Source organism: Kribbella sp. NPDC031520 (assembly GCF_055580825.1).
Map to the genome: position 1 here is coordinate 888098 of NZ_JBVIKS010000002.1, position 57671 is coordinate 945768.

Below are 57671 nucleotides of genomic sequence, written 5' to 3' on the forward strand. Positions count from 1 at the left end.
GCACCGTCACGCCGGCCGGCCGGGAACCGTTCAGGTACGGGTCGGACCGGAACCGCAGCCCATGCACATTCCTTGCCATCGGCAACGTCAAGGTCAGGTTCGGCGACGGGTCGTCCGCCGCCGCCAGCCACCCGGTCCCGAGCTCCCGGTCGACGGCCGCACCCGGCCGTCCCTCGGGCGCGGCCACCGCACGCGACGACGCGGTCGCGGTGACGGCACCCGGTACGACGAGCAGCTGCTCGAGCGTCTCCCCGTCCTTGGCCAGCGCGGTCCCCCGTACCTGGTAGGTCGCCGCCTGCGGGAGCTGGATCGTCCGCGAGAGACCGTTCGGCTCGGCGGAGTCCTTCGCCTGGTCCGGACTGCACAGCGCCCGCGACCCGACGTGCAGGCACCCGGACCGCCCGATCTGCGTGTTCCGCAGGACGACTGCAGTCGGCTCCCGATCGGCCTGACCAGCCGTCTCGACCAGCGGCAGCCCGTCGACCTTGCCGTCCGCGTCGGCCTGCAGTACAGCCGCACCACCGCCGCCCAGCGCCGTAACAGCGGTCGGTACGTCGTCCGCGCTGCCGCCGAACGCGAACAGCCGGGACTCCGGAACCAGCCGGCCGGGCGTGGTCGCGCCGACGTCGTAGATCTCCACACTCGGGTACGGCAGCCGGGTCTGTCCGGCGGGCCCGTAGTACGCGACGCGCGACATGCCCGCGTCGGCCAGGCTGTCGTGGATCGCGAGCGCCGGCGTACCGTCCTCCTGATCGTTGCGCACGACAACGTAGCGGACGCCGTCGCGGTTCAGCTCCTGCCGCAGCGTCTGGTCACCGACTCCAGAGTCCACCCGGCTCCGCATGTCGTCGGTGAACGTCGCGAGCGGCCGCTTCACGAGGGCGGCCAACGGCTCCGTCGAGCTCGACAACACGAGGACACTGCCCGGAGCAGTCTGGTTGTCCAGCCAGCGCGCGGCCTGCTGCCAGTGCGTCGGGATCGCGGCGAACGCACCCGCGGGCCTCGTCAGGACGACAGGTAGTGCGGCAGCCACGGCGAGGCCGGTGACCAGCACAGGCACGACGCGACGGTGGACGCCGCGCGCTACGGACAGGTTCGTCAGCCGGCGGAAGTAGTGCGCTGCCGCGAGCGCGAGCGGCAGACCGACGACTGCGCCCGCTACTGGCAACCAGCGTGGCGTCGGCGGCGCAGCGCCGTACTTGACGAGCATGAGTAGTGGTACGAGCCACCAGATCGACGCTGCGACCACGAAGCCGAGCCAGACGAGCAGCAGCTTCACCCGTGCGCGCACTACCAGCCAGACAGCCGGTAGGAGCAGTACTGCGGCGCTGCCTGCCGGGTTGGCGCCGCCGATCAGTGCGAATGCCACGGCCGACCAGCTGGCGCGCCACCATCCAGAGCGCGCCCGTGGTGACACAAGAGGCAGTAACACCCAAGGAGCCATCGCCATCGGCCATGCCTCTATGGGGAGCTCACCGAACGCTCGTGGCACCAGGGCATAGAGCAGCGCAACAGCCAGGCGCGTCCAGGGCACGCCGTACTGCAGGACGTTGCACAGCTTCCAGATACCCAGGAACGCGACGCAGAGGACCAGTGACCACCAGAGGCGTTGCGCGATCCAGTCCGGTACCGAAAGCGCGGCCAGCAACCAGTGGAACGGTCCCATCGGCAGCAGGTAGCCGTACGAGTCGTTCTGCAGCTGGCCGAAGCCCGTGTGCGGATCCCACAGGTGCATCGCCCGGGAGAGCAGGCCGCCCGCTCCGGCGGTCAGCTCGAGCTTGCGGTCCGGGACGATCCGGCCGGGGGCGTGCTGGAAACAGAGGGCGATCAGCGCCAGGCAGCCGAGGACGAGCCGCGCCCGCCACACGACCTGCTCCGTACTGCCCGCCTTCAGCCTCCTCACCGGCGGGACATTAACGGATCCGGCGGCTCCGCGGCGGCATCGTTGCCGTACCGTGAGGTCCGGCAAATCTCACACCCGGTATCGATGACCCGAGGCAGCACGCATGACTTCTGGCACCACCCCGGCGCCGCAACCACAGGCTCCGCGCAAGAGCTTCCTGCGCAGCGCCACGGTCGTCGCCGTCGCGATGGCGATCATGAACGTCGCGGCCTACGGCTTCACGCTGGTCGGGTCCCGGCGGCTGATCCCCGAACAGTTCGGCGCGATCACCGCGCTCCTCGGCCTGCTGCTGATCGGCAACGTCGCGTCGCTCGGCCTGCAGGCGACCGGCGCGCGGCAGCTCGCCACCCACACCGGGGACGGCGCGGCGACTCTCGGCGACGCGATCCTGAGGGCCGGTCGCCGGTCCGCGGCCGGGTTGACCGCGCTCTGTCTGCTACTGACGCCGGTGTTCATGTGGCTGCTGCACGTCGACTCGGTGATCGCGATCCTGCTGCTGGCGCCGACGCTCGGCGGCCTCACGCTGATGGGATCGCAGCTCGGCATCCTCCAGGGCAGCCAGCGGTGGACGGAGCTCGCCGCCGTCTACACCTCCGCGGGCCTCGGCCGGCTGATCCTCGGCGGTGGCGCACTTCTCGTCCACCCGTCGCTCGACTGGGCGATGGCCGGCCTCGCGATCGGTGCCGCCGTACCGGCCCTCCTCGGGCAGTTCTTCCTCCGCGGCTCGCACGGCGCGACCGGTCAGGACGTCAAGGCCGTACTGCGGGAGACCGTGCACGGCACGCACACGCTGCTCGCGTTCTTCGCGCTCGCGAACGCGGACGTGCTGTTCGCGCGGGCGCTGCTCGACGAGAAGGACAGCGGGTACTACGCGGCCGGCCTGATCATCGCGAAGGCGTGCCTGTTCCTCCCGCAGTTCGTGATCGTGCTGGTGTTCCCGACGCTGGCCAACTCTCCCGGTGACACGGTCCGGCTCCGGCGCGCGATCCTCGCCGTCGGAGGCCTCGGCGCGTGCGCGGTCGCCGGGACGTTGATCCTGCCCGGGATCGTGGTCGCGGTGATCGGCGGCAAGGAGAAGTACGCGCCGCTCGGCCCGTACACCTGGCTGTTCGCCGTCGCCGGTTCCGCGTACGCCGTCCTGCAGCTCGTCGTGTACGCCGCGATCGCGCAGCAGGAGAAGCGCGCCGCCCTCGTGATCTGGCTCGGCCTCGTCGTCCTCGCGGTGGCCGCCGGCATCGTCCTCGGCACCGACACCGCCACCGGCCTGAACGGCGTGAAGGTGCTGGCCGCGATGACCAGCACCTGCGCGCTGCTGCTGTCCGGCGCCCTCGCCACCGGACTGCATCGCCAGTCGACCTAGCTGACCGCAGACTGGCCGCTCACCAAAGACTGCTCCGCGCGAACCGGCGGGCGAACGTGTTCGCCAGCACCAGCAGGACGAGACCGATCACCGATCGGAACAGGCCGATCGCGGTCGCGTAGCTGAACTGCGGGACCGCCGACGCCAGACCGATCTTGTAGACGTACGTGTCGATCACCTCGGCCACGTCCAGGTTCAGGTTGTTCTGCATCAGCAGCACCTTCTCGAACCCGACCGACAGGATCGAGCCGATGTTCAGGATCAGCAGGATCACCGCCACCGGAACGATCGCCGGCAGGTCGATGTGCCAGATCCGGCGCAACCTCGACGCACCGTCCACGATCGCCGCCTCGTGCAACTCCGGCGGCACGCTGGTCAGCGCGGCCAGGTAGATGATCGCGCTGAAGCCCATCGTCTGCCACGCGCCCGACCAGACGTACAGGTGCCGGAACAGCCCCGAGTCGCCCATGAAGTCGACCGGTCCGATCCCGAACAGCCCGAGCAACTGGTTGGCGACGCCGGTGTTCGGGTTGGTCAGGACCACCAGCAGGCCGACGACCACCACCGTCGAGATGAAATGCGGCGCGTACGTGATCAGCTGCGCCGACCGGCTGAACCACTTCCGCCGGACCGTGTTCAGGCAGAGCGCGAGCACGATCGGCAGCGGGAACGTCGCGAACAACTCGTACACGTGCAGGAACACCGTGTTCTTGATCAGCCGCCAGAACTGGTACGAGTCCACGAACCGCTCGAAGTGCTTCAGCCCGACCCACGGGCTGCCCCAGATCCCGGACACCACGTTGTAGTCCTTGAACGCGATGATCACCCCGTACATCGGCCAGTAGGCGAAGACCGCGAGCCAGATCAAGGGCAGCGCGAGCATCGCGTACAGCTGCCAGTTGCGCCGCATCCGCAGACCCAGGCCGACCGACGACTTCGCGGTCCGGGTCCGCTTGTGCGTCGCCGTACGGACCGATGAGCGGGTTTCTGTCGAGGTCGTCATGCGCTCATCCCTTCAGGGAGCCGATCATGGCCCCCTTGACGAAGTGCTTCTGCACGAACGGGTAGACCAGCAGCGGCGGGATCATCCCGATCACGATCAGCGAGTACTTCAGCTGCTGCTGCAGTTCCTTCAGCTGGATCAGCTTGCTGGTGTCCGGCATCTGCGACGGGTCGACCTTCGACTGGATCAGGATCTGCCGGAGGATGACCTGCAACGGGAACAGCTGCTCGTTGGTCAGGTAGATCAGCGCGTTGAAGAACGAGTTCCACTGGCCGACCGCGTAGAAGAGCAGGTTCACCGCGATGATCGGCTTGCTCAGCGGCAGCACGATCCGCCAGAAGAACCCGAAGTCGCTGCAGCCGTCGACCTTGCCGGCCTCGACCAGCTCCTCGGGGATCGTCACCATGAAGTACGTCCGGGTGATGATCACGTTCCAGACCGCCAGCGCGGCCGGCAGGATGATCGCCCACCGGGTGTTCAGCAGCCCGAGCTTGTCGACCACGAGGTAGGTCGGGATCAGCCCGCCGCTGAACATCATCGTGAACACGAACGCCGCCATGATCAGGCCCTTGCCCGGCAGGCCCTTCCTCGACAGCGGGTACGCCGCCAGCAGCGTGAGCACTGTCGCGACCACGGCTCCCACGACGGCGTAGTACACGGAGTTGCCGAAGCCGCTGACGATCGACTTGTAGTCGAAGATCGCCTTGTACGCGTCCAGCGTGAAGCCGACCGGCCACAGCCAGACCTCACCCGCGGCGACCTTCTTCGTGTTGCTGACCGACGCGCTGAGCACGTAGATGATCGGATACAGGACCGCGAGACAGAACAGGCCCAGCGCCGTGTAGATGCAGGCGGAGACGATCTTGTCCGAACGCGTGTCCTGGGTAGCGGTTGTGCTCATGAGTTGTACGTCTCGTAGGCGGCCTGCTGCAGGTCGACGTACGGCTTCACGCCGATCTTGGCGACCCGGTCCTTGTAGTCGTTCCACGCGCCGTCGTCGTTCGGGTCGAGCTGCCCGGTGACGAACCGCGACATCGACTGGGATACCTCGTTCTTCAGGTTGGTCTTCAGCTCCGACTCCTGCGCCGCCTGGTCCTGGTCCAGCGTCACCGGCGGGAACTGCATCTCCTGCGGCTGCTTGTACGGGAAGTAGCTGTCCACCGTCTGCTGGTAGAGCGGCTTCTCGAAGGTCAGGTCGTTCGGGTTCACCCGCTCACCGAGCCGGAAGTCCTGCGACCGGTACATCGCGTTGTCCTGGCTCCAGCTCAGGCCGTTCTGGGTGTTCCAGGTCGCGTCGAACCCGTAGATGGCCTGCTTGCCGTTGATCCCCAGCTCGCCCTTCTTCGCCCAGGCGAAGTGCGGGCCGCCGTACGCCCGCAGGATCGCCTCGAGCTCCAGCTGCGCGTCGGCCCACTGGACCAGCAGCTCCGGCTTCGCGCACTTCTTCGTGATCACCAGCTTGGCCACGTCGACGCCGACGCCCAGGTAGTTCCAGGCGGCGTACCGGACCTTGTTGGGTCCCTCCAGCGGCGGGATCGCCTGGTACTTGCGCCAGCGGGCGTTCGGGTCCTTCTGGTCGATGTCGACGAAACCGCCCCAGTAGTACGAGCGCGCGCCGCCGATCATCGGCTTGCCCGGGGAGTTGCCGTACCGCTCCATCTGGTCCTGGTCGGCGGTGAACACGTCCTTGTTGATCAGACCCTCGCTGTACAGGCCGTGCAGGTACTTGAGGCCTTCGCGCCACTCGTCCTTGTCGAACGTGACGTCGACCTTGCCGTCCTTGACGACCAGCCACGGTTCGCCCGGGTTGTAGAGGAACGCGTTCATGAAGTACGTGTCCAGCGCGGCGTCCTTGTAGCCGGCGAACGGGATCGTCTTGCCGTTGCCCCCGAGGTCGGCCTTCTTGAACGCGCGCAGTACCTCACGGAACTCGTCGGTGGTCTTCGGGATGTCCAGGCCGACCTGCTGCAACCAGTCGGTGTTCAGGAACGTCCGGCCGTTGCTGGCGCGGCAGTGGTAGCAGTCGTTGATGCTCGGGAACGTGTAGATCCTCTTGTCCGGCGCCTGGACCAGCTTGCGCGTGTCCGGGTAGTCCTTCATCGCCTGCTGCAGGTTCAGCGCGTACGCGTCGATGTACTGGCCGACGTCGGTGAACAGCCCCTGCTGGCCGTACAGGAACAGCTGCGAGCGGGTGAAGCCGACGCCCATGAACGCGTCCGGGATGTCGCCGGCCGCGATCATCGCGTTCACCTTGGTCATGATGTCGTCGGGGGTGCCGCCGATCTGGTTCCACTCGATGTGGACGTTCGTCTTCTGCTCGAACCACTTGGTGAACGCGTTGGTCTTCCAGTCCCCGATCGTCACGTCCTGCGGTACGACGATCTTGAATGTCACCTTCTCGGTGGTCAGCGGCTTCAGCTCGCGGGCGACCGGTCCGACGTAGCCCTCCGGGTACTGCACGGTGGTCAGCTTCGGGCCGAGCGAGACGCTGGGTTGCACGTCGCCGCTTCCGCCGGTGGCGCTGCCGGCGTTGCCGGAGCCGCTGCAAGCGCTGAGCAGACCACCGCCGGCGGTCGCCGCAGTCAGCCCGAGTGCTCCGGAGATCAGTGATCGGCGGCTGATTCCACGGCGTGCGTGATCGTTCGGCATGGTTCCTCCTAGGCGGCTGGGTCGGAACAAAGACGAAATATCCGATAGCAATATCCAATAGGATCTCGGATCTTGCCCGGGAGAATGACATAGAACGACAGCTGACGGAAGAGGTCGTCGGACACTGACCGGGATCAGCCGGTCACTGTCGGTATCTTGCAGGCAAGCGGTTGCCGCTTAACGTTTCATCAGCGGTTTCTTGCGTGGGAAACGCGCAACCGGGCTCGGTACGGTCATCGGTAGGGTCAGGGGTATGCCGACACCGAAGTTCATCCTCGACCTGCGCGCGAAGATCGGGCACGACCTGCTCTGGCTGACCGGCCTGACCGGCGTCGTCCTGAACGACCGGGCCGAGGTACTGCTCGTCCAGCGCGCCGACAACGGCCGCTGGAGCCTGATCGGCGGAATCCTCGAACCCGGCGAGCAGCCGGCGGTCGCCGTGGTCCGCGAGATCCACGAAGAAACCGCGGTCGTCGCCGAGGTCGACCGGCTCCTCAGTGTCGAGACCACGCCGCCGGCCGCCTACCCGAACGGCGACCGGGTGCAGTTCCTCGACCTCTGCTTCAGCTGCCACGCGCTGGGCGGCGAGGCCCGAGTCAACGACGACGAGTCGACCGACGTCCGCTGGTGGCCCCTCGCCGCCCTCCCCGAGGACCTGACTCCCCGCGAACACGCCTGCATCCAGCGCGCCCTCTCCCCCGCCGAACAGCCGAGCTACGTCACCTCCGCAGACTGACCTGCAGGTCCCGCAGCCACCGCTCACTCATCGCCGGCTCGCGGGACAGCAGTTCGGCCAGCTGCCGACGTACCTTCGGCGTCTTGGCCGCGGCGACGATCTTCACCGCCTCGGCCAATGCCATCCGCACCTTCTCGTCACGGCGCGGATCCGTGACGTCAGGGTCCGACCATCGGGTACGGCGGAACGAGACAGCCGTCTTGTGCTGATAGTCGCCGAAGTACGACCAGAGGCGCGTGTCCATCGACACGTTCCGGATCGCCGACGACGGGAGCTCGTCCGAGAAGCTTGCGTGCTGCTGCCAGCGGAACGTGTTCGGGCTGGTCTTCTGCCGGCGCGTAATCCCGACGAACCGCAACTGCCGTCGGATCACATCCCACTGCGCATGCTCGTCGTCGATCCACCGGCGCAGTACGGCGTACAGGTTCTCGAACGTCGAGCCCTCGTGAACCAGATCGACGAACACCGTCGGGCGCCCGCGCATCAGCTCGGCCGGCGCGAGGCCGTCCGCCGCCAGGTTCGTCCGGAGCTGCCGGAGCTCGCCGCCGGTGAACGTCTGCCCGTCCCGCCCGAACAACGACAACGGCAGCGGATGCAGCCGCGAACTCCACTCCGTATCAGCCAGCGCCCCGCTCAGCAGATCGAACAGGCTGTCCACCGAGCGCCCGACGAAGTACAGCTCACCGTTGCCGCACTGCCCCAGGACCCGCGCCGCACAACGGATCAGGTCGTCGAGGAAGAACAGCTCCCAGATCTGTACGTCGTCCAGCAGCGAGCCGAGGTTGTCCGGCCGGATCAGGTTCCAGCGAAACGGCCGGTTCGGCTCCGTCAACTCAGTGCGCGGCCTCGTGCCAGGTGCGGCCGATGCCGACCGAGACGTCGAGGGGGACGGCCATCTCGACGGCGTGGCCCATGTCGTGGCGAACCAGCTTCTCGAGGGCCTCGCGTTCGCCGGGGGCGATCTCGAAGACCAGTTCGTCGTGGACCTGGAGCAGCATCCGGGACTTCAGGCCGGACTCGCGCAGTGACGCATCGACCTTCAGCATCGCCATCTTGATGACGTCGGCGGCCGAGCCCTGGATCGGGGCGTTCAGGGCCATCCGCTCGGCCATCTCGCGGCGCTGGCGGTTGTCGCTGGTCAGGTCCGGCAGGTAGCGGCGGCGGCCGAGGATGGTTTCGGTGTAGCCGGTCTTGCCGGCGTCGATCACGATCGATCGCAGGTAGTCCCGGACGCCGCCGAAGCCCTCGAAGTACTCGTCCATCAAGCCCTTGGCCTCGTCGACGCCGATCTTCAGCTGCTGGCTCAACCCGTACGCCGACAGGCCGTACGCGAGGCCGTAGTTCATCGCCTTGATCTTCGCGCGCTGCTCCTGGGTGACCGCGGACGGCTCGACCGAGAACACCCGGGACGCAGTCACCGAGTGGAAGTCCATCCCGGAGTTGAACGCGTCGATCAGGCCCTGGTCCTGCGACACCTGCGCCATGATCCGCATCTCGATCTGGCTGTAGTCCGCCGACATCAGCGACTCGTTGCCCTCGCCGACGACGAACGCCTGCCGGATCCGGCGACCCTCCTCGGTGCGGATCGGGATGTTCTGCAGGTTCGGCTCGGTGGAGCTGAGCCGGCCGGTGGCCGCGATGGTCTGGTTGAACGTGGTGTGGATCCGGCCGTCGCGCGGGCTGATCGTCTTCAGCAGGCCCTCGACGGTTTGCCGCAGCCGGGTCGCGTCGCGGTGCGCGAGCAGGTACGCCAGGAACGGGTGCTCAGTCTTCTCGAACAGCGCCTGCAGCGAGTCCGCGTCGGTGGTGTACCCGGTCTTGGTGCGCTTGGTCTTCGGCATCTGCAGCTCGTCGAACAGCACCACCTGCAGCTGCTTCGGCGAGCCGAGGTTGATCTCCTTGCCGATCACCTCGTACGCCGCGGTGGCCGCCTCCCGGACACCGGTGGCGAACCGGTCCTCGAGTTCCTGCAGGTACGGCCGGTCGACCGCGATCCCGTCCCGCTCCATCCCCGCGATCACCCGGATCAGCGGCAGCTCGACGTCCGCGAGCAGCGCGGTACCGGCCTGCTTCTCGAGCTCGGCGTCGAGGGTGTCGGCGAGGTCCGCGATCGCGCGGGCGCGCAGCATCGTGTGGTCCGCGGCCGGCCCGCCCTCGATGTCGTCGAAGCTCAGCTGCCCGTTGTCGGCCTCCTCGTTGCGCAGCTCACGCTTGAGGTACCGCACGGTGAGGTCGGCGAGGTCGTACGCCCGCTGGTCCGGGCGGACCAGGTACGCGCTGAGTTGCGTGTCGGAGCTCAGCCCGCCGAGCGTCCAGCCGCGCTCGAGGAATCCGAGCAGCGGGCCGTTCACGTCGTGCAGCGCCTTCGGGATGGCGGCGTCCGCCAGCCAGACCTTCCAGGCCTGCTCGTCGTCCGGGGTCAGGACCTCCGGGTCGAACCAGGCTGCCGCGCCCGTCGTGTTCGCCAGCGCGAGCCCGGTGATCTGACCGGTACCGCCGCCCCAGCTGCCCTGGACCGCGACCCCCACGCGCTCGCCGCCGCTGACGTGCTCCTTCAGCCAGGCGGCCAGCTCGCCCGGCTTCAGCTGCACGCCCTCCAGGTCGAACCCGTGGTCGACGGTCGCGTCGACCTCCTCGTGCTCGGCGACCAGCCGCTCGCGCAGCACCCGGAACTCCAGGCTGTCGAACAGCGTGTGCACCTTGTCCCGGTCCCAGGCAACGCGGGCCAGGTCGTCGACCGACACGTCCAGGGTCAGGTCGCGGACCAGCTCGTTGATCTGCCGGTTCCGGATCACGTCGGCGAGGTGCTCGCGCAGCGACTCGCCGGCCTTGCCCTTGATCTCGTTCACCCGGTCGACCACGTCGTTCAGCGAACCGAACTGGTTCAGCCACTTCGCGGCCGTCTTCGGGCCGACGCCCGGGACGCCCGGCAGGTTGTCGCTCTGCTCACCCACCAGCGCGGCCAGGTCCGGGTACAGCCGGGGGCCGACGCCGTACTTCTCCTCGATCGCGGCCGGGTCCATCCGGGCGATCTCGGAGACGCCGCGCTTCGGGTAGAGCACGGTGACGTTCTCGTTGACCAGCTGGAACGAGTCCCGGTCACCGCTGCTGATCAGCACCTCGAAACCCTGCTCGTCGGCCTGGGTCGCGAGCGTCGCGATGATGTCGTCGGCCTCCCAGCCGTCGATCTCCGTGGTCGGGATCCGGAGTGCCTCCAGCACCTCCTTGACCAGCGAGATCTGCCCGCTGAACTCGTCCGGCGACTTCGAGCGGCCGGCCTTGTACTCCGCGTACTGCTCGGTGCGGAAGGTCTTGCGGGACACGTCGAACGCGACGCAGACGTGGGTGGGCTGCTCGTCGCGGAGCATGTTGATCAGCATCGAGGTGAACCCGTACACCGCGTTGGTGTGCTGGCCGGTGGTGGTGGAGAAGTTCTCCACCGGGAGCGCGTAGAACGCCCGGTACGCCAGCGAGTGCCCGTCCAGCAGCAGGATCCGCGGTCGGCCCGTGCCTGCCGTGGTGTCCGTGCCTTTGAGTTGCGCAGTCAACGTCGAGGTAGTCGTTTCTGGAGCCACAACCCGACTCTAGTGGGTCCCACGGACAGTTCTGACACACTGCTTCCGTGACAGATGAATCGAACCTCGGACCGGGCATGAGCATGGAGGGCACCCTCCTGCAGACCATGGGCATCGTCGTCACCGAGGCGACAGCGGACCGGGTGGTCGCGACCATGCCGGTCAAGGGCAACACCCAGCCGTACGGCCTGCTGCACGGCGGCGCGTCCTGCGTACTGGCCGAGAGCCTCGGCTCGATCGGCTCCGCGCTGCACGCTGCGACGTACGGGAAGGTCGCGGTCGGTGTCGACATCAACGCCACCCATCACCGCGCGGTCCGCGACGGTCTGGTGACCGGGGTGGCGACGCCTGTCTACCTCGGCCGTACGACGACGTCGTACGAGGTGGTCATCACCGACGACCGGGACAAGCGGGTCTGCACCGCGCGGATCACTTGCCAGCTGATTCAGGCTCCGCCGGGGAGCTGACGACGGTGCCGCCGAGCTGTGCGCGGCGTGCGAAGGCTGAGCGGCGTGACGAGAGCAGGGCGAGCAGGTTCGGTGCGTGCTCGGCGGCGAGCCGGCGGCGGACGGTCAGCGTGTTCGCGAACCGCAGTACGCCGGCCTGGCCGAGGCCGAGCCGGGCCAGGAACCGGTTGGCCTCGCGGGCGATCGCGGGCGCAACGACGGCCAGGTGCGCGCAGCTCTCGTGCTCGGCCCAGGCCACCGCTTCGGCGATCAGCGCCTTGCCCAGGCCGTGCCGGCGGGATGCGTCGCTGACGTGTAAGTACTCCACCGTGACCGTGGTGTCGTCGTGCAGCGGGCTGACCGCCGTACGCCGGAGGTACGCCATACCGTGCACGGCACCGTCCAGCTCGACCACCAGCAGCCGGCCCAGCGGGTCGTCGAGGTGCTTGCTGACGGCAACCTCCGCGGCGGCGACCGACGGCGGCGCCGGCAGCCGCGAAGGCAGCCCGGCGGCGGTGCTGAGCTCACGCCACAACGCGACCAGGGCGCCTGCGTCCCCCGGCTGGGCGTCCCTCACCTCGACGGCTGCCACCACAGCGACCTCCCGGTCCGGTCCACCCCCGAGGTGAACAGACGGGCCGATACGCTCGTCCTCGCGCAACAGTAGGCCTTCGGGGGTCACATGCAAAGCTGAGCGGAGATCAGTTTGTTCATCGGAATCGGGACCGTCGTGAATGTCGCGACGGTGCTCGTCGGTTCGGTACTCGGCGTGCTCGTCGGCCACCGGCTCAGTCACCGGACCAGGGACCTGGTCACCGATGCGATCGGGCTGGTCACACTGCTGATCGCGATCTCGTCGGCACTCACCGTCGGCGACAAGGCACTCAGCGACGCGGTCGGCACCAGCGCGCCGGTACTGATCGTGCTCGGCGCGATGCTGATCGGCGGGATCATCGGCTCACTGCTGCGGATCGAGCAGCGGCTGGAGGGCTTCGGCGCCTGGATGCAGCACCGGTTCGACCGCGGCGAGGGCGAGGGCAAGTTCGTCGAGGGCTTCGTGTCCGCGTCGATGGTGTTCTGCGTCGGCCCACTGACGTTCCTCGGCGCGCTCTCCGACGGCCTCGGTCGCGGTGCCGATCAGTTGTTCCTGAAGTCGGTCCTCGACGGCTTCACCAGCATCGCCTTCGCAGCCTCGTTCGGCTGGGGCGTCGCCGCGTCCGCGCTCGTCGTACTCGTGGTGCAAGGCTCGATGACCGCCGTAGGAGCAGTGCTGGGCGACGTACTACCCGACGCTCACGTGACTGCACTCGGTGCCACTGGAGGTGTGATGCTCATCGGCGTGGCTCTCAGATTGCTGAAGCTCAAGCAGGTAGCCGTCGCCGATCTGCTCCCCGCGTTGATCGTCGCGCCGCTGCTGGTTCAGTTGCTCGTTGTCATCCGCAACTGAACCAGCAGCACGACGTACTAGTCCTCGCCCAGATAGGCCTTGCGGACCGAGTCGTTCACCAGCAGGTCGCGACCGCTGCCGGACAGCACGATCTTCCCGACCTCGAGCACGTACCCGAAGTCGGCGCGCTTCAGCGCCGCCTGCGCGTTCTGCTCCACCAGCAGAATCGTCGTACCCTGCTTCTGCAGCTCGGTCACCGTCGACATGATCCGCTTCATCATGATCGGCGACAGACCCATCGACGGCTCGTCCAGCATCAGCAGCTTCGGCCGGCTCATCATCGCCCGGCCCATCGCCAGCATCTGCTGCTCACCACCGGAGAACGTACCGGCCGGCTGCTTGCGCCGCTCCCCCAGGATCGGGAACAGGTCGTACGCCGCCTGCAGATCGGTACGTACCCCGGCCGGATCGTTGCGCGAGAACGCGCCGAGCATCAGGTTCTCCTCGACCGACAGCCGCGGGAAGATCCGCCGCCCCTCGGGCGAGTGCGCCAGGCCGCGGGTGACGATGTCGTGCGCCGCCACCTGGTCGATCCGCTCGCCCTGGAACCAGATCTCCCCCGACGTCGGCCGGAGCAGCCCGGAGATCGTCTTCAGCGTGGTGGTCTTACCGGCGCCGTTGGTGCCGATCAGCGACACCACCTGCCCCTGCTCCACGCTGAAGCTGATCTTCTTCACCGCAACGATCTTGCCGTAGGCAACTTCCAGGTCCTTGACCTCGAGCATCGCGCTCATGGGGTCTCCTCTCCCGGTACGCCGTCCTGCGGCCGGTCGTCCGCGGCGTCATCGTCGTCATCGTCGTCCTCGCCGGTACCGATGTAGGCCTCGATCACCCGCGGGTCGGACTGCACCTCGTCCGGCGTGCCCTCGATCAGGGCCTCGCCCTGGACCAGGCAGAGCACCCGGTCGCAGAGGTTGAAGATGAACCGCATGTCGTGCTCGATCACCACCACCGACAGACCCGAGTCCCGGATCTTGAAGATCAGGTCGCTGGCCTGGCGGGTCTCCTGCGGGTTCATACCGGCAGTCGGCTCGTCCAGCAGGATGAGCTTCGGGTCGGTGGCCAGCGCCCGCGCGATCTCGAGCCGGCGCTGGTCGCCGTACGGCATGTTCCGGGCCAGGTGCTCGGTCGATCGGCCGAGACCGACGAAGTCGAGCAGTTCCTGCGCCCGGACCCGGGTGGCCTCTTCCTCGCGCCGGAACTTCGGCCCGCGGATCACCGAGGTGAATGCGCCCGCGCTGGTCCGGCAGTACCGCCCGACCATCACGTTCTCCAGCGCGGTCATGTTCGCGAACAGCCGGATGTTCTGGAACGTCCGGGCCATCCCCGCGCGGACCACCGCCCGCGGCTTCGGCGGCAGCGGCGTCAGTGGAGCGAGCGCCGGGACCGGTACGGCCTCGAGATCGAGCGCCTGGCCCTTCTTGCGCCTCGGGGGCTTCGGGGGCTTCCGCGGTGCGCCGGCGAATCGGACCTGCCCACTGGTCGGCTTGTACAGGCCGGTGAGGCAGTTGAAGAAGGTCGTCTTGCCGGCCCCGTTCGGGCCGATCAGACCGAGGATCTCTCCCTCACGGACGGTCAGGTTCACGTCGTTCACCGCCAGCAGACCACCGAACCGCATGGTCACGCCGGAGGCCTCCAGGACCGGCTCGCCGATCGACCGCCCGGCCGGGCGCTGGGTCTCGGTGACTGTCATCTCGCCTCCTCCACGGCCAGGCGTTCCTCTTCGACTTCGCTGGCCAACGCCTCGTCCTCCTCGTGGAACTCGAGCAACCGGCGTCTGTTCGCGACCAGGCCCTCCGGCCGGAACCGCATCATCAGTACCAGCGTCAGGCCGAACAGCAGCAGCCGGTACTCCGAGAAGAACCGCAGCTTCTCCGGCAGCAGCTTCAGGATCGTTGCTCCTAGCAACACACCGGCGATAGTGCCCATACCGCCGAGCACGATCGCGGCGAGCAGGAACGCCGACTCGATGAACTGGTACTGGTCCGGGCTGACCGCGGCGTCCTGGTGGGCCTTGATGGTGCCGGCCAGACCGGCCAGGAACGCGCCGACCGCGAACGCGAGCAACTTCAGCCCGAACACGTTCACGCCCATCGCCTCGGCCGCCTTCTCGTCCTCCCGGATCGCCACCCAGCCACGGCCGATCCGGCTGTTGTTCAGCCGGGCGAAGACCAGAATGACGAACCCGATCAGGACCAGCAGCACGAAGTAGTAGTTCGAGAACCGGCCGAGTTCGATCCCGGCGACGGTGTGCTGGCTGCCGAAGTCGAACCCGAAGGGCTTCCAGTCCGGAATGCCGGGCACACCGTTCGGGCCGTTGGTCAGGTTCGGGCCGTTGTTGCCGTCCAGGTTGCCCATCGTGAATCGGAAGATCTCACCGAAGCCCAGCGTCACGATCGCGAGGTAGTCGCCGGAGACCCGGAGGGTCGGCGTACCGATGATCAGACCCAGGGTCGCCGACACACAGGCGCCGATCAGAACCACGATCAGGAAGTTCGGCTTCCAGCCGACGGTCGCGAACGCCGACGTCGACAGCACGGCGGCCGTGTACGAGCCGGCCCCGAGGAACGCGATGTACCCCAGGTCCAGCAGCCCGGCCAGGCCGACCACGATGTTCAGGCCCATCGCGGTGGCGCTGAAGATCAGCACCTGGTTCGCGATCGACATGTTCGCGTCCGACCCGTTCTGGGTGAACGGGAACAGGAACGCCACCAAGAACGCGGCCAACGTCAGCACCTTGCGGCGCCGTTGCCCGACGTGACCGATGAACGTCATCGCCCCGGTCCGGAACAACGCCGTCGCGACCACGGCGATGAACACCAGACAGAGGATGAACGACCAGGCGTCCTGCAGACCGAGCGCGTACGCCGCGGCATACAGGATCGCGCCCATCAACACCGCGATCATCAGGATCTCGGCCCAGCCCGGCAGGCGCGCCGTGCTCATGTCCCGCAGTTGCCGCAACGGCAGCATCCACGCCGACACCGCCAGCAGCAGGGCGCCGACCAGCGACACGTAGCCGCCGGGGTTCACGTTGATGAAGCCGGCCGACTCGGTTCCGATCGCGATCACGATCAGCACCATGTACAGCGCCATACCGGTACCGAGCATCCGCAGGCCGACGGTCGCGTCCAGCCAGGCACCCAGCTTGGTCAGCGGGCCCTTCTCCGCCAGCAGCAGCACCAGCGACAGCACCGCGCCGATGATCGCGAGGATCTGCAGGCCGCCCGGGTAGAAGCTGATCGAAAGGTCGTTCAGGATCTGGCTGTCGTAGCTCCAGGACAGGAACGACCCGACGATCAGCAGCGCCACGCCGGCGATACCCAACGGCCACGCGATCGGCTTGCCCGGCTTCGCCACCGGAGCCTCCGTGCCCTTGTCCTCAGGCGTCTTGAGATTGGTCATGCCCGGTCCACCACCCTCGCGCCGAGCAGGCCCTGCGGCCTGAACACCAGAACCAGAATCAGGATCACGAACGCCCAGACATCCTTCCAGGTGCTACCACCGAACTGGCCCGGGATGTACTGCGTGGCCATCGCCTCGACGACGCCGAGAACCAGACCACCGACGACCGCGCCGAAGACGTTGCCGATACCACCCAGGACCGCGGCGGTGAACGCCTTCAGACCGGCCAGGAAGCCCATCCGGAAGTCGATGTTGTTGTTCTGCAGGCCCTGCGAGACACCCGCGATCGACGCGAGCACCGCGCCGAGGGCGAACGCGACCACGATGATCCGGTCCACGTTGATACCCATCAGCCGAGCGGTGTCCGGGTCCTGCGACACCGCCTGCATACCGCGGCCGAGCCGGGTCCGGTTGATGAAGAACCACAGCAGTACCGCACAGACCGCGAGCGCCGCGACCGTGAAGATCGCGGACCGCTGGACCGTCACCCCGCCGATGTGCAGCGCCTTACCGGTCACCACGTCGAGCTGCGGGAACGGGATGCGCGCCTTCGCGCTCGGCCACTCGACCTTGTCGATCAGCACCTTGAACAGGATCCAGCCGAGCTCCGCGATGACCGCAGCCACGGCTGCGCCGACGGCCACGGCGCGGACGCCGACCTGGACCCGCGCGCGCGACTTCGTCGCCTCGCCGACGGTCATGCCGACACCCGTACCCACGATCGCACCGCCGACGATCGCCGCGACGACGTACAGCGCGGAGACGTCGGAGTTGATCAGCAGTACGACGATCCACAACGCCACCGCGCCGCCGCCGGCGCCGAGCAACGGGGCCCGGTCGTACCACTTGCTGACCGGGTGGTTGAGGTTCGCGTCGGTCTGCCGGCCGCCGATCAAGTACCCGGCCGCGATCGCCAGGCCGGCGAACACCACCACGGTCCAGCCCGGACGCTCGTAGAACAGCCGGACGAACTCCTGCAGGAACACGGAGATACCGATCGCCGTGATCAGCGGTGCGAGTCGTGGCGCGTTCCGCAGGGGACGGTACGCGACACGCTCCATCAGCACCGCGGTACTGACCGACGCGATCATCGCGCCGACGATCATCAGCGGCAGGATCCAGACGCTGGTCTTGCCGTTGAAGAACAACAGATACGTCGTCAGCGCGCCGAACGCGCCGATCATGAACACCTCGCCGTGAGCGAAGTTGATGAGCTGCACGATGCCGTACACGACCGTGTATCCGACCGCGATCAAGGCGTACAGCGAGCCCAAGGTCAACCCGTTGACGAGTTGCTGCAAGAACTGGTCCACGTCGACCTCCCATCTGCCTCGGTTGTGACATGCCAGGGGGGGTGGGAGGATCCCTCCCACCCCCGAGACATGAGGTCGACCCTGCTTACTTTTCCTCGAACGCCTTGGTCTCGACGGTGGCCCACTTGCCACCGGCAACCTTGTAGACGGTGAGCACCTTGGAGGTGGTGTCGCCGTACTGGTCGAAGGCCACCTTCCCGGTCACGCCGTCGAAGGAGACCTTGCTCATCGCGTCGACCGTCGCCTGCCGTGCGGACTCGACGTCCTTGGCGTCCTTCAGCGACGTCTTCAGCGCGTCGATGATCGCGTTCGCCGCGTCGTACGAGTAACCGCCGTACGCCGCGTACGGCTCCTTGAAGCCGGCCGCGTTGTAGTCCGAGACGAACTTCTTCGCCGAGTCCAGCGACTCCACCGGAGCACCGACCGAGGTCGCCAGGTCGCCGTCGGCGGTCTTACCGGCCAGGGTGATGTACTTCGGGTCGTAGATACCGTCGCCGCCCATCAGCGGGACGTTCAGGCCGGCGGCCTTCGCCTGCTGGGAGAGCGGACCGGCCTGCGGGTACTCACCGCCGTAGTAGATCGCCTGCGGCTTCGACGGGGCGATGGCCGTCAGCGCGGCGTTGTAGTTCGAGTCGTCCGGGTTGATCGTCTGGGCCGCGACGACGGTACCGCCCAGCTTCTTGAACTCGTCGGTGAAGGTGCCGACCAGACCCTGGCCGTAGGCCTTCTTGTCGTGGATCGTGGCGACCTTCGTGATCTTCGCGGTCTCGTACAGGTACCGGGCCGCGAACGGGCCCTGGACCGCGTCGGTCGTGCAGGTGCGGAAGTACGTCGGGTACGGCCGCTTCGGGTCGGTCTGCCAGTTGGCGCCCTGGGTCAGGCCGGGGCCGGTGTTGGCCGGCGACACCTGGACGATCTTCGCCGAGGCGAGGACCGGCTGGACCTGCTGGCTGACGCTGGTGTTCAGCGTTCCGACGACGCCGATGACGTCCTTGTCGCTGGAGAGCGCGGTGGCCGCGTTCTTACCGGGGTCCGGCTTCGCCTCGTCGTCCTTCGGCACGACCTCGAGCTTCCAGCCCGGGATCGCGTTGGAGTCGTTGGCCTGCTTCACCGCCAGCTCGACGGAGTGCTGGATACCCAGACCCAGGGCCGACAAGTCTCCGGACAGCGGCGCGATCACGCCGATCTTCGCGGTCTTGGTCGAGCCTCCGGAGCCCCCGCCAGAGTTGTTGCCACTGCGTGAACCGCAGGCAGTCAGGGCCAACGACGCAACGATCAGCGTCGCGCCGACCCGTACTACGGAACGCTGGTGCACTGTTCCTCCAATGTCTGGATAGTCCCAGCTAGACCGGGACTCTCGCGCATTTGCCACGAGCATCCGCAGGTTAGACCCGGCGATGGTTCCAAGCGAACAGCGCACCGGCTGTGTTGTGAGGTCGTTACCCCGGTAAGTATCGTTCGTTCATCTGGATACTGACCCCTCAACTGTGTCAGTGACGTACGGTCAGCAAGCGAACTGCCTGCGTGAGATTTGCCGCCTGTCAACCCGGGTGACTGTCACGATTCGTCACGAAGCCGCCAGCACGTTCACCTCACGGTCACGACACGCCGGTACGACCTGCGGAGAACGCGGATCGGGGGCAGGGCCGGGCCGTCCGCTCAGGCGTCGCCGGCCTCGTTGACGACCAGTTCGGCCACCTGGCGCATCGAGACCCGCTTGTCCATCGCGGTCTTCTGGATCCACCGGAACGAGTCCGGCTCGGACAGCCCGAACTTGGTCTGCAGGATCGACTTCGCCCGGTCCACCAGCTTGCGGGTCTCCAGCCGCTCGGCCAGGTCCGCCACCTCACGCTCCAGCTCGGCGAGCTCGACGTACCGGGAGGCGGCGATCTCGATCGCCGGGAGCAGGTCGGCCTTGGAGAACGGCTTCACCAGGTACGCCATCGCGCCCGCGTCCCGGGCCCGCTCGACCAGCTCCCGCTGCGAGAACGCCGTCAGCATCAGCACCGGCGCGATCCGCTCCCCCGCGATCTTCTCCGCCGCACTCAGCCCGTCCAGCTTCGGCATCTTCACGTCGAGAATCACCAGGTCCGGCCGCTGCTCGATCGCCAGCCGAATCGCTTCCTCGCCGTCCCCCGCCTGCCCGACGACGTCGTACCCCTCTTCCGCGAGCATCTCGGCCAGATCCATCCGAATCAAAGCCTCGTCCTCAGCGATCACCACACGCTTAGCAGTCACACCCGACACCTTATCGACCCCACGTCACGACTTCGGCCCCACAAACCCGTCCAACACCGCAACCGCCTCCTTCCGGCTCACCGCGATAGCGTTCCGCCGCGGCTGCCGCCAAGCAATCCCCAACAGATCCAGTGCATCGGTCAGTATCTTCCGAATGTCCGCGGACTCGTTCGAGAACATGTAGCGCACGTAGTAGTACCGCTTCCCGTCCGGCTTACTCGCCCAGTTCACGAACCGGCACCCGTCCGAGTGGAACAACCCACGCAACAGCTGCTCGGGGTACTTGGCAACAATCTCCAACTGCCACTCCACCAACTCGATCTTCCGCAAATGCTTCCGCCCAGGCCCGTGCTGCGGGAACAAGCACGGCCAGTGCTTCCAGCGAGCCTCGGTCCGCACGACACCGACGCCCCGCCGCGGACAGGGGCTTGCCGTCGGCTTCACCAGCTTGATGGTCTCGAAGATCTCGCGGTTGAGGTCCGGGTAGTTCTTGTCGTTGACGATCTGCAGCGTGAACACACCACGCCGCGCCCCCGCGATCGACCCGTCGCCCAAGTACCACCCCAGCAACAGCGCGTACGCCGCCTCGTCCAACTCGGCACCGTCACACCGCGGACACGGTGTCCCCTGAAACCCGGTCCCCCGCGGCAACCCGCGCCGCTGGTACAGCCGCCGCCATCGCCGAATCGTCTTGATCGCCACACCATGGATCTCGGCGTTCGTCTTGTCGCTGACCCCGTTGTCCGACATCCGCAACGCGGAGTCGACCGTCTCCTGCGATCTGATGTGCCCCATGCCTCATGCTCGGATACAGCGCCGACAGTTTCGGTCGGTCGCGCCCAATGCGCGAAGGCAGACTTTGATGCGATAGCATTTCACCGGACACACGCCCTGGTACTCCAACGGCAGAGAGAGCGGATTCAAATCCCGTAAAGTGTGGGTTCGAATCCCACCCAGGGCACAGAAAACTGTCGGTGTCGCCCGCGATGCTCGGGTCATGTACGACGAACGGACGCGGGCGAACGCGCTTGATGCGATCGCGTCCGGGGAGAGTCTGAACTCGATCAGCAAGCGGCTTGGGATCAGTCGTGCGGCGCTGCGGGAGTGGCGGGATCGGCCGGCTCGTTCGGAGCGCGTGAGCGAATGCCCGCGGTGTGGGACGGGGTTGCTCGACGGGTCGGCGTACGTGCAGCTGTTGGGGTTGTATCTCGGTGACGGTTGTCTGTCGCGGCATCGGCGGGACGTATACGCGTTGCGGATCGCGTGCGACGACGTCTACCCGCGGTTGATCGACGAAGCTGAGTACGCCGTACGCGCGGTACACCCGAGTCGCCCGGCGTACCGGGTGCAGGCGATCGGCTGTACTGCGGTTGTCTCGTACTGGAAGCACTGGCCGTGTCTGTTCCCGCAGCACGCACCCGGCCGTAAGCATCTCCGGAAGATCGAACTCGAGGACTGGCAGCGCGAACTCGTTGCCCAGTACCCCGAACAGTTCCTCCGCGGCCTCTTCAACTCCGACGGCTGCCGGGTCGCCAACTGGACCACCCGAACAGTCGGTGGCAAGACCAAGCGCTACGAATACCTGCGCTACATGTTCTCGAACGAGTCCGCAGACATCATGCGCCTCTGCCAGCAAACCCTCGACCAACTCAACATCCCCTGGCGCATGCCCCGCCCCAACGCCCTGTCCGTTGCACGCCGCCGGGCCGTCGCCATCCTGGACACCTTCATCGGTCCGAAGTCCTGACATACCGAGCGGTCGCCATCTAGATGGACCAGACGCACAGAGCTCTACACTCTCCACATGGTCAGGCGTCGAAGTCGACGACACGTCGCGGCGGCCGCAGCTGTGCTCGCATCCATCGCGTCGCCAGCCAGTGGGTGGGTCGAAGCGCCCACGTCCGTCCAGATCATGCTCGTGTCGGCGACCGGCGTGGCGGTCTTCGCTTCGTTGCTTCCCACCGCAGACGACGTCCGGCATTCAAAAAAACCTGACACCTGTGGATAACCGTTCACGGCGAATGCTTCCGTAGGACGAACGTGCGCACAGAGCGTCGGTCGGTCCTTGTTCCGTCTCCCCGAGCTTCATTGCTCTGCACTGAAGCGAGGCGGCGGGAAGCAAGCGCCCGGCCAGGGAACGAGACCAGCCACATCCCGAACTCGAGGGCTTATAGTGCGCCTTCCAACGCCAAGCGCCAGTTCCCTGCCTCTGCTTGTGCGGCCTCGCCGGTGGCTTGGCGCTGCCACGCCTCTGCTGACTCACGCTCGAGCACCTGAGCCGGCCACTTCTCTGACTGTGTTTGCTGTTCTTGTCTTGTTCTTGTCTTGTGCCCTTTGCTGGCTCACGGTCGATCGCCCAGGCCAGGCACTTCTCAAATTCTGTTCTTCTTGTTGATGTTCCTCGCCGTGGGAGTAGTTGAGGCGGATGGTCAGGTGACCGTCCGCCTCAACCAGTTCTCGTGCGGGGTTGTTACGGGTTGGGGCTGCGGTATGCCGGGGCGGTGCCGTCTATGGCGTCGCCCATGCGGTGGACTCGGAGGGCGTTGGTGGAGCCGGGGATGCTGGGTGGGGAGCCGGCGACGATCACTACCATGTCGCCCTTCTCGAGGATGCCGAGCTCCAGCAGGCGCTGGTCGACCTGGCGGACCATTTCGTCGGTGTGCTCGACGGTCGGGACGATGTGGGTGGTGATGCCCCAGACGACACTCAGCCAGGAGCTGACCGACGGGACCGGGGTGAAGGCCAGCAGCGGGACCTCGGTGCGGTAGCGGGCCAGGCGGAGCGCGGTGTCACCGGACTGGGTGAACGCGATCAGGTACTTGGCGTCCAGCCGCTCGGCCACGTCGGCGGCGGCGCGGGCGATCACGCCGCCCTTGGTCTTCGGCTCCCACTCGATCTCCTGGACCCGGCCGAGACCGTGCTCCTCGGTGGACTCCACGATCCGGGCCATCGTCTTGACGGTCTCGATCGGGAACCGGCCGACGCTGGTCTCACCGGACAGCATCACCGCGTCGGCGCCGTCGAGGACGGCGTTCGCGACGTCGGAGGCCTCGGCCCGGGTCGGCCGCGGCGCGGAGATCATCGACTCGAGCATCTGGGTGGCGACGATCACCGGCTTCGCGTTCAGCCGGGCCTGGTCGATGATCAGCTTCTGGACCAGCGGGACCTCCTCGAGCGGGAGCTCCACGCCGAGGTCGCCGCGGGCCACCATGAACCCGTCGAACGCCTCGATGATCTCGTCCAGGTTGGCGACCGCCTGCGGCTTCTCGATCTTCGCGACGACCGGGAGCCGCAGCCCCTCCTCGTCCATGATCTTGTGCACCAGCTGGATGTCGGCGGCGTCCCGGACGAACGACAGCGCGATCATGTCGGCCGGCAGGTGCAGCGCCCAGCGCAGGTCCTCGGCGTCCTTCTCGGACAGCGCCGGGACGCTCACCGAGACGCCCGGCAGGTTGATGCCCTTGTGGTTGGACACCGGCCCGCCGACGGTGACCCGGCAGATCACGTCGGTCTCGGTGACCTCCTCGGCGACCAGGGCGATCCGGCCGTCGTCGATCAGCAGCTGGTCACCCGCGTTCACGTCGCCGGGCAGACCGTCGTACGTCGTTCCGCAGATGGTCTGGTCACCCGGCACCTCCCGGGTGGTGATGGTGAAGCGCTCGCCGTAGGTGAGCGTCGCCTTCCCCTCGGCGAACTCCGCGAGCCGGATCTTCGGGCCCTGCAGGTCGACGAGGATGCCGACGTTGCTCCCGGCCTCCGCAGCGGCGGTACGGATCCGCTGGTAGATGCGCTCGTGCTCGGCGTGGGCGCCGTGACTCAGGTTGAGTCTGGCGACGTCCATGCCGGCTTGGACGAGTTCCATGATGCGCTCCGGGGCGGCCGTAGCCGGGCCGAGCGTACAAACGATCTTTGCGCGACGCACGTCACAAAACCCTACTCCTGCAAACCACTGGGCCCGCTGGTCCACCCCCGTTACTGGACAGTTAACACTGGACGACAAGCGACGGCAGAGCCTGAATCGTCAAGAAGACAACGGGGTGTAGGCCCCGACGGTGACGTCCCCGGTGAGCTCGGCAGTGACCGTCTGCAGGCCGACCGGCCGGCCTTTCAGGTACGTGATCAGCGTGACCTCCCCCGGCCGGCGCAGCGTGTACCCGAGGGCGAAGGCGTACGCCGCTCCCCCGGTCGTGCCGTTCGTGTACGTCGTCACCGGCTTGCCGTCGACGACCTTCGTCTCCGGCCCGACCTGGTGGTGCAGGTGCCCGGAAACCAGCAGCGTCGCGCACCCGCGGGCGGCGGTGTCCGCGAACGACGACGGGTCGTGGACGACGAACGTCGCGATCCGCTTGTCCTCCGGCTGTGCGCAGGCGACGTCGGCGAGCCGCTTGGACTGCTGATCGGTGGTTTCGTCACCCGGCTGGTCCGCGCTGCCGAGTCCGGTCCTGGTCGGGTCGCTGTCGCCGAGGAACCGGATGCCGTCGACCTCGACGGGCTTGCTGTCCAGTACGGTGAAGCCGCTCTTCCGCATCGCCGCCTCGATGTGCCCGCCGGCATCGTGGTTGCCGGCCACCGCGACCACCTTGAAGTCCTTGAAGTGCTGGCGCAGCGAGTTGATGCTGAACACCTCCCACTCCTGCCCGGACGAGGTGTCGTCGCCGGCGTCGATCAGCAGCTTCGCGCCGGCCACCTTCGCGACCTCGGCCGCGAACGGGTCCATCCCGATGTTGTCGTGCCGGTCGTTGACCTGGATCGCGACCGTCTCGTCCTTGCCGGGCTGGTGGATCTGGGTCTTGACGTCGCCGATCCTGGCGGTGAGCTGGCCGTAGAACCGGGTCGACCGCTGGTACGTCTCGACCGCGGTCCTGATCACCCCGACCCCGCCGGTGGTGGAGAACCCGGACGCGACCTCCACGCCCTTCAGCTGGTTGTCCAGGTCGAGCTCCGGCAGCAGCTTGGCGAGTGGGGTCCACTCCGTCGGCGGCGCCTCGACCCCACGGATCCGGCCCGGCCCGAAGATCGACGCGACCGTGATCAGCATCGCGACCAGTACGACGATCGCCCGGTGCTCGACCCGCCGTTCGTGCCGGTGTACGAGGTGCCACAGCTCGCGTCGCCGCCGTACGCCGATCATCGTCCACAGCGTCGCGACGACCACGACCACGAGCAGACCGGTACCCGTGCCGGCCAGCGCGGCGTCGACGGCCATCTCCTGGACGGCCTGCCGGATCCGCGCGATCTCACCTTCGGGCTGGGCGGCGATCAGGGCGTCGCGGTTGATCAGGTCGGTGAGGTTGCTGGCGTTCGTCTCCTGGACGTCGATGTTGACGCCGAGCCCGAACGGGTCGTTGCTGGCCATCCGCAACCGCGGCAGGACCGCGCCGAGGTCGAGGGTCGCGTGCCCGTCGAACGTCGGTGACACGGTCGCCGCGTGCGCGCCGATCGTGACCCGTTCGGAGTCGTTCACGAACACCAGCAGGCCGACCACGACCGAGGTCACCGCGAAGAGCAGGCTCAACGCGACCCAGGGCGCGACCACCCGGAGCCGTTCCTTCGTCACCAACCGTGTCGCCACTCGTCCAACCTATCCAGCCGGACCCCCTTGGGCACCGACCAACCGTCGCGAGGCGTGATTTCCGGTTGGTGGGGTGCCCAAGGCGCGCCTCGTCAAACCGCCAGCGGGCGTGCGGTCGGTGGGATCGGAGTGGGCAGGGTGGAGGAACCGGTCAGGTGGGCGTCCACGCCGCCGGCACAGGACCGGCCCTCGGCGATCGCCCAGACGATCAGCGACTGGCCGCGGCCGGCGTCTCCGCAGACGAACACACCCTCGACCGAGGTCTGGTAGTTCTTGTCCCGGCGAACGTTGCCGCGCTCGTCGAGCTCGACGCCGAGCTGCTCGAGGAAGCCCTCGCGCTCCGGGCCGAGGAAGCCCATCGCCAGCAGCACCAGCTGCGTGGGGATCTTCCGCTCCGAACCCTCGACCGGGCTGAACTTCCCGTCCTTGAACTCCACCTCGACCAGGTTCAGCGCGGAGACGTTGCCGTCGGCATCGGCCTCGAAGTTCACCGTGGACACGGCGTACACCCGCTCGCCGCCCTCCTCGTGCGCGGAGGCGACCCGGTAGATCATCGGGTACGTCGGCCACGGCTGCCCCGCCGGGCGCTCGTCCGACGGCCGCGGCATGATCTCCAGCTGGGTGACCGAGCGGGCCCCTTGGCGGTGCGCCGTACCGAGGCAGTCCGCGCCGGTGTCGCCGCCGCCGATGATCACCACGTCCTTGCCGGTGGCAACGATCTGGTCGTCGACGGTCTGCCCGAGCGCGACCCGGTTGGCCTGCGGCAGGTACTCCATCGCCTGGTGGATCCCGCCGTACTCGCGGCCCGGTACGGGCAGGTCGCGGGCCGCCGTGGAGCCGGTCGCGATCACCACCGCGTCGTACCGCTGCTTGAGCTGGGTACCGGTGACATCCACGCCGACGTTGACGCCGGAGCGGAAGACCGTACCCTCCTCCTTCATCTGCTGGATCCGGCGGTCGACCTGAACCTTCTCCATCTTGAACTCGGGGATGCCGTACCGCAGCAGGCCGCCGGGGGTGTCGGCGCGTTCGTACACCGCGACCGTGTGCCCCGCCCGGGTCAGCTGCTGCGCCGCGGCCAGGCCGGCCGGACCGGACCCGACGACTGCGATCGTCTTACCGGTCAGCCATTCCGGGGGTTGCGGCTTGACGTCGCCGGTCTCCCAGGCCTTGTCGATGATCGCGACCTCGACGTTCTTGATCGTCACCGGGTCCTGGTTGATGCCGAGTACGCAGGCGGTCTCGCACGGCGCCGGGCACAGCCGCCCGGTGAACTCCGGGAAGTTGTTGGTCGCGTGCAGCCGCTCGATCGCGCTCGACCAGTCGTCGCGCCAGACCAGGTCGTTCCACTCCGGGATCAGGTTGCCCAGTGGGCAGCCGTTGTGGCAGAACGGGATGCCGCAGTCCATACAGCGGCCGGCCTGCTTGCCGATGATCGGCAGCAGCGCCTTGCCCGGCCCGCCCGGGTAGACCTCTTTCCAGTCCTGGACCCGCTCGCCGACCGGCCGCCGGTCGGCGACCTCGCGGCCGGTGGTCAGGAATCCCTTGGGGTCAGCCATCAGATGGCCTCCATCATCGCTCGCGTGGTGGCGTCCTCGTCCAGGCCGTCGCGCTCGGCGGCCGCCTTGGCCGCCAGCACCCGGGCGTAGTCGCGGGGCATCACCGTGGTGAACCGGGCCGCGGCCGCGGGCCAGTCGGCGAGCAGCTTGGCCGCCCGTTCCGAACCGGTCTCCTCGAAATGCCTGCGGACCAGGTCGTGCAGCAGTTCGGACTCGTCGGTGGTGAGCGGATGCAGATCAACCAGCTCCGGGTTCACCAACGCCGGGTCCAGGTCGAGCACGTGGGCCACGCCGCCCGACATGCCCGCCGCGAAGTTCCGGCCGACGGCGCCGAGTACGACGACGCGCCCACCGGTCATGTACTCGCAGGCGTGGTCGCCGACCGCTTCGACGACCGCGGTGGCGCCGGAGTTCCGGACGCAGAACCGCTGGCCCACGCCGCCGCTGATGAACAGCTCGCCGGACGTGGCGCCGTACGCGATCACGTTGCCGGCGATGATCTGGTCGGCGGCGTCGAACCGGGCCCGGCGGTCCGGCCGGATGACGACCCGGCCGCCGGACAGGCCCTTGCCGACGTAGTCGTTGGCGTCACCCTCGAGCCGCAGGGTGACCCCGCGCGGCACGAAGGCGGCGAACGAGTTGCCGGCCGACCCGGTGAAGGTCAGGTCGATCGTCCCGTCGGCGAGACCGGCGGCCTTGTACCGCTTGGTGATCTCGTGGCCGAGCATCGTCCCGACGGTCCGGTTGACGTTCCGGATCGCGACCTGCGCCCGGACCGGCTCGCCGTTGTCCAGGGCCGGCTGACAGATCCGGATCAGCTCGTTGTCGAGCGCCTTGTCCAGGCCGTGGTTCTGCTCCACGGTCCGGTGCAGCGACGCCCCCTCGGGCAGCGCCGGCACGTGCAGGATCGGCGACAGGTCGAGTCCGTCGGCCTTCCAGTGGTCGACCGCGCGCTGGATGTCGAGGACCTCGGCGTGCCCGATCGCCTCCTCCAGGGTCCGGAAGCCGAGCTCGGCCAGGTACTCGCGGACCTCCTCGGCGATGAACTCGAAGAAGTTCACCACGAACTCGGGCTTGCCGGAGAACCGCTCGCGGAGCACCGGGTTCTGGGTGGCGACGCCGACCGGGCAGGTGTCCAGGTGGCAGACCCGCATCATGATGCAGCCCGACACCACCAGCGGCGCGGTGGCGAAACCGTATTCCTCGGCGCCGAGGAGCGCCGCGACGACGACGTCCCGGCCGGTCTTCAGCTGGCCGTCGGTCTGGACCACGATCCGGTCCCGCAACCCGTTCAGCAGCAGGGTCTGCTGGGTCTCGGCCAGGCCGAGCTCCCACGGGCCGCCCGCGTGCTTCAGCGAGGTCAGCGGCGCCGCACCGGTACCGCCGTCGTGGCCGGAGATCAGTACGACGTCCGCGTGCGCCTTGGAGACACCTGCGGCGATCGTGCCGACGCCGACCTCGGAGACCAGCTTCACGTGGATCCGCGCCCGCGGGTTCGCGTTCTTCAGGTCGTGGATCAGCTGCGCCAGGTCCTCGATCGAGTAGATGTCGTGGTGCGGCGGCGGCGAGATCAGGCCGACGCCGGGCGTCGAGTGCCGGGTGCTCGCCACCCACGGGTACACCTTCGGGCCGGGCAGCTGCCCGCCCTCGCCGGGCTTCGCGCCCTGCGCCATCTTGATCTGGATGTCGTCGGAGTTCGTCAGGTACTCCGCGGTGACGCCGAAGCGCCCGGACGCGACCTGCTTGATCGAGCTCCGCCGGGCCGGGTCGTACAGCCGGTCGGCATCCTCACCGCCCTCACCGGTGTTCGACTTGCCGCCGAGCTGGTTCATCGCGATCGCCAGCGTGGTGTGCGCCTCGGCGCTGATCGAGCCGTAGCTCATCGCGCCGGTCGAGAACCGCTTGACGATCTCGCTGACCGGCTCGACCTCCTCGATCGGGATCGGCTGCCGCTCCGACTTGAACCCGAACAGGCCGCGCAGCGTCATCAGCCGCTCGGACTGCTCGTCGACCTTCGACGTGTACTGCTTGAAGATGTCGTACCGCCCGGTGCGGGTGCTGTGCTGCAGCCGGAACACCGTGTCCGGGTCGAACAGGTGCGGCTCGCCCTCGCGGCGCCACTGGTACTCGCCGCCGATCTCGAGCTTGCGGTGCGCGGCCAGGATCCCGTCGGCCGGGTACGCGCGCAGGTGCCGGCGGCGGACCTCCTCGGCGATCGCGTCCAGGCCGACGCCGCCGATCCTCGACGACGTACCGGTGAAGTAGATGTCGACCAGGAACGGGGACAGCCCGTTCGCCTCGAAGATCTGGGCGCCGGTGTACGACGCGACCGTCGAGACACCCATCTTCGACATGACCTTGAGCACGCCCTTGCCGAGCGACTTCACCACGTTGCGCACGGCCTGCTCGGGCTCGATACCCGGCAGGTAGGTGCCCTGACGGCACAGGTCCTCGACGGACTCGAGCGCCAGGTACGGGTTGATCGCGGCGGCGCCGTACCCCATCAGGAGGGCGACGTGGTGCACCTCGCGGACGTCACCCGCCTCGACGACCAGACCGACCTGGGTGCGGGTCTTCTTCCGCACCAGGTGGTGGTGAACCGCGGCGGTCAGCAGCAGCGACGGGATCGGCGCGCTGTCGGCGTTCGAGTGCCGGTCGGACAGCACCAGGATGCGGGCGCCCTCCTCGATCGCGGCGCTCGCCTCGGCGCACAGCTCGGCCAGCCGGGCCCGTAGCGCCTCGCCGCCGCCCTCCACGTCGTACACGCCGCGGAGCACCGTGGTGGCCAGGCCGGGCATGTCGCCGTCGAGGTTGATGTGCCGGAGCTTGGCCAGCTCGTCGTTGGTGATCACCGGGAAAGGGATCACCACCTGGCGGCAGGACGTGGGGCTGGGGTTCAGCAGGTTCGACTCCGGGCCGAGGCTGGACGACAGCGAGGTCACCAGCTCCTCGCGGATCGCGTCCAGCGGCGGGTTCGTGACCTGCGCGAACAGCTGCGAGAAGTAGTCGAACAGCAGCCGCGGCCGGTCGCTCAGCACCGCGATCGGGGTGTCGGTACCCATCGAGCCGATCGGCTCCGCACCGGACTTCGCCATCGGGGTGAGGATGACCCGCAGCTCCTCCTCGGTGTACCCGAAGACCTGCTGGCGCCGGGTCACCGACGCGTGGCTGTGGACAACGTGCTCGCGCTCGTGCAGGTCCTCGAACCGGATCAGCCCGGCGTGCAGCCACTCGTCGTACGGGTGCTCGTTGGCGAGCGCGTTCTTCACCTCGGCGTCGGTGATGATCCGGTGCGCCTCGACGTCGACCAGGAAGATCCGGCCCGGTTCGAGCCGGCCCTTCTCGGTCACCGTGGCCGGGTCGATGTCCAGGACACCGGCCTCGGAGGCGAGGACGACGAGGCCGTCGTCGGTCACCCAGTACCGCGAGGGGCGCAGGCCGTTGCGGTCGAGGACCGCGCCGACCTTCGTACCGTCGGAGAAGACCACCGACGCCGGGCCGTCCCAAGGCTCCATCAGCGTCGAGTGGAACTCGTAGAACGCCCGCCGCTTCGGGTCCATCGTGGCGGCGTTCTCCCAGGCCTCCGGGATCATCATCAGCATCGCGTGCGGCAACGAGCGGCCGCCCAGGTGCAGGAGCTCGAGGACCTCGTCGAAGGACGCGGAGTCCGACGCTCCCGGCGTACAGATCGGGTAGAGCTGCTCGAGGTCGCCGGGGATCAGGTCGCTGGCGAGCAGCGCCTCGCGGGCGCGCATCCAGTTCCGGTTGCCCTGGACGGTGTTGATCTCACCGTTGTGGGCGATGTACCGGTACGGGTGGGCCAGCGGCCAGGACGGGAACGTGTTCGTGGAGAAGCGGCTGTGCACGACGCCGATCGCCGACGCGAAGTCGGGGTCGGTCAGCTCGGGGAAGAACTTGTCCAGCTGGTCGGTGGTCAGCATCCCCTTGTAGGTGATGGTCCGGCCGGACAGCGACGGGAAGTATGTCGTGGTCTCCTTCTCGGCGCGCTTGCGCAGCCGGAACGCCATCCGCTCCAGCGCCAGGCCGAGCACGTGGCCCGCCTTCGCGGTCACGAACAGCTGCTTGAACGTCGGCATCACCGAACGCGCGGTCGCGCCGAGCAGGTCCGGCGTGGTCGGGATGTCCCGCCAGCCGACCACCGCGAGCTGCTCCTCCGCCGCCAGCTCCTCGATCCGGTCGATCGCCTTCGCGGCGTCGTCCGGATCGGCCGGCAGGAACGCGATGCCGGTCGCATAGCTGTGCGGGGCGGGTAGCTCGAAGTCGCACGCCTTCCGGTAGAAGGCGTCCGGTACCTGGATCAGGATCCCGGCACCGTCGCCGGAGTCGGGCTCGGCACCGGACGCGCCACGGTGCTCGAGGTTCCGCAGGGCGGTCAATGCCTTGGCCACGATGTCGTGGCTCGGTTCACCGGTCAGGGTCGCGACGAAGGCAACACCACAAGCGTCGTGCTCGTGCTGCCCGTCGTAGAGTCCCTCGCTCGGGAATGGGGGGCGACCATACATTCAGGGGCTCCCGTCGTCCTACGGTCAAACAACTGGCCGCGGGACAACACTGGCCCAAGCCGGGTGTCCCGAGACTACCTCATGACGCCCGCCAGTTGGACTTTCTGTCCACCGCGCAACGCCTTGATGACCCTGAGTAAGCAAGCGCTCACTACTAGCCCCTCATCTTCCCAGCCGACCGGTCCCCCAACCACCTACAGCACCGGAAATTCACTTGCTGAGACTGATAAGTCAATTGAGGTGACCTGGCGCCCCGATTCCGGCTGGACACCGCTCACCGCCGGCACCGGCCAGGCGACGGGCGGGGTGTGGCGTACGCCGTCGGGGACCGTCGTGAAGCGGCTGGTTCCTGGAGTGGTCGATCCCCGTCATCACGCGTACTGGGAACGGCAAGCGCTGGTTGCCGAGTCGGATGTCGTTGCGCGTACGCCGGGCGTCCGGGCGCCGGTGAGCTTGGGTGTGGAACGGGATGCCGACGGGATCACGCTGTGGATGGCGGAGGTCGCGGCGTCCGATTGGGCTCCGGAGGCTCTGGCTGAGGCTCTAGGGCAGTTCGCAGCGTGTTCTGTGGCTGAGCCCGCCTGGGGTGCTCGGGACGTACTGCGAGACCGCCTGACGACCGTAGAACGCCGCGGAGGCTGGTCGTCGCTGGGCGCGCTGAGCACACCGGCAATCGAGGAGCTGTGGAACCGCCGAGGTACGGCGCTGGACTTGTTGGACCGGCTCCCGCGAGTGCCGACGCACGGCGATGCCCACCCGGCGAACCTCTTCGGCCGCGACGGCAACAACGTGATCGCCATCGACTGGGAACAGTTCGGCCTCGGACCCGCAGGCTTCGACCTGGGATACCTGTTGCTGGCAACCGATGCCCCGCTGGACGACCTGGTAGCGGCGTATGGAGGTGGGCGGTGTGGAGCGGTGTTGGTGGCGGCGTACACCGGTGTGTCTCGCGCGGCGTGGGCAGTAGACCAACCGGAACCGGGCGACCACCTCGAGCGGTTGGCGGAGCTGGGCGCGGTCGTGGAGGAGGCGGTTCAGCTCGTGGGTGATCACGTCAAGTGGTCTAATCATGACCCTCGGTGGTGATAAATCTGCGCGATGCGATGGATGCCTGGGGACGACTGGACACTGCTGGCGCCCGCGAAGGGCGTCGCACACGGCGGCGTGTGGCGTACTCCGGCGGGGACCGTGGTCAAACGGCTGGTGCCCGGGGACGAGCGGCCGGGGCGGTACGGGTACTGGCGGCGCCAGGCCGAGGTGGCGAGTAGCGGCGTACTCGAATGGACCAAGGGGCTGCGGGCACCGAGGGCCGTGAAGGTCGAGAGCGATCCGGACGCGATCACGCTGTGGACCGAGGCGGTCGAACCAGGCCCGGTCTCGGTGGACGAGGCCGCTGCAGCGATCGGCCGGTTCGGGCTCAACCGGGTGGAGCCGGCGAACTGGTTCGCGCGGCGGATCCTGCGGGACCGGCTGGAGGACGACGCGGCCCACGGCGGCTGGGCGGGCTGTGCGACTGCCGACGTACTGCCGGCCGACGTACGGCGGATGTGCCGGGAGCTGTGGAACCGGCGGATGGACGTACTCGCGGAGCTCGACCGGCTGCCACACCAGCTCGTACACGGCGACATCCACCTGCCGAACCTGCTCCGGCGCGACGGTGACGACGTGATCGCGGTGGACTTCGACCAGTTCGGCATCGGCCCGCTCGGCTTCGACCTCGGCTACCTGCTGCAGTCCACCCGAGCACCGATCGACCAATTGGTTGCCGCCTACCAGTCGGGCAGCGCCGGCGCGTGGTCCGCAACCGCCGTACGACGGGGAGCCGTACTGACCGCCGCCATCACCCTCGTCGCCCGCGCCGCCTGGGCCCTCGCCCAGCCGGACCCCGGCGAACACCTCGAGCGGCTACTGGCTCAGTCCTGGATCGTGGACGAAGCAGTCAGCCACGCGTCGTAGAACGCTGCGTAGCTCGGGAAGCGCGCAGTGGTCGCCTCAACAAGCACCTCGGCGACGACCAACGGCGGATCGGGCAGCAGCACCTGTGCCGTGCGGGCCATGACGTACGCCGTCGTACGCGAGTCGATCGGCGCGCCGACCACACGTTCTTCGGGCGCCATGAAGCGGCTCGAACCGAACATCCGGCCCACGGTGTTGTGGAACGGGCCACGGTGATAGCTGTCGAGGTCGATGACCGTCAGCTGGTGAGTGGTGAAGTCGTAGAGCAGTGACGAATCGTAGAAGTCCCCCTCCACCCAGCCCGCCGCGTCCAGTGCCGAGTGCAGTTCGTAGATGGTGTCGAGTGCGGCGAGGATCTCCCGCGCGGGGAGCGCCCGGAAGCGCTCGAGTGCGCCGCCGACGAGGTCGCCGTCACGCCATTCGTAGACGAGGTTCGGGCCTTCGGGTGTCTCGAGTACGTCGTGGAGCTTGGGTAGCGCGGGATGGGTGACCGACGCCGCGAGCTCGGCGGCGTTGCGGAGGAGGGCTACTCGGTTGTCGAAGGTCAGGTGGTTGTTGGGCGCGGCGGGGTCGCCGGGGGTCTTGACGAAGTAGGTCTTGTTCGTGGAGCGGACGCCGTACGAGAGGTTGCCGGAGTCCTGGGTGGTGTAGCGGGTGAAGATGGTTCCCAGCTGAGCGAGCACCTGGAGGATGGTAGCCATGGCATTGAGCGATTTCCCCCGATATCCGTTGCTGTTCGGGCCCAGCCCGGTGCATCCGTTGGAGCGGCTGAGCAAGTACCTCGGCGGCCCGACGATCTGGGCGAAACGGGAGGACTGCAACTCCGGGCTCGCGTACGGCGGGAACAAGACGCGGAAGCTCGAGTACCTGGTACCGGACGCGATCGCGCACGGCGCCGACACGTTGGTCTCGATCGGTGGGTACCAGTCGAACCACACCCGCCAGGTCGCGGCGGTCGCGGCCAAACTCGGGATGAAGGCGGTGCTGGTCCAGGAGAGGTGGGTGGACTGGCCGGACGCGCTGAACGACCGGGTCGGGAACATCCTGCTCAGCCGGATCATGGGCGCCGAGGTGCGGCTCGACCCGGCCGGGTTCGGGATCGGGTTCAAGGACAGCTGGAAGCAGGCGCTCGCGGACGTCGAGGCGCGCGGCGGTACGCCGTACGCGATCCCGGCCGGCGCCTCCGACCACCCGCTCGGCGGGCTCGGGTTCGCGAACTGGGCGTACGAGGTCGAACAACAGGAACGCGAGCTCGGCGTCTTCTTCGACACGATCGTGGTCTGCTCGGTGACCGGCTCGACGCACGCCGGCATGATCGCCGGGTTCGCCGGACAGGACCGTCCGCGGCGGGTGATCGGCATCGACGCCAGCGCCAAGCTGCAGGAGACCCGCGACCAGGTGGAACGGATCGCCCGCAACACCGCGGAGCTGATCGGCCTCGGCCGCGAACTGCGCGCCGACGAGATCACCGTCCTCGAAGGCTGGGCGGGCGACGTGTATGGCGTACCGGTCGAATCCACGCTCGACGCGATCCGGATCAGCGGCCAGCTGGAGGCGATGATCATCGATCCCGTGTACGAGGGGAAGTCGATGGCCGGCCTCATCGACCTCGTCCGCACCGGCGACATCCCGAAGGACTCCACCGTCCTGTACGCCCACCTCGGCGGCCAACCCGCCCTGAACGCGTACAGCAGTCTCTTCACCCAGACGCAACCGATCTGATCACCAGCCCCCCGCGAAGAACCCTTCAAGCCCAGGCAGAGGGTGGGCCGCCGTGGTCGTGTTCGCGACCACGATCACGGCGAGCGCCAACGCCAGTACCGGAACGAATGCGCCGTACCCGGCCAGCACTCGTCGCGCCCGCCCCTCCGCGTTGGAGAACCACCGCCACAACAGGACGGTCAGTACGACGAGCCCGGCGACGACGATCGTGCCCTCGACAGCCATCACCGCATGGAACAGCACGTAGTCGCTGGTGATCATGTCGAGAGGCGGCGACTGCTGCCCCGCGGCCAACTGGTGCCGGACCTGCCCGAGTGTGTCGTCCAACGGACCGGTCGGAGCTCCGAACAACATCGGCAACAGCGAGCCGAACGGCGCCGCCGTTCCGTGGACGTTCGCCATGACCGCAGCGAGCGACACCACCGCCAACGCGGTCGCCAGAACCCCGCCTGTCGCGAGACCCGCCGCCCGAAGACCACGCGTCCGCACGAACGCCCGCCAAACCATCACGCCGAGCACGACCAGCACAACCAGCAACGCGGCCGCGAGCAGCCCCTTCGCGATGTGGTAGCGGAACCAGTAGTCGACCACCCGCTGCATCCCCGGATCGAAGCCGCGCTCGCCGGAACCCCAGTACGTGACGAACTCGCTGCGGAACGTACCAGCGAGACGCCTCTCACTCCCCAGGTCGTCAGCCGCCCCGATGCCCGGGACCACGACGAACGCGACGATCAACGCCACCGCCAGCAGGGCAAGCCTCTTCATGCGGACAAGTTAGGCGAACCCGCCCGGCACGGACCATGACGCCGAGGCGACCCCGAAGGTAGCGCCTGCGCTACCCGAGGCCGGGGCCGACGAGGGTGCCGACGAAGTAGGTGAGGGCGGCTGCGGCGGCACCGAGGAGGAGTTGGCGCAGGCCGGAGTACCACCAGGTGCGACTGGTGACGCGGGAGACGACGGCGCCGCAGACGAACAGGGCGGTGAGGGACAGAATCAGGGCGGGGATGACGCTGCCGGCGCCGAACAGGTACGGCGCGAGCGGGATGAAGGCGCCGACGGCGAAGCAGACGAACGACGAGGCGGCGGCGATCACCGGGTTCGGGAGATCGGTGGGGTCGATGCCGAGTTCCTCGCGGACGTGTTCCTCGAGGGCCTGGTCGGGGTCGGCGTGGAACTGCTTGGCGACCTTGCTGGCCAGGTCCGGGTCGAGACCCTTGGCCCGGTACGTCTCGGCGAGCTCGATCTCCTCGTCGATCGGGTGCTTCTTGATCTCGGAACGTTCGAGCTCGATCTCGGCGTGCGCGAGCTCGCGCTGCGACGCGACCGAGATGTACTCCCCCGCCGCCATCGAGAACGCGCCCGCGGCCAGCCCGGCGAGGCCGGCCAGCACGATCAGCTTCGAGCCCGAGTTCGTACCGCCGTCCATGCCGGCGATCAGCGCGAAGTTCGAGACCAGGCCGTCCATCGCGCCGAACACCGCAGGTCGCAGCCAGCCGCCGTTCACATCACGGTGCGTATGGTCCCCGTGATGCTCAGGCGATACGGCAGGCGTTTCGGTCACTTCAGCCGCGGAGTGTCCGGTTGCGCCTCGGCAGCCGGTCCTCCGGCCGCGCCGGCGGCGGTCGATCCGTCGGCGGGGTCGGCGTCGTCCTTCGCCTCAGCAGTATCCGCCTCTACGGCCTCACCGTCGGTGTCCCCGGCGGCCTCAGCGGCCGGCTTGCCCGCGGCGGGGCCGGTGGCTATGTCTTCCTGGCCTGGGCGGGTGCGGGCGCTGACGATGAACGCGGCGACAGCGAGTACGAACAGGATGAGGGCGGTCCACACGTTCAGCCGTAGGCCGAGGAAGTGGTTCACGGTGTCGATGCGCATGTTCTCGATCCACGCGCGGCCCGCAGTGTACGCCGCGACGTACAGGAAGAACGCCCGTCCGTGGCCGAGCTTGAAGCGCCGGTCGACGATCAGCAGCAGGCCGACCACGCCGAGGTTCCAGACGGCTTCGTACAGGAAGGTCGGGTGGAAGGTGGCGAAGTCCGCGTACCCGGGCGGGCGGTGCTCCGGCGAGATCTCCAGGCCCCACGGCTTCGTGGTCGGCCGGCCGAACAGCTCCTGGTTGAAGTAGTTCCCGAACCGGCCGAAGATCTGCGCCAGCGCGATCCCCGGCGCCATCGCGTCCGCGACCGCGAGGAACGGCACCTTGGCCCGCCGGCAGGCGATCCAGGCGCCGAGCGCACCGAACGCGACCGCACCCCAGATGCCGAGCCCGCCGTGCCAGATCTTCAGCGCGTCGATCGGGTGCTTGCCGGCGCCGAAGTACAGCTCGGCATCCGTCACCACATGGTAGATCCGCGCCCCGACCAGCCCGAACGGGATCGCCCAGAACATGATGTCGGCGAGGACCGGCGCAGAGCCGCCGCGGGCCACCCAGCGGCGGCGGCCGAGCCAGTAGCCGGCGAAGATGCCGGCCAGGATGCACAGTGCGTAGGCACGGATCGGCAGGCCGAGGACGTGCCAGACGCCCTGGCTCGGGCTGGGGATGAACGCCGGAACACCCACGGCGAGACTCAGACTAGACATGGCAAGTGGGAACGCTACTCGACCTGCCAGGGCACGGCCACAAACGCCCGGTCACGATGCGATCGCATCCACGGCCTTTTGCAGGCCCTCGGCGGTCATCTGGTCTGCCGGCAACTGCTTGCCGTTGAGGTAGACGGTCGGCGTACCGGTGACGCCGCGGTCGTCGGCGGCCTTGCCCACGGACTCCAGCCAGCTCGCGTACGTGTTGTCCTGCAACGCCTGCTGGTATTTCGCGTCGCCGACGCCGAGCTGCTTGCCGAGCTCGATCAGCTGGTCCGAGGTCCAGGACTTCGAGAAGTCGCCGTACAGCTCGTCGGCGAAGCTCAGCGCCTTCCCGTTCGCGGCCGCGGCGGCGAACGCGTTCGCGAGCCGGGGCGAGGAGTCCGGGTTGACGAACTGCAGCGGCCAGTAGGTCAGCGTCGCCGTACCGTCCTCGACGAGCTTGTCGATGGTCGCGCCGCTGTCCTTCTCGAAGTCCGCGCAGTGCGGGCAGCGGAAGTCGAGGTACAGGTCGATGTTCACCTTGGCGCCGGCCTTTCCGACCGTGACGCCCTTGCCGGACGTGCCCGGGCCGGTGATCACCGTGGGCTCGGGACGGCCGTTCGAGCTCACCTCGACCTTGGAGTGGCCGCGGTAGTACTGCACACCGACACCCGCAGCGAGGGCCAGGACGAGGATGATCCCGACGACGATCCCGGGTGAGATCCGGGACTTGTGCTCCTGCACCACCGAGTTCGGCGGGTTGGTGTTGCTCACGACGCGGTGACTCCTTGCGGTCCTTGTGATTCAGCTATGACAGCGAACTTACTGACCGGCTTCAGCACCAGCCAGCCGGCCAGTACCAGCAGGCCGGCGTCGCGCAGGATCTCCTGCAGGTACTTCGTTTGTCCCGGCGCGACCTGACCGCCGCCGCCGAAGCAGCCGCAGTCGATCGACAGGCCGCGCGCCCAGGCGGACCCCACGGCGACGACGAACACGACCAGGAAAACACCCGCGGCCGCGGCGGAGGCGCGGACACCGAAGCCGACGACCAACAGCAACCCGATCGCGATCTCCAGGAACGGCAGGCCCCACCCGATCGGCTCGACCAGCGACGACGGCAGCAGCTCGTACGCCCGGACCGCCTGCGCCGCCGTCTCCGGATCGCTGACCTTCAACGCACCCGCGACCAGCATCACCGCTCCGAGCACGAGCCGCGCGACGAGGGACACCCAGGGGAACCAGCCCCTCACTGGTTGTCCTCGACCAGCTTCCCGAAGTCGTGCACCAGGTCGCCGATCGCGGCGTTCGACAACCAGATCACGTTCGCCTTGTCGTTCTTGCCGAAACCGATCACCTGCGCGCCGTGACCGACCTCGTACCCGCCCGACGGCAGCTTCTGCATCCCTTCGACCGGTACGCCGACCGCCTTCGCGATGTCCTTGATCGACGTCAGCGAACCGGTCAACCCGACGAACGACGGGTCGAACCGGTCCAGGTACTTGCGGATCACCGGCCCGGTGTCGCGGGACGGGTCCGTGGTGATGAACAGCATCTGGATCTGGTCCTGCACCGGCTTGTCCAGCTTGGTCAGCGCGGATGCCACGTCGGCCATCACGGTCGGGCACACGTCCGGGCAGTTCGTGTACCCGAAGAACACCAGCGTGACCGGCTTCTTGGTCGACGTGACCAGGTTGAACGGGTTCCCGTCGGTGTCGGTCAAGGTGGCCGCGGGCATCGAGTACGCCCGGTCCAGCGTGGCACCGCGCAACCCGTTCGGATCCTGGCTGCTCCGGATGATCGCCCCGCCGGGGTTGTCCGCCTTCGCCTGATTGCCACTGCAGCCCGCAAGGGCGAGCAGAGCCACCGCCGCCAAGAGCAGGGCAGCGTTCCTGGTTCGACTCACGACGGGACTAACGATCGGGGAAGCTGCGAGGTTCCCGGCGGACGCCGGCGGACAGGTCTTCGGCCAGTGCGCGGACGCCGGCCGGGCCGTCGTCGCCGAGTGCCCGGACGAGCGCCGCGCCGACGATCACCGCGTCCGCGAACGCCGCGACACCGGCCGCCTGGTCACCGTTGGAGATGCCGAGGCCGACACCCACCGGCAGGCCGGTCGCGGCGTGCGTCCGGGCCACCAGCGGTGCCGCGAGGTCCGACGGCTTGTCCCGCGCGCCGGTGACACCCATCACAGCGGTCGCGTACACGAAGCCGCGGCAGTTCGCCGTGGTCATCGCGATCCGCTCGTCGGTCGACGACGGTGAGACCAGGAACACCTTGTCCAGGTCGTGTTTGTCGGCGGCCGCGATCCACTCGGCGCCCTCGTCCGGGATCAGGTCGGGCGTGATCAGGCCCGCTCCCCCGGCGGCGGCGAGGTCCGCGGTGAAGCGGTCGACGCCGTACCGCTCGATCGGGTTCCAGTACGTCATCACCAGCACCGGCACTCCCGCGTACGCCGCGAGCTTCTCGACCGTACTGAGCACGTCGCGGGTGCGCAGACCGCCGGCCCGCGCGATCTCGGTGGCCCGCTGGATCGTGACACCGTCCATCACCGGGTCGCTGTACGGCAGGCCGAGCTCGATCACGTCGGCGCCGCCGTCGACGAGCGCCTTCAGCCCGTCGAGCGCGCCGTCGTACGTCGGGAAGCCGGCCGGCAGGTAGCCGACGAAGGCCGCACGGCCCTCGCCGTTCGCCTTCCGGATCGCGGTCCCGGCGTTGCCCAGGGCAACTTCACTCATGCCCGGATCCCTTCTCGCCCAGCCCGAACCAGGTCGCGGCCGTGTCCATGTCCTTGTCGCCACGACCGGAGAGGTTCACCAGAATGGTTGCCTCAGGCCCCAGTTCCTTGGCGATGTCCAGCGCGCCGGCGACCGCGTGGGCGGACTCGATCGCCGGGATGATGCCCTCGGTCCGGGACAACAGCCGGAACGCGTCCATCGCCTCGGCGTCGGTGATCGGCCGGTACGAGGCCCGCCCGGTCTCGGCCAGCCACGCGTGCTCCGGGCCTACGCCCGGGTAGTCCAGCCCGGCGGAGATCGAGTGCGACTCGATCGTCTGCCCGTCCTCGTCCTGCAACAGGAACGACCGCGCGCCGTGCAGTACGCCGACCTGGCCGGCGGTGATCGTCGCCGCGTGCCGCCCGGTCTCGAACCCGTCGCCGCCCGGCTCGATGCCGTACAGCTTCACGTCCTCGTCAGGGATGAACGCGGTGAACAGGCCGATCGCGTTCGAGCCGCCGCCGACCGAGGCGACCGCGGCGTCCGGCAGCTTGCCGGTCAGCTCGAGCGTCTGCGCCCGCGCCTCGTCGCCGATGCCACGGACGAAGTCCCGCACCATCGCCGGGAACGGGTGCGAACCGGCCGCCGTACCGAGGATGTAGTGCGTCTTGTCGACGCTGGCGACCCAGTCGCGCAGTGCGTCGTTGATCGCGTCCTTCAGCGTCCGGCTGCCGGTCTTGACCGAGATCACCTCGGCGCCGAGCAGCTTCATCCGGGCCACGTTCAGCGCCTGGCGCTCGGTGTCGACCTCGCCCATGTAGACCACGCACTCGAGGCCGAGGTACGCGCAGGCGGTCGCGGTCGCGACACCGTGCTGGCCGGCCCCGGTCTCGGCGATCACCCGCGGCTTGCCCATCCGCTTGGTCAGCAGCGCCTGGCCGATCGCGTTGCGGATCTTGTGCGCGCCGGTGTGGTTGAGGTCCTCGCGCTTCAGCAGGATCCGCGCACCGGCCACGTCCGACAGCCGGGTCGCGTCGTACAGCAGGCTCGGGGCGCCGATGTACTCGCGCAGCATCCGCTCGAACTCGTTCGTGAAGACCGGGTCGGCCATGGCGTCGCGCCAGGCCTGGGTGAGCTCGTCGAGCGGCGCGATCAGCGCCTCCGGCATGAACCTGCCGCCGAAACGGCCGAAGTGCCCGAACTGGTCGGGCAGCACAGTACTCATCCGACAAAACCTTCCAACCCGGCCCGTACGGCGCGGGGAGAGTTACTGTCCCGTGCCGTTTGGACCGGCCGGGAGGGTCAGTGCCGCTGCTGGATGGCGGGGTGCGATCCGGCGGCGACGAGGTCGGCGACCGAGGCGCGGGGATCGCGGCCGGTCACCAGGGTTTCACCGACGAGGACGACATCGGCCCCGGCGCGCGCGAACTCGATTACATCATGCGGGCCGCGGACGCCGGACTCCGCCACCCGGACCAGCTCGGTCGGGATCGTCGGCGCCACCCGGGCGAAGGTGTCCCGGTCGACCTCGAGGGTTTTCAGGTTCCGGTTGTTGACGCCGATGAGCTGGGCGCCGGCGTCCACCGCACGCCGCGTCTCCTCCTCGTCGTGCACCTCGACCAGCGGGCACAGGCCGATCGACTGGGCCCGCTCGATCAGCGAGACCAGCGCCTCCTGCTCCAGCGCCGCCGCGATCAGCAGCACCATGTCGGCGCCGGCCGCCCGCGCCTCCCAGAGCTGGTACGACGAGACGATGAAGTCCTTGCGCAGCACGGGTACGTCGACCCGGCCGCGGACCGCCCGCAGGTCGTCGAGGCTGCCGTTGAACCGGCGCTCCTCGGTCAGCACCGAGATCGCCGCGGCACCACCGAGCTCGTACTCCCCGGCCAGCGCGGCCGGGTCGGTGATCTCGGCCAGCTCGCCCTTGCTCGGGCTGGACCGCTTCACCTCCGCGATCACCGCGATCCCGTCGCCGCGGAACACCGGCATCGGGTCCTTGGCGTCCGGCTTGCGCTGGGCCTCCTGCTTCAGGTCGTCCAGGCTGACCCGCGCCTGGCGCTCCGCGAGGTCCTCCCGGACCCCGGCGAGGATGTCGTCAAGCACAGTCATGTCTGATCGCCCCTTCAGTGGTCGCCGTCGGCCGGAACCCCGAAGCCCAGCAGCTGCAGCACCTTGCCGGCCAGCGCACCCAGCACCGCGATACCGACAGAGATCCAGAACAGCACCCAGTTCGGGCCGAGCACCATCGCGATGGCGCCGATCGTGAACGCGACCAGCACGATCGCCACCGCGGTCCACGCGGCCGGGCTGTTGCCGTGCAGATCGTGCGAAGCCTCCTCGAGCTGAGCTTCGATCCGACCGACCCCTTGATCCGCCACCGTATTGTCCATAGTTGGCGCCACTCCTCCTCCGTCGTCCGTCCTATTGTGGCGGTAGCCCGCCGCGATCAGAGAGTCGGGTCCTCCCCGGCGTCGATCGCCTTCCACTGATCGGCCGGTGCGGCGGCCGGATCACGCTCGTACCGCTGCGTCGCCTGCCGCCAGCGCTGCGCCGTCAGCACCGTCACCAACCCCGCCGCCACCAGCGCGATCCCACCCGCCAGGGCGAGCCACGGCGCGACGCCGAGGGACTGGGTCACGTGGTCGGCGAGCACGTCGCTCAGCTCGGGCCGCAGTCTGCTCAGTTCAGACCCGTCGGGGCGCACGGTCAAGGCGACGACGATCGCCGCGACGCCGAGCAGCACCACCAGACCGCCGAGGACCCGCCGCAACGCCGTCCCCGCGAGCTTCATCACCACCACCGCGACGACACCGGCGAGCGCGAGTGTCGCCGGCGCCTTTGTGATCGCGTACCCGTTCAGGACCACGTCCTTGCGACCGTTACCGGGGTTGACCGAAACCCAGGTCAGGTACGCCGACAGCCCGAGCAGCACCAGCGCCACCAGGGCGAGCAGGTCGACCAGCCGTTGGAGTCTCATACTTCGCTGAACGTCCCCGCGACCGCGATCGCGTTCAGTACGGCGGCCGCCTTCGTCCGGCACTCGGCGTCCTCGGCGGCCGGGTCCGAGTCGGCGACGATCCCGGCGCCGGCCTGGACGTACGCCGTACCGCCGCGCAGCACTGCCGTACGGATGGCGATCGCGGTGTCGGCGTCGCCGGCGAAGTCCAGGTAGCCGACCACGCCGCCGTACACGCCACGCCGGGTGATCTCGAGCTTGTCGATGATCTCCATCGCGCGCGGCTTGGGTGCCCCGGACAACGTTCCGGCCGGGAACGCGGCGGTGAGCGCGTCGAAGGCGGTCATCCCCGCCTTGAGCTGACCGGTGACCGTCGACTCCAGGTGCATCACGTGGCTGTAGCGGCGGACGTCCATGAAGTCGACCACCTCGACCGTGCCGGGTGCGCAGACCTTGCCGACGTCGTTGCGGCCGAGGTCGACCAGCATCAGGTGCTCGGCGCGCTCCTTCACGTCCGCGCGCAGCTCCTGCTCCAGCGCGTGGTCCTCCTCCGGCGTCGCGCCGCGCCGGCGGGTACCGGCGATCGGGTGCAGGATCACCTTGTGCTCGGTGACCTTGACCAGGGCCTCCGGGCTGGAGCCGACGATGTCGAAGCCGTCGAGGCGGACCAGGTACATGTACGGGCTCGGGTTGGACCTTCTCAGCACCCGGTAGATGTCGAGCGCGGACGCCGTACTCTGCAGCTCGAACCGCTGGGAGACGACGATCTGGAACGCCTCGCCCGCGCGGATCTCCTCCTTGGCGTGCTCGACGGCCTGCCGGTACTCCGCGCTCGACCGCTGCCGGTGCGGGTCCGGCTGGGCCTGCCGGTCGGCGCGGACGACGTACGACGGGGTGGGCTGCGCGAGGTCGCGCTCCATCGCGTCCAGGCGGCGGACGGCGTCCGCGTACGCCTCGTCGACGCGTTCGTCGGAGTCGTCCCAGTTGACCGCGTTCGCGATCAGCCAGATCTCGCCGGTCTCGTGGTCGAGGGCGGCCAGGTCGGTGGCGAACAGGAACGTCAGCTCGGGCAGGCCGAGGTCGTCGGTCGTTGTGTCGGGCAACCGCTCCAGGCGCCGGACGGCGTCGTACCCGAGGAAGCCGACCATGCCGCCGGTCAGCGGCGGCAGGTCGGGCAGCCGCGGGGTGTGCAGGATCTCGAGGGTTTCGCGGAGCGCCTTCAGCGGGTCACCGGTCTGCGGCAGGCCGACCGGTGGGTTGCCGGTCCAGACGGCCTCGCCGTTGCGTTCGGTCAGCGTCGCGGCGGAGCGGACGCCGATGAACGAGTACCGCGACCAGACGCCGCCGTTCTCCGCGGACTCCAGCAGGAACGTGCCCTCGCGCTCGGCGGCGAGCTTGCCGTACACACCGATCGGCGTCTCCGCGTCGGCCAGCAGCCGGCGGGTGACCGGGATGACCCGGCGGTCCTTCGCGTACTCGCGGAAGGTCTCCAGTTCCGGGGCCGTCACGCCGCCACCTCGATCTCACCGTGCTCGAAGCAGCTACGGGTGCCGGTGTGGCAGGCCGGCCCTTCCTGGTCGACGAGCACCAGCAGGGTGTCCGCGTCGCAGTCGACGAGCACCTGCTTGACGTGCTGACGGTGGCCGCTGGTCTCGCCCTTCACCCAGTACTCCTGCCGGCTCCGCGACCAGAACGTACTCCGCCCGGTCGCCGCGGTACGGCGTACTGCCTCGGCGTTCATCCAGCCCACCATCAGGACCTCGCGCGTGTCGTACTGCTGCACCACCGCCGGGATCAGCCCGGCCGCATCGAAGGTCAACTCGTCGATGTTCACCTGCCCATTCTCTCCGATGCCGGGGAGTGCTCCGACCCGCGACCCCCGGAGCGAGCCGTGAGCAGGCCTGACAGGATGGCGGAATGACGACTGGTGAGGCGCGGGTCCGGGCGGTACTGGCGGAGCATCCGGTGATCGACGGGCACAACGACCTGCCGATTGCGTTCTACGAGTTGTGCGGGTACGACCTGGACGCTTATGACCTGGCCGGGTCCGTTCCGGAGTTGAACACCGACCTGCCGCGGTTGCGGGCGGGGCACGTGGGGGCGCAGTTCTGGTCGTTGTGGGTGCCGCAGGACGAGCACGCCGTACGGCGGACGTTCGAGCAGGTCGATTTCGTACGGCGGCTGGTCGAGCGGTTCCCGGAGGACCTGCAGCTCGCGGACACCGCCGACGACGTGGAGGCGGCGATCAAGGCCGGCAAGGTCGCCTCGTTGATGGGCATGGAGGGCGGCCACTCGATCGGTGAGTCGCTCGGCGTACTGCGGGTGATGCGCGCGCTCGGCGTCCGGTACATGACGCTGACGCACAACAACAACGTGTCCTGGGCGGACTCGGCGACCGACGAGCCGGTGCTCGGCGGGCTGAACGAGTTCGGCGAGGAGGTCGTGAAGGAGATGAACCGGATCGGCATGCTGGTCGACCTGTCGCACGTCTCCGCCGACACCATGCGGCACGCGCTCCGGGTGACCGGCGCGCCGGCGATCTTCAGCCACTCGTCGTCCCGCGCGGTCTGCGACGTACCGCGGAACGCGCCCGACGACGTCCTCGAGACGCTCGCGGCGAACGGCGGCGTCTGCATGGTCACCTTCGTCCCGTACTTCGTCTCGCAGGAGTACGTCGACTGGGTGGCCGGCGCCCGTGCCGTCGCCGAGGAGCAGGGCCTGACCGACGACGACCAGCCGGGCAATCCGATCCCGTCGATGCTGCGGCCGGAGAACCAGGCAAGGATCGCCGAGCTGTACGGCAAGCCGAAACCCGAGATCACGCTGGCGGATGTCGTCGAGCACGTCGAGCACGTCCGGGAGGTGGCAGGCATCGACCATATGGGCGTCGGCGGCGACTACGACGGCTGCCCGGAGTTCCCGGTCGAGCTGCCGGACGTGGCCTCGTACCCGGTGCTGTTCGAGGCGCTGGCCGACCGCGGCTGGAGCGACCAGGACCTCGGCAAACTTGCCGGCGGCAACATCCTGCGCGTACTCCGCGCCGCGGACGACGTCGCGGTCTAAGACTCGCGGTACTGCGAGCGGATCTCGTCCAGCGGTTGCAGGCCGGCGGCCTGGTACGTCGCGATCGCGCCGACGTTGGTGCCGGGCGTGACCGTGTAGACGCTGGACGAGCCCATCTCCCGCAACGCCCGCGCGCAAGCGAGGACCATCGCCGTGCCGTACCCGCGGCCGCGATGCAGCCTGTGCACGCCCATCGGCTCGATGTACCCGGGGCGCCCCTCACCCGCCGACCACACGGTCGCCGCGGCCACCGATTCGCCGAGCTCGTTGCGCAGCACCAGACACCGCGCGTCGGCGTACGGCAGCCCGTCCGACATCGCGAACCAGCGCTCGTTCGTGAACGTCGACCCGTCGAACGAGGCCCGCTGTACGGCGGTCCGCTCGTGCGCCTCCTCCGCGCCGATCACGTCGACCCGCACGCCGGGGTCCGGTACCGGGTCGGTGAGATCGCGGCGGACCGGCACCCACGGGACGTCCGCGTTCCAGCCGTCCTTGAACAGCAGGTCCTGGACCAGCGCGCCCATCGGCGTCTCGACGTACACCTTGCCCTCGATCAGCACCCCGGCCGCGGGCGCGGACACGTCCTCGGCGATCCGCCGTGCCAGCTCCTCGTCACGCTGCAGCTCCGGCGCGATCGACATCCGCAACCAGTCCGGCTCGTCGAGCATCCCGACCGCGACGATCTCCCCGTCCCGCCGCCAGACCCGCGTAGCCGCCGCCGTCCGCTCAACCCCGAACCGCCAGAACCACCCCAAATCCCCCGGATGCAACTGCAACGGAACCCCCTCCCGCGTCCACTCCCGCAACACCCCCACCACTTCACCCAGCTCGCCAGCCCCCGCACTACTCAACGCAATCGCCATACCCGAGATCACACACCATCGCCCCGACAGTCCGCACATCGGTTCTTTGAGCACCCACCAACCAGGAACAGGGCCGAAATCTGGTTGATGCGTGCTCAAAGTGCGTTATCCACAGGGCCTCGAGCGTGCGAAGGGGGTATCGCGGGACGATGGTGCCGTGGATCGGCTCGAGGGGATCGTGCGTGAGCAACTGCGCGTCGTGACGCGTACTCCGGTGCCGCGGAAGGACCTGAGTGAACTCGGCATCGGCGACGCGGACCTTCGGCGCCTCGTACGGCGTGGCTACCTACAGCACCACCATGGCCAGTACGTCGACGGACGACTCGACAAATACGTCGCCGTGATCGCCTGTGCGCGGGCGGCCTACCCGGGGTCAGTCGTGAGTCACTTCAGCGCGGCTCAGCTGGCCGGGCTTCCCGTCTGGACCGACCGGGAACGTCCGTCCGCGCCACCGATCGACGCCACCTGGCTCACCCGACCGCCGCCCGCCACGCGGAATCAGCGGCGCCCCGACATCGTCGTACGGCGGGCGGGTCTGACAACAGACGACGTATCACGGTACGGCTGGCTACCGGTCACCACCCTCGCCAGGACGGTGGTCGATCTCGCGCGGGAACTACCGTTGCGCGAGGCGATCAGCACGGTGGACCACGCTCTGCGATCAGGTACGACGACGACCGATCTGCTCGCGGTTTGCGCCCGCCAGGAACACTGGCCAGGGATTTCGCAGGCCCGCGCGACGATCGGGCTCGGTGATCCATTGTCCGAGTCGGTTCTGGAGTCCATCGCGCGGGCGGCGTTCTGGGCAGCAGGGCTGCCCACGCCCATACTGCAGGCGCAGTTCTTCGACGAGTTCGGCTGGATGCCCGAGCGGGTCGACTTCTGGTGGCCTGAGTTCCGGACGATCGCGGAGGCCGACGGGTTGGCGAAGTACGAAGCGGACACCCGCGAGGAGCGACGCCGCCGCATGCGCCGGGCTCATCGCCGCGACCAGAGGCTGAGCGATCTGGGTGTCGAGCTTGTGCACTTCGGCTGGGAAGATGCGCTCGCCCCGCGCTCCGACCTCGTCGCTCGACTCCGCTCCGCGTTCGCGCGAGGTGCCGCGCGCACCACCGAGGCTCCCCGCTGGCGGGTCGCGCCGATCGTGTCCGCCCACGTCGCGTGACGTTGGGCACGGGTCAACCATCGCGGCGGCGAATTGGTGGTTGGTGGGTGCTCAAGGACGAGGTTTGTGATTTCGGCGTGGGGGCACGGGGCGGGGGCTATGACAACCGACGGATGGAGTGGGCTGTGCTGACCCTGACAGAGAACGCGACGCTGGTGATCAAGAGCATCACCGGGGTCGAGGGCGCGCCGGACGGAGCCGGAGTGCGGATCTCGCAGGAGAACCCGGCGGATCCGGCGCTCGCGGTGACCACGACCGAGTCTCCGCAACCAGGTGACCAGGTCGTCGAGGAGGCGGGTGCCCGGGTCTTCCTCGAGCAGAACGCCGCGAACGCGCTCGACGACAAGATCCTGGACGCGGCGGTCGACGACAAGGGTGGTGTCGAGTTCCTGCTGGTCCCGCAACCGGGCCCGAGCAACGGCGCCGCCCCGACCCCTTGATCTGAACGGGTTCAGGGCCGGCCGGTTCAGCCGGTCGGCCCTGACCCTGCGCTTAGACCGCGCTGCGCTGGGCGATCCAGCTGTCGTGCAGCCGCGTGTAGACCCCGCCTGCGCCGACCAGCTCCGCGTGCGAGCCGCGTTCCACGATCGCGCCCTCGTCGAACACGAGCACCTCGTCCGCGGCCTCGGCGGTGGACAACCGGTGCGCGATGGTGACCGACGTACGCCCGGCCATCAACCGCTCGAGCGCCGCGTTCACCCGCACTTCGGTACCCGGGTCGACCGCTGACGTCGCCTCGTCGAGCACCAACAGGTCCGGGTCCGCGATGTTCGCGCGGACCAGTGCGACCAGCTGTCGCTCCCCCGCGGACAGCGACTCGCCGCGCTGCCCGACCGGCGACTGCAGCCCGTCCGGCAGGGACTCGAGCCAATCGGTCAGCCCGAGCGCCTCGAACGCGGCCAGCAGCTCCGCGTCGGTCACCTCCGGCCGCCCGAACCGCACGTTGTCGGCCAGCGACGCGTCGAACAGGTACCCGTCCTGCGGCACCATCACGACCCGCTCCCGCAACGACTCGAACGAGATGTCCCGCGCGTTCACCCCGTCCAGCTTCACGGCCCCGGACGTCGGGTCCATCAGCCGGGTGAGCAGCTTCGCGAACGTCGTCTTGCCCGACCCGGTCTCCCCGACGACCGCGACCCGCCGATGCGGCGCAATCCGTACGTCAACGTCCCGCAGCACCAGTTCGCCTTCAGGATAAGCGAAATCGACGTCGTCGAACTCGACCGTGATCGGTCCACGCGCCTGCTTCACGCCGTCCTCGCCCGGGTCCGCGACGTCGGCCGGTGTCGCGATCACGCCGAGCACCCGCCGCCAGCCGGCGAACGCGCTCTGCGCGTCGGTGAGCACCTGCGTCGCGATCTGCACCGGGTCCGAGAACAGCGACACCAGGAACATGAACGCGAGCAGCTCGCCCAGCGTCGCCTGCTTGTCGACCCCGAGCAGTACCCCGACCGTCAGGACGCCGGCGTTCGCGAGGCCCGCGGCCAGACCACCGATCGAGAACGTCAGACCGGTGATCGCCTGCGCCTTGGTCGCGGTCTTGCGGTAGTCCTCGATCGACGCGTCGATCCGGTCCTGGGTGCGCTGCTCGATCGCGTACGAACGGACCACCTGCGCCCCGACGACCGGCTCCGAGATCGCGGACAGCATCTCGCCGACCTTGGCCCGGACGATCCCGTACGCCGCCGACATCGCGCGCTGCAGGTACTTGAGGCTGGCGAACAGCGGGACGAAGCACAGCAGCACGACCAGCGCGAGCTGCCACGAGTAGAAGAACATCACGATCGTCGCGAGGAACATCTGCCCGAGGCTGACCAGGAAGATGAACCCGCCGAACTGCAGGAACTGCGACACCGTGTCGACGTCCGACGTGACCCGGCTGACCAGCGCGCCGCGCCGTTCGGTGCTCTGGGTCAGCACCGGCAGGTCATGCACGTGCCGGAACGCCTTGATCCGCATCGTCGCCAACCCGGACTCCGAGTTGACCGCGAGCCGCACGGTCGTCAGGTACGACGCGCCCGCGGTCAGGATCACCCCGAGCGCGCAGATCAGGCACATCCAGGCGACGTACGACATGTCGGGACCCTTCGGCCCGGACAGCCCTTTGTCGATGGTCTGCTGGACGGCGATCGGTACGACGATCCGTCCGGCCGTCATCGTCAGCGCGAGGATCCCGGTCAGCCACCACCCACGCGCCAGCTCGGGCGAGACCTTCAGACCGTCCTTCAGGGTCTGCAGCCCACCCGCGTTGTCGCCATGGTCAAGACGGCTAGCTTCGGCCGCGCTCACGCTGAAACCTCCTCTTCGTCGAGCTCTGCCTCTTCCTGGCGGCGCTCGGCATCCTTCTCGTACGCGTCGACCAGGTCCCGGTAGGCGGGGGTCGACGCCTGCAGCTCGGTGTGCGTGCCGTGCGCCTGGATCCGGCCCTCGTCCAGGAACAGCACCTCGTCGGCGAGCGAGATCGTCGCCTTCCGGTACGCGATCACCAGCACGGTCGTCGCGGCGCCGGCGTCCTCCTGTACGGCGGACCGCAGCCCGGCCAAGATCCGCGCCTCCACCTGCGGGTCGACCGCGCTCGTCGCGTCGTCGAGGATCAGCAGGCGCGGACGGCGTACGAGGGCCCGAGCCAAGGCGATGCGCTGCCGCTGCCCGCCGGACAGCGTCGTCCCGCGCTCGCCGACCTTGGTGTCGAGGCCGTCCGAGAGCGCCTTGACGAAGCCGTCGCCCTGGGCGATCCGGAGCGCGTCCCACACGTCGTCGTCGGTGTAGTCGCCACCGAGAGTGATGTTGCCGCGGATCGTGTCGTCGAACAGGAACGCGGTCTGCGCGACCAGCGCCACCGATCCGGCCAGCTCGTCGCGGGCCAGGTCGCGCAGGTCGAGCCCGTCGACCTTCACCGCACCCTGCTCCGGGTCGACGAGCCGGGTCAGCAGCGTGGTCATCGTCGACTTGCCGGAACCGGTCGGCCCGACGACCGCGACGGTCCGCCCGGGCTCGACGGTGAAGTCCACACCGGCCAGTACGTCGCGCTCCGGCAGGTATCCGAACCGCACGCCCGCCACCTGCAACCGGGCCGCAGAAGTCGACGCCAGCCGCGCCTCGCCGTACTCCATCCCGCCCTCGGCGGTCAGCACGCGCTGCACGCGGTCCCAGCCGACGACCGAGCGCGGGAGTTCGCCGAGCACCCAGCCGAGCGCCCGGATCGGGAACCCGATCAGCGTGAACAGGAACGCCACCTGGACCACGTCACCCGCGTCCGCCCCACCCGAGCGAACCCGCCCGACGCCGACCAGCAGCACCGCGAGTACGCCGAGCCGCGGCAGGCCGTCGATCACCGGGTCGAACATGCCGCGGGCCTTGTTGACCGCGATGTTCGCGTCCCGGAGCGCGTACGTCGGCTCGCGGAAGCGCTCGGTCTCGGCCGCCTCCCGGCCCAGCGTCTTCACCACCAGGGCGCCGTCGAACGACTCGTGCGCGACCTCGGAGACGTCCGCCCGGAGCTGCTGCGCGCGGGTCGCGAGCGGCTGCAGGTACCGCTGGAAGATCACGTTCGCGACGAAGACCAGCGGGAACACCAGGCAGCCGACCAGCGCCAGCCAGACGTCGGCGGCGAACATCGCGATCGTCGCGAACACCAGCATCGCGATCACGCCGATCGCCATCGGCAGCGGCGCGATCACGAACCAGGTCGACTCCACGTCGGCGTTCGCGTTCGACAGCAACATGCCGGTCGAGTGCTGGTGGTGCCACTCCAGCGGAAGCTTCAGGTACTGCCGGGTGACGCGGCGCCGGTACGTCGCCTGCAGCCGGAACTGCATCACGCCGGCCCCGAGCCGCCGTCCGACGACACCGACCGCGTTCAGGATCGCGATACCCATGAACAGCGAGATCAGCGCCGCGATCGCACCGCCGCTGACGTCACCACGCTCGAACGCGGGCCGGATCAGGTGGTCGGTCGACCAGCCGAGCGCCCAGCCGCCGGCCACGGTCATGCCGCCGTACAGCATGCTGGCGAGCACGGCCAGCGCGAAGATGCCCGGCTCCTCCCAGATCGCCACGCGCAGCACGCCGAAACCTCTCCGGGTGACGCTGCCCTTGTCTGGGACTTTCGGGACAGGCAAGACACGCTCCAGGGCAGTCAGGTGCATACGCGGGACACAGACATGACAACGATTGACATTCTGCCATTCCCCACCGACAACTACGATCGGATATGTGACCGACTACAGCCGGGTAGAACGACTTGCTCTGTGTGAACTGTTCGACCAGGTCGGACCCGCCGCCCCGACGTTGTGCGAGGGCTGGGACGCGTACGACCTCGCCGTCCACCTGTACGTCCGGGAGGCCGATCCGATGGCCGGGCCGGGGCTGGTGATCTCCGCGCTGGCGGACACCACCGAGCGGCGGATGAAGCGGGCCAAGGACAGATACAGCTACGCCGAGGTGGTCGACAAGGTCCGGAACGGCCCGCCGCGGGCGTCGCTGTTCGCGGTCCCGAAACTCGGTGCGCAGATCAACACCGCGGAGTACTTCATCCACCACGAGGACGTCCGCCGCGCCCAGCCCTCGTACGAGGTCCGCGCCCTGCCGGCCGATCAGCAGGAGGGCCTGTGGAAGGGGATCAAGCTGACGGCGAAGCCGACGGCCCGCAAGTCACCAGCCGGCCTGGTGCTAGCGCGTCCGGACGGTACGTCGGTCGTCGCGAAGCAGCCGACCGCGCTCGGCTCGGTCACCGTGACCGGCGAGCCCGCGGAGCTGACGTTGTTCTGCAGCGGGCGGCAGACTGTGGCCGACGTACAGCTGGACGGTGACGCGGAGGCTGTCGAGCAGCTCCGCAACGCGTCATTCGGTCTGTGACTTCGAGCGCTGTGACCGGCGGCGGGCGCGCTGGATCAGGCTGCTGACGACAGTGGTCAGGACGACCAGCACGATCGCGGCCAGTACGCCCTGCCACGGCTCGTCGAAGAGCGCGTAGCCGAGCAGACCGATCGCCATGTAGACCGCCGACCACAGCGACGACGCGGTCAGGTCGACGAGAGCGAACCGCTCCCACCTGTATCCGGCGAGCCCCGCGGCGAGCAGGACCGGGACCCGGCCGCCCGGGATCAGCCGCGACGTGAGCAGCACGCTGATCTCGTGTTCGGCCAGCCGTTCGCGCAGCGCGTCCAGCGACGCGTTGTCGCGCAACCAGCCGATCCGTTTGGCCAGTCGTTCGCCGCCGAGCCGGCAGCCGGCGTAGACGATCAGGTCCCCGGCGTACGCCCCGGCCGCGCCCGCGATCAGTACGCCGACCAGCCCGATCGGGTTGCTGTGCGATGCCAGTACGGCGCCCGCGGACACCGCGGCACCCGTCGGCAGCACAGGCAGCACTGCTCCGATCAGCACCGCACCGGCCAACGCGAACAAGTACCAAAGGTCGAAGTTGGCGTCTCCGCTCATACAGGCACCTCGAGCGACTGACCGGGTACCAGGACCTCGACCTTCACCGCGGGGTCGATCTCGGTCATCGCGGTCTTGAACCTCTCCCCCGGCGGCAGGAACAGCTCCGGCTTGATCCAGTCGCAGCCGATCGGCCAGAACGTCCCGAAATGTACCGGTACCGCGGTCGCCGCACCGACCCGCCGGACGGCCTCCGCCGCGCGGAGCGGATCGAGGTGCCCGGGACCGAGCGACGGCCCCCAGCCACCGACCGGGACCAGCGCGACATCGACCTGCCCGGCCTCGGCCGCGAGACCGTCGAACAGGTCGGTGTCCCCGGCGAACCAGACGCTCGGCGAGCTGTCGACCCGGTAGCCGACGGCCGGCGCCGAGTACGACGACCAGGGCATCCGCCGGCCGTCGTGATGCGCGGTGACCACGGTGATCTCGAGCGACCCGATCTTGATTTGGTTGCCAGGAGCAACCTCGATGCACCGGTCCGAGTACCGCGGGCCGCTGTCGGCGTGGATCAGCCTCGCCGCACCGCGCGGCACCACCAGTGCGGCGTCCGGCGAGACGAACGGCAGCGACGTCAGGTGCAGGTGATCGGCGTGCAGGTGCGACACCAGGACCGCGTCACAGTCCCCCGCTTCGGGCGCCGGCAGCGGGCCGCGGCGGCGGCGCAGGTGCGCGATCCGCGCGGTCAGCACCGGATCGGTCAGCAGCCGCGTGCCGTTCGCCTCGATCGTGGTGGTGGCATGACCCCACCACGTCACCCGCATGTCACTCGCACGCCTTCAGGCCTCCACCTTCGACTCGACCGGTTCCCGCTGGTCCTTGCGCTGTCCCAGCTTCTCCAGCCAGCCGATCAGCACCTCGTGTACCGCGTCCGAGCCTACGGGAGGCTCGTCCAGAACCCAGCGGCTCGGGTGGACGAGGACCGCGTCGGTCTGCCAGCCGCCGATCCCGCCGTGGCAGCCGACCAGTTCCTCGAACGCCGCGACCTCGTGGGTGTAGTCGTCCAGCCGGCTGACCACGACGAGGTCGCCGTTGTGCGGCATCTCGGCCTGCCGGAGCATCGAGGTGGCAGCGAGAGCGCCGTACGGCCTGAGCGGGTCCTCGCCCTCGATCCGCCCGGAGCGCAGGACGTGGACCCCGGCCGCGCCGATCGCGACCGGGCCCTCGGCGAGCGAGTCGACGACCACGAACCCGATCCCGGGATGGGTCGCGAGGCCCGGGACGAGCTTGGGGTGCAGCAGTTCGATCTCCTCCAGCGGCACCCGGCCGGGCGTCGTCGCGAGGTAGATCAGCGCGAGGTTGCCGGATGCGGTGACGACCATCTGCTCGTCCGGGGCGACCGTCGGCTCACAGTCCTTCGGACCGAGCTCGACCTCGCCGCTCTTCACGTGCAGGGCCTTCCGGGTGACCGATCCGGCCACGCTGCGGCGCATCGTGAGCTCGGTGAGGAACGTGTTCACCGGACCCCAGCCCTCGGACTTGCCGACCGCCTGGACCGGCTCCTTGGTCGTGTCGACCAGGTCGTCGACGACCTCGGCCAGCGTCCGGCCGTACCGCTGCAGGAACGTCGAGCCCTGGCTCTGGCCGTGGTCGGACAGCACGACGATCTCGTACGAGTGCGGGAGGATGTCGATGATCCGCTGCAGCGCGCCGAGCACCCGGTCCAGGCCCTCGAGGGTCTGCAGCGACTCGGCCCGGGTCGGGCCGGCGTGGTGCGCGACCTCGTCGTAGTCGACGAAGTCGCAGTAGATCACCGGAGTTCCTTTCACGAGCTCGTCGGTGATCAGCGAGACGTTCAGGTCGCGGAGCAGGACGTTGGTGATCGCGCGGAGGAAGATGTACCCGCCGCCGCGCTTGACCCGTGGCACCAGGTGCCGGACGCGTTGCCGGCGGGCCTGGTGCAGTTCCTTGATCATCTCCGCGACGCACAGGGTCAGGCCGCGCGCGGCGCCCTGCGGGCTGGAGAAGAACCGGACGTACCCGCGGCTGCGGCTGTCCGGCAGGCCGGCCCGGCTGAACACCAGCTCACACTTGTCCGCGTCGCCGGACCAGTTGTTGCTGATGCTGACGCCGCCGTCGGCGAGCAGGCCGCGGCCGGTCGACATCCGGGCCTCGAGTTCCGCCGCGTCCCGGCCGCGGTTGGTGACCATCACCCGGCCGGTCTCTTTCTCGTACCACCGGAAGGCCGGGATGTGCTTCGAGCCGCCGTGCAGGATCCCGGCCTGGCTGGCCGGCGTGGTCGCCGGGACGCCGGTGTGCCAGGACAGCATCGAGTGGTTGCCGTCCCGGATCCAGCCGCCGAGGTTCGGCAGGTTGCCGGCCAGCACCATCCAGTTCAGCAGCGGGGCCGACAGGCCGTCGATCTGGATGATCAGCATCCCGGTCTTCGGCGCCGGCTGGATCCGCCGGGCCCGTCGGTGCACGACCCGCATCACCTCGGCGACGTACGCGTCGTCACTGCCCGCGTACGCGATCCAGCCGACGAAGGCGCTCACCGACGACATCACGATCGACACCAGTACCGGTGCCTCGACCCCGCCGTGCAGGTCGACACCGGGGTCGACCGTGATGCCGAGGTAGACGACCGCGAACTGCGACAGCAGGCCGCCGACCAGGACGCCGATGGACCCGATCAGCACCGCGACGCCGGCCAGGATCCAGCGCACCAGCACCGAGAACACCGCCATCAGCACGACCAGCCGGAAGATCGGCAACCGGCCGTCGCTGCTGATCTGCGGCAGCAGCCAGAACGTGACCGTCAGCGTGATCAGCGACGCGAGCCCGCCGTACAGCATCGCTCCCACGCCACGTCCGGTACGGCGGAGATCCAGCCATACCGGACGTCGTCGCCGGGCCTTCGACATCTGTTCTGGTGGTTTCGCCATCGCCTGCTTCCCCGCACTGCGCTTTGTCCAGTACGAGAGTACGGGGTCTCGGCGACAGCTTTACTGCACCTCGAGGTAGTCGACCTCGGTGTAGAGGTCGCCCTTGGTCAGGCGGATCGTGTTCCATCCGGCGTTCAGGATGACCGGGACGGAGCTCTCGTGCCAGTTGTCCCAGCCCGTGACCGGGTAGCTGACCGAGCCCGCGTTGTTGCCGTTGACAACGAGCCCGTGGCTCGCGGTGGACGCGGAACCGTTGGCGTACCCGACGTACAGCGTGTAACTGCCGGACACCGGCGCGAACACGGTGTTCTCCACCCAGGAGTCGGCGTAGTCGATGTACGCGACCACCTTCCCGTCCGAGGCGCCGGCCGCGTTGTCCCGGACGGTGCAGTGGTTGAGGGTGCCGCGCTCAGCTTCGTACCGGACGCGGCTGCCGCGGACCACCGGGTAGTCGTTCGCGTACCCGACGTCAGCGACGTACAGGTGCCGGTCGCCGTTCACCCAGCCGTGCAGGAAGACCTTGTCGCCGACGAAGTTGGCGCCACCCGGCCCGCACACGTGATCGTCGAACGTCGCCGTCGTCATCAACGGCCGGTACGCCGTCGTCCACGGGCCGCCGAGGCTCGTCG

51 protein-coding genes and 1 tRNA gene (2 of these 52 running past the window's edge) are annotated in these 57671 nt (G+C 68.6%); 13 read left to right on the forward strand and 39 right to left on the reverse strand.

The genetic code is table 11. From position 1 onward, the window contains the following. Window positions 1-1903, reverse strand: the 5' portion of a protein-coding gene (locus ACZ5BU_RS12950; RefSeq protein ID WP_465698373.1) for an alpha-(1->3)-arabinofuranosyltransferase domain-containing protein. The gene continues 776 nt to the left of window position 1, outside the view; 1903 of the gene's 2679 nt are visible here — the first part of the coding sequence; its start codon is at window positions 1901-1903; its stop codon lies beyond the left edge, outside the window. A 103-nt stretch (window positions 1904-2006) separates the two neighbouring features. On the opposite strand from ACZ5BU_RS12950, the gene ACZ5BU_RS12955 reads away from it, so the two are divergent. Continuing rightward, the gene (locus ACZ5BU_RS12955) at window positions 2007-3263 is read left to right on the forward strand and encodes an MATE family efflux transporter (protein ID WP_465698376.1); all 1257 of its coding nucleotides are present in this window, start codon (window positions 2007-2009) and stop codon (window positions 3261-3263) included. Window positions 3264-3282: 19 nt separating this feature from the next. Here ACZ5BU_RS12955 and ACZ5BU_RS12960 read toward each other — a convergent pair whose 3' ends face one another. The 3 genes from ACZ5BU_RS12960 to ACZ5BU_RS12970 are packed head-to-tail and all read right to left on the reverse strand — an operon-like array spanning window position 3283 to window position 6915. Continuing rightward, entirely contained in the window at window positions 3283-4266 is a 984-nt protein-coding gene (locus ACZ5BU_RS12960) for an ABC transporter permease (protein ID WP_465698378.1), read from the reverse strand. Between the two features lie 4 nt (window positions 4267-4270). Next, on the reverse strand, window positions 4271-5167 hold the full coding sequence (locus ACZ5BU_RS12965) for a carbohydrate ABC transporter permease (RefSeq protein ID WP_465698380.1): 897 nt from the start codon (window positions 5165-5167) through the stop codon (window positions 4271-4273). Beyond that, the gene (locus ACZ5BU_RS12970; RefSeq protein ID WP_465698382.1) at window positions 5164-6915 is read right to left on the reverse strand and encodes a type 2 periplasmic-binding domain-containing protein; all 1752 of its coding nucleotides are present in this window, start codon (window positions 6913-6915) and stop codon (window positions 5164-5166) included. Before ACZ5BU_RS12970 ends, ACZ5BU_RS12965 begins: the two co-directional genes overlap by 4 nt. A 253-nt stretch (window positions 6916-7168) precedes the next feature. On the opposite strand from ACZ5BU_RS12970, the gene ACZ5BU_RS12975 reads away from it, so the two are divergent. After that, window positions 7169-7651, forward strand: coding sequence for an NUDIX hydrolase (locus tag ACZ5BU_RS12975; protein WP_465698384.1), 483 nt, complete (start codon window positions 7169-7171; stop codon window positions 7649-7651). Here the strand turns inward: ACZ5BU_RS12975 and ACZ5BU_RS12980 are convergent. Together ACZ5BU_RS12980 and polA are read right to left on the reverse strand one after the other, a co-directional pair. Beyond that, on the reverse strand, window positions 7635-8483 hold the full coding sequence (locus ACZ5BU_RS12980; RefSeq protein ID WP_465698386.1) for a hypothetical protein: 849 nt from the start codon (window positions 8481-8483) through the stop codon (window positions 7635-7637). The two genes, ACZ5BU_RS12975 and ACZ5BU_RS12980, sit on opposite strands and share 17 nt — an antisense overlap. A gap of 1 nt (window position 8484) precedes the next feature. Continuing rightward, window positions 8485-11199 carry a DNA polymerase I gene (gene polA / locus ACZ5BU_RS12985; protein WP_465699253.1) on the reverse strand — a complete coding sequence of 905 codons (2715 nt, stop codon included), beginning with the start codon at window positions 11197-11199 and terminating at the stop codon, window positions 8485-8487. A gap of 74 nt (window positions 11200-11273) precedes the next feature. Between polA and ACZ5BU_RS12990 the strand changes: the two genes are divergently transcribed. Beyond that, the gene (locus ACZ5BU_RS12990; protein ID WP_465698388.1) at window positions 11274-11693 is read left to right on the forward strand and encodes a hotdog fold thioesterase; all 420 of its coding nucleotides are present in this window, start codon (window positions 11274-11276) and stop codon (window positions 11691-11693) included. Here the strand turns inward: ACZ5BU_RS12990 and ACZ5BU_RS12995 are convergent. Beyond that, on the reverse strand, window positions 11656-12264 hold the full coding sequence (locus ACZ5BU_RS12995; RefSeq protein WP_465698390.1) for a GNAT family N-acetyltransferase: 609 nt from the start codon (window positions 12262-12264) through the stop codon (window positions 11656-11658). The genes ACZ5BU_RS12990 and ACZ5BU_RS12995 overlap by 38 nt on opposite strands. 114 nt (window positions 12265-12378) lie before the next feature. Between ACZ5BU_RS12995 and ACZ5BU_RS13000 the strand changes: the two genes are divergently transcribed. Beyond that, a complete protein-coding gene (locus tag ACZ5BU_RS13000) occupies window positions 12379-13119 on the forward strand; it encodes a DUF554 domain-containing protein (RefSeq protein WP_465698392.1) in 741 nt (246 codons plus the stop codon). 17 nt (window positions 13120-13136) lie between these two features. On the opposite strand, the gene ACZ5BU_RS13005 is transcribed toward ACZ5BU_RS13000, so the two are convergent. The 7 genes from ACZ5BU_RS13005 to ACZ5BU_RS13035 form a co-directional block, all read right to left on the reverse strand. Then, window positions 13137-13853: an ABC transporter ATP-binding protein gene (locus ACZ5BU_RS13005; protein ID WP_465698394.1), complete on the reverse strand. Its 717-nt coding sequence runs from the start codon at window positions 13851-13853 to the stop codon at window positions 13137-13139. After that, complete coding sequence (locus ACZ5BU_RS13010) at window positions 13850-14812, reverse strand: ABC transporter ATP-binding protein (RefSeq protein ID WP_465698396.1); 963 nt, start codon at window positions 14810-14812, stop codon at window positions 13850-13852. The genes ACZ5BU_RS13005 and ACZ5BU_RS13010 overlap by 4 nt, the downstream gene beginning before the upstream one ends. Further along, window positions 14809-16524: a branched-chain amino acid ABC transporter permease gene (locus ACZ5BU_RS13015; protein WP_465698398.1), complete on the reverse strand. Its 1716-nt coding sequence runs from the start codon at window positions 16522-16524 to the stop codon at window positions 14809-14811. Before ACZ5BU_RS13015 ends, ACZ5BU_RS13010 begins: the two co-directional genes overlap by 4 nt. Beyond that, on the reverse strand, window positions 16521-17837 hold the full coding sequence (locus ACZ5BU_RS13020) for a branched-chain amino acid ABC transporter permease (RefSeq protein ID WP_465698400.1): 1317 nt from the start codon (window positions 17835-17837) through the stop codon (window positions 16521-16523). The genes ACZ5BU_RS13015 and ACZ5BU_RS13020 overlap by 4 nt, the downstream gene beginning before the upstream one ends. An 85-nt stretch (window positions 17838-17922) precedes the next feature. After that, entirely contained in the window at window positions 17923-19152 is a 1230-nt protein-coding gene (locus tag ACZ5BU_RS13025; RefSeq protein WP_465698402.1) for a branched-chain amino acid ABC transporter substrate-binding protein, read from the reverse strand. A 344-nt stretch (window positions 19153-19496) separates the two neighbouring features. After that, window positions 19497-20084 carry an ANTAR domain-containing response regulator gene (locus tag ACZ5BU_RS13030; RefSeq protein WP_141862072.1) on the reverse strand — a complete coding sequence of 196 codons (588 nt, stop codon included), beginning with the start codon at window positions 20082-20084 and terminating at the stop codon, window positions 19497-19499. Between the two features lie 15 nt (window positions 20085-20099). Then, entirely contained in the window at window positions 20100-20870 is a 771-nt protein-coding gene (locus ACZ5BU_RS13035) for a transcriptional regulator (protein WP_465698404.1), read from the reverse strand. 93 nt (window positions 20871-20963) lie between these two features. On the opposite strand from ACZ5BU_RS13035, the gene ACZ5BU_RS13040 reads away from it, so the two are divergent. Both ACZ5BU_RS13040 and ACZ5BU_RS13045 read left to right on the forward strand, forming a co-directional pair. Next, window positions 20964-21036 (forward strand) — tRNA-Leu (locus ACZ5BU_RS13040). 36 nt (window positions 21037-21072) lie between these two features. Next, window positions 21073-21822, forward strand: coding sequence for a helix-turn-helix domain-containing protein (locus ACZ5BU_RS13045; protein WP_465698406.1), 750 nt, complete (start codon window positions 21073-21075; stop codon window positions 21820-21822). A gap of 723 nt (window positions 21823-22545) precedes the next feature. Here the strand turns inward: ACZ5BU_RS13045 and pyk are convergent. From pyk to gltB, 4 genes are all read right to left on the reverse strand, one after another. After that, window positions 22546-23997 carry a pyruvate kinase gene (gene pyk / locus ACZ5BU_RS13050; protein ID WP_465698408.1) on the reverse strand — a complete coding sequence of 484 codons (1452 nt, stop codon included), beginning with the start codon at window positions 23995-23997 and terminating at the stop codon, window positions 22546-22548. A gap of 99 nt (window positions 23998-24096) precedes the next feature. Continuing rightward, window positions 24097-25647, reverse strand: coding sequence for a metallophosphoesterase family protein (locus tag ACZ5BU_RS13055; RefSeq protein WP_465698410.1), 1551 nt, complete (start codon window positions 25645-25647; stop codon window positions 24097-24099). Between the two features lie 92 nt (window positions 25648-25739). Continuing rightward, window positions 25740-27206 carry a glutamate synthase subunit beta gene (locus ACZ5BU_RS13060; RefSeq protein ID WP_465698412.1) on the reverse strand — a complete coding sequence of 489 codons (1467 nt, stop codon included), beginning with the start codon at window positions 27204-27206 and terminating at the stop codon, window positions 25740-25742. Further along, a complete protein-coding gene (gene gltB / locus ACZ5BU_RS13065; RefSeq protein ID WP_465698414.1) occupies window positions 27206-31729 on the reverse strand; it encodes a glutamate synthase large subunit in 4524 nt (1507 codons plus the stop codon). The genes ACZ5BU_RS13060 and gltB overlap by 1 nt, the downstream gene beginning before the upstream one ends. A gap of 240 nt (window positions 31730-31969) precedes the next feature. On the opposite strand from gltB, the gene ACZ5BU_RS13070 reads away from it, so the two are divergent. Further along, window positions 31970-32815: a phosphotransferase gene (locus ACZ5BU_RS13070; protein WP_465698416.1), complete on the forward strand. Its 846-nt coding sequence runs from the start codon at window positions 31970-31972 to the stop codon at window positions 32813-32815. A gap of 21 nt (window positions 32816-32836) precedes the next feature. Further along, complete coding sequence (locus ACZ5BU_RS13075; RefSeq protein WP_465698418.1) at window positions 32837-33685, forward strand: aminoglycoside phosphotransferase family protein; 849 nt, start codon at window positions 32837-32839, stop codon at window positions 33683-33685. Here ACZ5BU_RS13075 and ACZ5BU_RS13080 read toward each other — a convergent pair. Beyond that, window positions 33643-34368, reverse strand: a complete 726-nt coding sequence (locus tag ACZ5BU_RS13080) for a protein kinase family protein (protein WP_465698420.1) — start codon at window positions 34366-34368, stop codon at window positions 33643-33645. The genes ACZ5BU_RS13075 and ACZ5BU_RS13080 overlap by 43 nt on opposite strands. 16 nt (window positions 34369-34384) lie before the next feature. Between ACZ5BU_RS13080 and ACZ5BU_RS13085 the strand changes: the two genes are divergently transcribed. Next, complete coding sequence (locus ACZ5BU_RS13085) at window positions 34385-35407, forward strand: 1-aminocyclopropane-1-carboxylate deaminase (protein WP_465698422.1); 1023 nt, start codon at window positions 34385-34387, stop codon at window positions 35405-35407. Here the strand turns inward: ACZ5BU_RS13085 and ACZ5BU_RS13090 are convergent, their stop codons facing one another. From ACZ5BU_RS13090 to hisI, 13 genes are all read right to left on the reverse strand, one after another. After that, a complete protein-coding gene (locus tag ACZ5BU_RS13090; RefSeq protein ID WP_465698424.1) occupies window positions 35408-36172 on the reverse strand; it encodes a hypothetical protein in 765 nt (254 codons plus the stop codon). A 70-nt stretch (window positions 36173-36242) separates the two neighbouring features. Next, window positions 36243-36911 (reverse strand): VIT1/CCC1 transporter family protein, encoded by a 669-nt coding sequence (locus tag ACZ5BU_RS13095; RefSeq protein WP_465698426.1) that lies wholly within the window; start codon window positions 36909-36911, stop codon window positions 36243-36245. 53 nt (window positions 36912-36964) lie between these two features. Beyond that, on the reverse strand, window positions 36965-37981 hold the full coding sequence (gene lgt / locus ACZ5BU_RS13100) for a prolipoprotein diacylglyceryl transferase (RefSeq protein WP_465698428.1): 1017 nt from the start codon (window positions 37979-37981) through the stop codon (window positions 36965-36967). A gap of 51 nt (window positions 37982-38032) precedes the next feature. Continuing rightward, window positions 38033-38737 carry a DsbA family protein gene (locus ACZ5BU_RS13105; RefSeq protein WP_465698430.1) on the reverse strand — a complete coding sequence of 235 codons (705 nt, stop codon included), beginning with the start codon at window positions 38735-38737 and terminating at the stop codon, window positions 38033-38035. Then, a complete protein-coding gene (locus ACZ5BU_RS13110) occupies window positions 38734-39213 on the reverse strand; it encodes a DoxX family protein (protein WP_465698432.1) in 480 nt (159 codons plus the stop codon). Before ACZ5BU_RS13110 ends, ACZ5BU_RS13105 begins: the two co-directional genes overlap by 4 nt. Then, window positions 39210-39866, reverse strand: coding sequence for an SCO family protein (locus tag ACZ5BU_RS13115; protein WP_465698434.1), 657 nt, complete (start codon window positions 39864-39866; stop codon window positions 39210-39212). The genes ACZ5BU_RS13110 and ACZ5BU_RS13115 overlap by 4 nt, the downstream gene beginning before the upstream one ends. Before the next feature lie 7 nt (window positions 39867-39873). After that, the gene (trpA, locus tag ACZ5BU_RS13120; RefSeq protein ID WP_465698436.1) at window positions 39874-40695 is read right to left on the reverse strand and encodes a tryptophan synthase subunit alpha; all 822 of its coding nucleotides are present in this window, start codon (window positions 40693-40695) and stop codon (window positions 39874-39876) included. Next, on the reverse strand, window positions 40688-41899 hold the full coding sequence (trpB, locus tag ACZ5BU_RS13125) for a tryptophan synthase subunit beta (protein ID WP_465698437.1): 1212 nt from the start codon (window positions 41897-41899) through the stop codon (window positions 40688-40690). Before trpB ends, trpA begins: the two co-directional genes overlap by 8 nt. Before the next feature lie 77 nt (window positions 41900-41976). Further along, window positions 41977-42783 carry an indole-3-glycerol phosphate synthase TrpC gene (trpC, locus tag ACZ5BU_RS13130; RefSeq protein WP_131293313.1) on the reverse strand — a complete coding sequence of 269 codons (807 nt, stop codon included), beginning with the start codon at window positions 42781-42783 and terminating at the stop codon, window positions 41977-41979. A 14-nt stretch (window positions 42784-42797) separates the two neighbouring features. Next, window positions 42798-43064, reverse strand: a complete 267-nt coding sequence (locus ACZ5BU_RS13135; protein ID WP_465698438.1) for an HGxxPAAW family protein — start codon at window positions 43062-43064, stop codon at window positions 42798-42800. A 56-nt stretch (window positions 43065-43120) separates the two neighbouring features. Next, a complete protein-coding gene (locus tag ACZ5BU_RS13140) occupies window positions 43121-43651 on the reverse strand; it encodes a Trp biosynthesis-associated membrane protein (protein WP_465698440.1) in 531 nt (176 codons plus the stop codon). Then, window positions 43648-45138, reverse strand: a complete 1491-nt coding sequence (locus ACZ5BU_RS13145) for an anthranilate synthase component I (protein ID WP_465698442.1) — start codon at window positions 45136-45138, stop codon at window positions 43648-43650. Before ACZ5BU_RS13145 ends, ACZ5BU_RS13140 begins: the two co-directional genes overlap by 4 nt. Further along, complete coding sequence (hisI, locus tag ACZ5BU_RS13150; protein ID WP_387662676.1) at window positions 45135-45464, reverse strand: phosphoribosyl-AMP cyclohydrolase; 330 nt, start codon at window positions 45462-45464, stop codon at window positions 45135-45137. The genes ACZ5BU_RS13145 and hisI overlap by 4 nt, the downstream gene beginning before the upstream one ends. Window positions 45465-45547: 83 nt before the next feature. Here hisI and ACZ5BU_RS13155 point away from each other — a divergent pair, with 83 nt between their 5' ends. Continuing rightward, window positions 45548-46693, forward strand: a complete 1146-nt coding sequence (locus ACZ5BU_RS13155; RefSeq protein ID WP_465698444.1) for a dipeptidase — start codon at window positions 45548-45550, stop codon at window positions 46691-46693. On the opposite strand, the gene ACZ5BU_RS13160 is transcribed toward ACZ5BU_RS13155, so the two are convergent. Further along, window positions 46690-47556 carry a GNAT family N-acetyltransferase gene (locus ACZ5BU_RS13160; protein ID WP_465698446.1) on the reverse strand — a complete coding sequence of 289 codons (867 nt, stop codon included), beginning with the start codon at window positions 47554-47556 and terminating at the stop codon, window positions 46690-46692. The genes ACZ5BU_RS13155 and ACZ5BU_RS13160 overlap by 4 nt on opposite strands. A 157-nt stretch (window positions 47557-47713) precedes the next feature. Here ACZ5BU_RS13160 and ACZ5BU_RS13165 point away from each other — a divergent pair, with 157 nt between their 5' ends. Further along, the gene (locus ACZ5BU_RS13165; protein WP_465698448.1) at window positions 47714-48721 is read left to right on the forward strand and encodes a hypothetical protein; all 1008 of its coding nucleotides are present in this window, start codon (window positions 47714-47716) and stop codon (window positions 48719-48721) included. A 125-nt stretch (window positions 48722-48846) separates the two neighbouring features. Next, window positions 48847-49161 carry a Fe-S cluster assembly protein HesB gene (locus ACZ5BU_RS13170; RefSeq protein WP_465698450.1) on the forward strand — a complete coding sequence of 105 codons (315 nt, stop codon included), beginning with the start codon at window positions 48847-48849 and terminating at the stop codon, window positions 49159-49161. Between the two features lie 52 nt (window positions 49162-49213). Here ACZ5BU_RS13170 and ACZ5BU_RS13175 read toward each other — a convergent pair whose 3' ends face one another. Together ACZ5BU_RS13175 and ACZ5BU_RS13180 are read right to left on the reverse strand one after the other, a co-directional pair. Continuing rightward, window positions 49214-51010, reverse strand: coding sequence for an ABC transporter ATP-binding protein (locus ACZ5BU_RS13175; protein ID WP_465698452.1), 1797 nt, complete (start codon window positions 51008-51010; stop codon window positions 49214-49216). Continuing rightward, window positions 51007-52788, reverse strand: coding sequence for an ABC transporter ATP-binding protein (locus tag ACZ5BU_RS13180; protein ID WP_465698454.1), 1782 nt, complete (start codon window positions 52786-52788; stop codon window positions 51007-51009). The genes ACZ5BU_RS13175 and ACZ5BU_RS13180 overlap by 4 nt, the downstream gene beginning before the upstream one ends. Before the next feature lie 148 nt (window positions 52789-52936). Between ACZ5BU_RS13180 and ACZ5BU_RS13185 the strand changes: the two genes are divergently transcribed. Next, window positions 52937-53578: a TIGR03085 family metal-binding protein gene (locus tag ACZ5BU_RS13185; protein WP_465698456.1), complete on the forward strand. Its 642-nt coding sequence runs from the start codon at window positions 52937-52939 to the stop codon at window positions 53576-53578. Here the strand turns inward: ACZ5BU_RS13185 and ACZ5BU_RS13190 are convergent. The 4 genes in view from ACZ5BU_RS13190 to ACZ5BU_RS13205 are tightly spaced (at most 60 nt apart) and all read right to left on the reverse strand, a layout consistent with a single transcriptional unit that may run on beyond the window. Further along, complete coding sequence (locus ACZ5BU_RS13190; RefSeq protein WP_465698458.1) at window positions 53564-54160, reverse strand: DedA family protein; 597 nt, start codon at window positions 54158-54160, stop codon at window positions 53564-53566. The two genes, ACZ5BU_RS13185 and ACZ5BU_RS13190, sit on opposite strands and share 15 nt — an antisense overlap. Continuing rightward, complete coding sequence (locus tag ACZ5BU_RS13195; RefSeq protein WP_465698460.1) at window positions 54157-54921, reverse strand: MBL fold metallo-hydrolase; 765 nt, start codon at window positions 54919-54921, stop codon at window positions 54157-54159. Before ACZ5BU_RS13195 ends, ACZ5BU_RS13190 begins: the two co-directional genes overlap by 4 nt. A 15-nt stretch (window positions 54922-54936) precedes the next feature. Continuing rightward, on the reverse strand, window positions 54937-57042 hold the full coding sequence (locus ACZ5BU_RS13200; RefSeq protein ID WP_465698462.1) for an alkaline phosphatase family protein: 2106 nt from the start codon (window positions 57040-57042) through the stop codon (window positions 54937-54939). Between the two features lie 60 nt (window positions 57043-57102). Beyond that, window positions 57103-57671: the final stretch of a family 43 glycosylhydrolase gene (locus ACZ5BU_RS13205; protein WP_465698464.1), read on the reverse strand. 730 nt of this gene lie beyond the right edge of the window; the window shows 569 of its 1299 coding nt (coding positions 731-1299); its start codon lies off the right edge, out of view; its stop codon occupies window positions 57103-57105.

What these genes read in the sequence shown, in the direction of transcription:
- ACZ5BU_RS12955 (WP_465698376.1), top strand. Translation starts at nt 2,007, where the DNA reads ATGACTTCTGGCACCACCCCGGCGCCGCAACCACAGGCTCCGCGCAAG.
- ACZ5BU_RS12960 (WP_465698378.1), bottom strand. Translation starts at nt 4,266, where the DNA reads ATGACGACCTCGACAGAAACCCGCTCATCGGTCCGTACGGCGACGCAC.
- ACZ5BU_RS12965 (WP_465698380.1), bottom strand. Translation starts at nt 5,167, where the DNA reads ATGAGCACAACCGCTACCCAGGACACGCGTTCGGACAAGATCGTCTCC.
- ACZ5BU_RS12970 (WP_465698382.1), bottom strand. Translation starts at nt 6,915, where the DNA reads ATGCCGAACGATCACGCACGCCGTGGAATCAGCCGCCGATCACTGATC.
- ACZ5BU_RS12975 (WP_465698384.1), top strand. Translation starts at nt 7,169, where the DNA reads ATGCCGACACCGAAGTTCATCCTCGACCTGCGCGCGAAGATCGGGCAC.
- ACZ5BU_RS13005 (WP_465698394.1), bottom strand. Translation starts at nt 13,853, where the DNA reads ATGAGCGCGATGCTCGAGGTCAAGGACCTGGAAGTTGCCTACGGCAAG.
- ACZ5BU_RS13010 (WP_465698396.1), bottom strand. Translation starts at nt 14,812, where the DNA reads ATGACAGTCACCGAGACCCAGCGCCCGGCCGGGCGGTCGATCGGCGAG.
- ACZ5BU_RS13015 (WP_465698398.1), bottom strand. Translation starts at nt 16,524, where the DNA reads ATGACCAATCTCAAGACGCCTGAGGACAAGGGCACGGAGGCTCCGGTG.
- ACZ5BU_RS13035 (WP_465698404.1), bottom strand. Translation starts at nt 20,870, where the DNA reads ATGGGGCACATCAGATCGCAGGAGACGGTCGACTCCGCGTTGCGGATG.
- ACZ5BU_RS13045 (WP_465698406.1), top strand. Translation starts at nt 21,073, where the DNA reads ATGTACGACGAACGGACGCGGGCGAACGCGCTTGATGCGATCGCGTCC.
- ACZ5BU_RS13060 (WP_465698412.1), bottom strand. Translation starts at nt 27,206, where the DNA reads ATGGCTGACCCCAAGGGATTCCTGACCACCGGCCGCGAGGTCGCCGAC.
- gltB (WP_465698414.1), bottom strand. Translation starts at nt 31,729, where the DNA reads ATGTATGGTCGCCCCCCATTCCCGAGCGAGGGACTCTACGACGGGCAG.
- ACZ5BU_RS13075 (WP_465698418.1), top strand. Translation starts at nt 32,837, where the DNA reads ATGCCTGGGGACGACTGGACACTGCTGGCGCCCGCGAAGGGCGTCGCA.
- ACZ5BU_RS13085 (WP_465698422.1), top strand. Translation starts at nt 34,385, where the DNA reads ATGGCATTGAGCGATTTCCCCCGATATCCGTTGCTGTTCGGGCCCAGC.
- ACZ5BU_RS13090 (WP_465698424.1), bottom strand. Translation starts at nt 36,172, where the DNA reads ATGAAGAGGCTTGCCCTGCTGGCGGTGGCGTTGATCGTCGCGTTCGTC.
- lgt (WP_465698428.1), bottom strand. Translation starts at nt 37,981, where the DNA reads ATGTCTAGTCTGAGTCTCGCCGTGGGTGTTCCGGCGTTCATCCCCAGC.
- trpA (WP_465698436.1), bottom strand. Translation starts at nt 40,695, where the DNA reads ATGAGTGAAGTTGCCCTGGGCAACGCCGGGACCGCGATCCGGAAGGCG.
- trpB (WP_465698437.1), bottom strand. Translation starts at nt 41,899, where the DNA reads ATGAGTACTGTGCTGCCCGACCAGTTCGGGCACTTCGGCCGTTTCGGC.
- trpC (WP_131293313.1), bottom strand. Translation starts at nt 42,783, where the DNA reads ATGACTGTGCTTGACGACATCCTCGCCGGGGTCCGGGAGGACCTCGCG.
- ACZ5BU_RS13135 (WP_465698438.1), bottom strand. Translation starts at nt 43,064, where the DNA reads ATGGACAATACGGTGGCGGATCAAGGGGTCGGTCGGATCGAAGCTCAG.
- ACZ5BU_RS13140 (WP_465698440.1), bottom strand. Translation starts at nt 43,651, where the DNA reads ATGAGACTCCAACGGCTGGTCGACCTGCTCGCCCTGGTGGCGCTGGTG.
- ACZ5BU_RS13155 (WP_465698444.1), top strand. Translation starts at nt 45,548, where the DNA reads ATGACGACTGGTGAGGCGCGGGTCCGGGCGGTACTGGCGGAGCATCCG.
- ACZ5BU_RS13160 (WP_465698446.1), bottom strand. Translation starts at nt 47,556, where the DNA reads ATGGCGATTGCGTTGAGTAGTGCGGGGGCTGGCGAGCTGGGTGAAGTG.
- ACZ5BU_RS13190 (WP_465698458.1), bottom strand. Translation starts at nt 54,160, where the DNA reads ATGAGCGGAGACGCCAACTTCGACCTTTGGTACTTGTTCGCGTTGGCC.
- ACZ5BU_RS13195 (WP_465698460.1), bottom strand. Translation starts at nt 54,921, where the DNA reads ATGCGGGTGACGTGGTGGGGTCATGCCACCACCACGATCGAGGCGAAC.
- ACZ5BU_RS13200 (WP_465698462.1), bottom strand. Translation starts at nt 57,042, where the DNA reads ATGGCGAAACCACCAGAACAGATGTCGAAGGCCCGGCGACGACGTCCG.